This is a genomic window from Aquabacterium sp. T101 (assembly GCF_057219775.1).
On sequence record NZ_JBXVVZ010000001.1, the window covers coordinates 223514 to 279369 of the forward strand.

A 55856-nucleotide genomic window follows, 5' to 3' on the forward strand; every position below is an offset into this window, starting at 1 on the left:
ATCTGCTACGGCATGTTCACGATGACGGTGCAGCTCGGCGGCGAGGTGCAGGCCAGCACGCACCGCGAGTTCGGCTATGCCGAGGTGCGCGCGCACGGGCACACGAAGCTGCTGCAGGGCCTGGAGGACTTCGCCACGCCCGAGGGCCACGGCATGCTCAAGGTGTGGATGAGCCACGGCGACAAGGTCACGGCGCTGCCGCCGGGCTTCAAGCTGATGGCCAGCACGCCGAGTTGCCCGATCGCCGGCATGGCCGACGAGTCGCGCGGCTACTACGCGGTGCAGTTCCACCCGGAGGTGACGCACACGGTGCAGGGCCGCGCGCTGCTCGACCGCTTCGTGCTCGGCATCTGCGGCGCGCGCCCCGACTGGGTGATGCGCGACCACATCGAGGAAGCCGTGGCGCGCATCCGCGAGCAGGTAGGCAGCGACGAGGTGATCCTCGGCCTGTCCGGCGGCGTCGACTCCAGCGTGGCGGCGGCGCTGATCCACCGCGCCATCGGCGACCAGCTCACCTGCGTCTTCGTCGACCACGGCCTGCTGCGCCTGGACGAGGGCCGCATGGTGATGGACATGTTCGCCGGCCGGCTGCACGCCAAGGTGATCCACGTCGACGCCAGCGACCAGTTCCTCGGCCACCTCGCGGGCGTGACCGACCCGGAAGCCAAGCGCAAGATCATCGGGCGCGAGTTCGTCGAGGTGTTCCAGCGCGAGGCGCGCAAGCTGTCGCGCGCGAAGTGGCTGGCCCAGGGCACGATCTATCCGGACGTCATCGAGTCCGGCGGCGCCAAGACCAAGAAGGCCATCACGATCAAGAGCCACCACAACGTCGGTGGCCTGCCCGAGACGCTGGGCCTGAAGCTGCTGGAGCCGCTGCGCGACCTGTTCAAGGACGAGGTGCGCGAGCTGGGCGTGGCGCTCGGGCTGCCGCACGACATGGTCTACCGCCACCCGTTCCCGGGCCCGGGCCTGGGCGTGCGCATCCTCGGCGAGGTGCGGCGCGACTACGCCGACCTGCTGCGGCGCGCCGACGCGATCTTCATCGAGGAACTGCGCGCCGCCGTGGACCCGGCCTCGGGCCGCAGCTGGTACGACCAGGTGAGCCAGGCCTTCGCCGTGTTCCTGCCGGTCAAGAGCGTGGGCGTCATGGGCGACGGCCGCACCTACGACTACGTGGTGGCGCTGCGCGCGGTGCAGACCAGCGACTTCATGACCGCCGACTGGGCCGAGCTGCCGTACTCGCTGCTGAAGAAGGTGTCGGGCCGGATCATCAACGAGGTGCGCGGCATCAACCGCGTCACCTACGACGTGTCGAGCAAGCCGCCCGCGACCATCGAGTGGGAGTGACCGGCGCCGGAAGGGCCGACGCGACCCCGTGGTACCACGCCGCGGGCCGCAGCCCGCAGGTCACGGGCCGTCCAGCCAGGCCTGGCCCTGCAGGTCCGAGAGCAGCCACTGCGCGCCGATCCCCAGGGAGCGCTTGCGGTCGTGGATCGCGAACACGCCGATCGACCCGGTGTGCACCACCGGGTCTTCGATGGCCAGCCGCACGAGGCGGCCCGCGTCGAGGTAGGGCTGCACCAGGTGGCGCGGCATCGTCCCCCAGCCGAAGCCCGCCAGCATGAACTCGAGACGGCGCGCAATGTCGACGAAGCGCCAGACACGCTGACTGACGACGCTGAAGCTCGGGCCCGGCTTCTGCTGCGGATCGGTAAGGATGAGTTGTACGTGCTCGCCGAGCACGTCGCGGGTGATGGCGCGGGTTTCCGTGGCCAGTGGGTGTGACGGCGCCACGACCGGCACCATGGTCACCTGCGTCAGCGCCGTGGCCTGCAGATCCTGCACCGTCGAAGGCATCAGCGCACACAGGCCCAGCATGGCGCTGCCGTCGCGCACGCGGCGCTCGGCAGCGCCCATGCCTTCGGTGAACAGCGTGACGGCGAGGTGCGGGTAGCGCGCCTGGAGTCCGGCCAGGCTGCGGATGACCGGCGAAGTCGGCACGAAGCTGTCGATGGCGATGGGCAGCTCGGGTTCGAGCCCGGCTGCGATGGCCTTCGAGGTGCGTTCGAACACATCGGCCTGCCGCAGCACCTGGCGCGCCTGCGCTGCGAGGGCGCGGCCGGCTTCCGTGAAGCGCGGCGTCCTGGAACTGCGGTCGAACAGCTGCAGCCCCTGGGTCTCCTCGAGCGTCTGGACGGTGTGGCTGATGGCCGACTGCACGCGGTGCAGCTGGCGTCCGGCGGCCGAGAAGCTGCCGGCGTCCTCGATGGCCACCAGCACGCGAAGCTGATCCAGGGTCAGGCTGCCGATCATGATCTATCTACTCCATAGATTCAAAGTATCAAAAGATTATCGCTTCCATAAATTGGTTGAAGCCCATAACTTTGCGCCTGTGCAGCCGGCCGTCGGCTGCAGACCACGCAAAGGACACCCCGATGACCACCGACACCCTTGTTCCTGTCCAGCCCCGCCACGGGCTCGGCGCCTTCCTGTGGCTCGCCCAGGGCGTGCTGGCTTTCTTCCTGCTCTGGGGTGCCTACATGAAGCTCGGCATGCCGCCGAGCGAGGCCGCCAAGATGGCGCCCTGGGTCGCCGCGATGCCGGGCCTGGCGACGCTCACGGGCATCGTCGATCTGCTCGGCGGGCTGGGCATCCTGCTGCCGGCCCTGCTGCGCATCCAGCCGCTCCTGAGCGTGCTGGCCGCCGTGGGAATCATCGCCCTGCAGGTGCTGGCGATGGGTTTCCATCTGATGCGGGGCGAAGCCATGGTGCTGCCGATGAACCTCGTGCTGCTGGCGCTGGGCGCCTTCGTGCTGTGGGGCCGCACCCGGGCCGTTCCCTTTGCGGCGTCGCGCTGAGGTCTGAGATGAGCATGAATCTCTTCTCGTCTGCCCGTTGGCTGCTCGGCGCGCTGGCCGCGGCCGGACTGCACGGCGCCGTGCTTGCGCAAGGCAATGACCCGGGCGCACCAGCCGACGGCTCCCGATGGGGCCTGGGCGTGGCCGTGATGTCGGAGAACAAGCCCTACCGCGAGTTCGACGACAAGACCGAGGTCGTCCCGTTCTTCACCTTCGAGAACCGCCGGGTGCGTGTCTTCGGCCCGGGCATCGAGTTCAAGCTCGGCCATGCCGGACCGGTGGCCTTCGGCCTGACGGCGACCTACGGCATGGACGGCTACAAGGCCTCCGATTCGCCCTTCCTCGAGGGCATGGCCCGGCGCCGGGGCAGTGCATGGGTGGGTGCCCGGGCCAGCCTTCGCGGTGAGCCCGGCCAGTTCAGCGCCGAATGGTCCACCGACGCCTCGGGCCACAGCGAGGGCCAGAGGCTCAAGCTGGGTCTGGAGCGCCGGTTCGCGTTCGGCGACGTGGGCATCACGCCACGGCTCACTGCGACCTGGCTGGACCGCAAGTTCGTGCAGTACTACTACGGGGTCGAGGCCGCGGAAGTGCGTCCTGGCCGGGCCCGGTACAGCCCGGGCTCGACCGTCAACACCGAAGCCGGGCTGAGGCTGGACTACAGCCTGGCGCCGCGGCAGATGGTCTTCGCCGACTTCGGCATCACGGCCCTGGGCAGCGAGATCAAGGACAGCCCGCTGGTGGGCCGCAGCAGCGTGTCGGAAGTGCGCCTGGGCTACCTGTACCGGTTCTGAACGCGCGGCCTGCGTGCCTGCGCCGGCCGATCCACTGAAACCCGGAGTTCCCGATCCATGACCCGACGTCGAATCACCGCCATCGCGCTGCTGGTGTCCTTCGTGGCGATGGCCACCTCGGGCTTGTTGATGCTGATCGTCGACAAGCCCTCGTTCTCGCTCCGGATGCACCCGGTCCACAAGCTCTTCGGCATCGTGCTGATCGTGGCGGCGCTGAGCCACATCCAACTCAACGCGCGGGCCATCGGAGCCCATCTGCGGGAACGCAGCGGCACCCTTGCCGCAGCCGTGCTGGTGGCCGCCCTGGTGTCGACCTACGCCATCGTCGCCCTGAGCCCCTTGCCGCCCGGCGTGGCCGAGCCGCTGGACAAGGCCGCCGAGCGGGCCGAGAACCGGGGCGGGGCCAGCCGCTAGGCCCGGAGGTGGCGCGCCGGAATCGCCATCGTCGACGCGGGGGAGCGGCAGTCACACGCCACAGCCGCCCTGCGGTGCCTGCGGGCCGACGAGCGGTCGGGCCCGAGACCAATTGCACAAGTGACGTCAGCCGACCTGCGGCATAGTGCGGCGGGTCGAAGGCCGGGCGTCGCCGGCGGGATGCGAGATGCGTCTGATCCTGGGAACCCTGTCGTTGCTGGTGGTGCTGGCCGTGATCGGCTTCGCCGGCCGCGCGCAGTTCGAAGGGCTGGGGCTTCGCTCCGGTGTCCAGGTGCCCGCGGCCGCCACCGTGCCGGCACAATCCGCGGCCATCCAGAACAAGGCGCGTGACGCCGCCGCCGCGGCCCTCCAGCAGGGTGCCCAGCGCGCGTCCGAGGCCAACCAATGACCGACCGCACCGCTCCCACCGCCGCGCAGGACGAGTACGCCATGCGACTGGCGCTCGATCAGGCGCTCAACGCACGCCTGGTGGGCGAGGTGCCCGTGGGGGCGGTGATCACGCACATGGTGGACGGCGTGCCCCAGGTGCTGGCCACCGGCTACAACCGGCCGATCACCACCAACGATCCCACCGCCCATGCCGAGGTGGTGGCCCTGCGCCATGCGGCCGACCTGCTGGGCAACTACCGGCTGCCCGGCTGCACGCTCTACGTCACGCTGGAGCCGTGCGCGATGTGCGCCATGGCCCTGATGCACGCGCGCTTCGCGCGCGTGGTGTTCGCCGCGCCCGACCCCAAGACCGGCGCCGCAGGCTCGGTGGTGGACCTGTTCGCCGAGCCGCGGCTGAACCACCACACGAAGGTCGAGGGCGGCCTGCTGGCCGACGCGGCCGGCAGCCTGCTGCGCGACTTCTTTGCCGAGCGGCGCGCGGCGCTTCGCGCCGAGCGCGAGGCCGCGGCGGACGCGGCGCGCCTGCCGGTGCCCGAGGTGATCGAGTCCCACTTCGGGCCGCTGGAGTGAGCGCGCAGGCCCGGTCCCTGGTGTGCTTCTCGCCCGCCGGGGTGGTGGCGCGGCCTGCGGCGGTGCGCCTGGCCGTGCGGCGCCTGCGCGCGCTGGGGTTCGATGCCCGGCTAGACGAGGCTGCGCTGGCGCGCCGGCAGCGCTTCGCCGGCGACGACGACACACGTCTGGAAGCGCTCCACCGGGTGGCCCGGCAGGCGCCGTCGGTGGCATTGGCCACGCGCGGCGGCTATGGCCTGACGCGGCTGCTCGACCGCATCGACTGGGCGCTGCTGGCGCGCAGCATCGAGCGCGGCACGCGATGGGTGGGGCACAGCGACTTCACGGTGCTGCAGGCCGGGCTGCTGGCGCACGGCGCCCGGCGTCGGCCGGTCACCTGGGCCGGGCCGCTGGCCGCGGACCACTTCGGCCGCAGCGACGCCGAGGGCGGCGTCGACGAGGTCACGCGAGACGTGTTCCTCGAGGCCCTGGGCGGCGAACTGGAGGCGGTGGGCTTTCGCACCGAGCCGGGCTTCGACGGGCTGGACGTGAGCGGCACGCTCTGGGGCGGCAACCTGTGCATGCTGACCAGCCTGCTGGGCACGCGGCACTGGCCGCGCATCAGGGGCGGCGTGCTCTTCGTGGAGGACGTGAACGAGCACCCCTACCGCGTGGAGCGCATGCTGCTGCAGCTGCATCAGGCCGGCGTGCTCGACGCGCAGAGGGCCGTGGTGCTGGGGCAGTTCAGCACCTGGAAGCCGTCGCCGCTGGACCGCGGATTCAACCTGCGCACGGTCGTTGCCCATCTGCGCGCGACGACGCGCACGCCGATCCTCACCGGCCTGCCGCATGGTCACGTGCCGACCACCGTGATGCTGCCCGTGGGCGCCCGCGTCACGCTGGCCGTGCAGGGGCGCGAGGCTTTCGTCGGCTGGTAGCCTGGGGCAGGGCAAGCCCGGCCCTGTCGATCAAGAGCCCAGGGCTAGAATTCCGCGCGCCCCCCACGAGTGTGGCCGTCACGAGCGGTCGCGTCGCGGGGCGGTTTGTTTTCTGGCGCCGCGGCGACCCCGCCGGTGGTGAGTTCTGGAGCGGTCGATGGGTTGGGTCGGGGCAGTCTGGCGGTGTGTGGCGGTGGGCGCTGTGGCGCTGGCCGCCGGCTGCGACAACAGCCCCTGGCACCGCGGCGCGGCCAGCGAGAACACGATCTACTCCGCGATGATCGAGAACACGCCACGGCATCTCGATCCCACGGCGTCCTACTGGTCGAACGACACGCTGGTGACCTACCAGGTGTACGAGCCGCCTTACGGCTACCACTACTTCAAGCGCCCGTTCGAGCTGGTGCCCAAGAGCGCGGCGAAGGTCGTCGTGCCGACCTACTACGACAAGGCGGGTCAGAAGCTGCCCGACGACGCAGCCGCGGAGCTGATCGCCGAGAGCGTCTACGACGTGCCCATCAAGCCAGGCATCCTGTTCCAGCCGCACCCGGCCTTCGCGAAGGACGAGCGTGGCCAGTACCGCTATCACGCCATGAAGCCGGGCGACGTGGGGCCGCGCCGCACGCCGATGGACTTCGAGCACACCGGCACGCGCGAGCTGGTGGCCGAGGACTTCGTCTATGCCCTCAAACGCCACGCCACCACACGCATCACCACGCCGATCTATGGCCTGTTCTCGGAGTACGTGGTCGGCCTGGCGGAGTACGGCGCCCTGATCAAGAAGGAGGACGCGGCGCTGCGCAAGGGGCTCGACCCGTCCAGCCTGGACAAGCCCTTCCTCGACTTCCGGCGCTGGCCGCTGGCGGGGGCGAGCGCCCCGGAGAAGCACCTGCTGCGCATCCGCATCAAGGGCAAGTATCCGCAGTGGAAGTACTGGATGCAGATGACCTTCATGGCCCCGGTGCCGTGGGAGGCGGACGCGTTCTATGCCCAGCCGGGCTTGGCCGAGCGGGGCATGACGCTGGACCAGTGGCCCGTGGGCACGGGCCCGTTCATGGTGACCGAGTTCGAGAAGGACCGCCGCATCACCATGGTGCGCAATCCGAACTACCGCGGCGAACCCTTCCCCTGCGACGGCATGCCCGAGGACCGCGAGGCCGGCCTGCTGGCCGACTGCGGGCGCAGGACGCCCTTCGTCGACCGCATCGTGGCGGTGGTCGAGCGCGAGGGCACCCCCCAGCGCAACAAGTTCCGCGACGGTTACTACGACCTCGAAGTCTTCGAGCGCACCGACACCGGTATATCGTATCTGGTGGAGATGCTCGATTCGCCGACGGTGCGCGCCGAGTACGAGGCCAAGGGCTTCACCTTCCCGAAGTACGCCGACGTCAACAGCTACATCATCGGCTTCAACATGCTCGACCCGGTGCTGGGTGGCGGTCCGACCCCGGAGAGCCGGGCCCGTGCGCGCAAGCTGCGTCAGTCGATCACGATCGCGATCGACTGGGACGAGTACTCCAGCATCTTCCCGAAGAAGGGCGGGCTCACCGCAATGAGCCCGCTGCCCGGCGGCATCCCCGGCTCGCGCGAGGGCACGCCCGAGGGCGTCAACCCGGTCACGCACCGCATCGTCGACGGCAAGGTGGTGCGTCGGCCGATCGCCGACGCCAAGCGGCTGCTGGCCGAGGCCGGATATCCCAACGGGCGCGACGCCGCCACCGGCAAGCCGCTGGTGATCAACTACGACTACTACGCGCCGGCCACGCCGGAGCGCAAGCCCGAGATCGACTGGATGGTGCGGCAGTTCGCCAAGATCGACATCCAGCTCGAGGTCCGCGCCACCGACAACAACCAGTTCCAGGACAAGGTGCGCAAGGGCAAGCACCAGGTGTTCTGGAGCGGCTGGAACGCCGACTACCCCGATGCGGAGAACTTCCTGTTCCTGTTTTACGGCCCCAACGCCAAGAGCGTGTCCGACGGCGAGAACACGGCCAATTACCAGAACCCGGAGTTCGACCGGCTCTTCTCGCAGCTCAAGACGCTCGAGGACGGCCCGCAGAAGCAGCAGGTGATCGACAGCATGGTGGCGATGCTGCAGGAGGACGCCCCATGGAGCATGGGTTTCTATCCCTGGGCCTCGACGGCCGTGCAGGGCTGGGTGCGCAACTCCAAGCCGGCCATTCTGGTGCGTGACCACGGGCGCTACCTGCGGCTCGACGTGCCGGCGCGCGTGGCCGCGATCGAGCAATGGAACCGGCCGGTGTGGTGGCCCCTCGTGCTGATGGCGGCCCTGGTGGTGGCCGTCGTGGCCTACGCCCGGACGAACCTGCGCCGGCGGGCCCGCACCAATGCCCGCGGCGAAGTGCTCGCCGCCTGAACCCTCACGCCGCCGGCCCCGCCACCATGCTGAACTTCATCGTCCGCCGCTGCCTGTATGGCGTGCTGGTGCTCGTCGGCGTCAACCTGGCCACGTTCTTCCTGTTCTTTACGGTCAACACGCCGGACGACATGGCGCGCCTGAACATCGGCGGCAAGCGGGTCACCACGGAGCTGATCCAGCGCTGGAAGGCCGAGCGAGGCTATGACAAGCCGCTGTACTGGAACGAGGCGGCGCAGGGTACCGAGAAGGTCACCGAGACCATCTTCTGGGAACGCTCGATCACGCTGTTCCAGTTCAAGTTCGGTCGCGCCGACAGCGAGAGCGCCGGCGACATCGGCACCGAGGTCGCGCGACGCATGTGGGTCAGTCTGCAGCTCGCGCTGCCGATCTTCGTGCTGCAGATCATCGCCAGCGTGAGCTTTGCGTTGCTGCTGGTGATGTTCCGCCACACGCGGCTGGACCTCGCCGGCGTGGTGCTGTGCGTGGTGATGCTGTCGATCTCGGCACTGTTCTACATCATCGTGGGCCAGTACCTGTTTGCCCGCGTGTTCAGGCTGGTGCCGGCATCGGGGTTCACCGAAGGTCTCGACCTCGTTCGCTTTCTCGTGCTGCCCGTGGCGCTGTCGGCCATTGCGCGTCTGGGCACCGAGGCGCGCCTGTACCGTGCCATGTTCCTCGAGGAGATCGGCAAGGACTACGTCCGCACCGCACGGGCCAAGGGTCTGGCGGAGTCCGCGGTGCTGTCACGCCACGTGCTGCGCAACGCGCTGATCCCCATCGTCACCAGCGCCGGCGGGTACCTGCCGTACGTGTTCCTCGGCAGCCTGGTGTTCGAGAGCTTCTTCGGCATTCCCGGCCTCGGCGCCTATGCGATCGAGGCGATTGGCAAGCAGGACTTCGCCATCGTGCGGACGATGGTCTTCGTGGGCTCGGTGCTCTACATCGCGAGCTACATCCTGATCGACATCATGTACACGTGGGTGGACCCCCGCGTACGTCTGGCCTGACCATGCCCAAGTTCGTCCTGCTCTGGACCGACGCCGCGCTGTGGCTGCTGACCGCGGGCCTGCTGGCCTACGTCTGGCACGTGCGGCGCCGGCAGAACCTGCGCGCGAGCTGGCGCAAGGTGTTCTGCGACGCGCCCGCGCTCGCCTCGTCGGTGGTGCTGGCGGCGTGCCTGCTCGTCACGCTGGCCGACAGCATCCACTATCGGCCGCTGCTGCCCGCCGCCCCCGGCACGCCTGCCGGCAGTGCCGCCTACGACACCCGCACGCGCTCGGTGCTGGATGCCCTGCTGAGCCGTCTCGTGGAGTCGCGCGAGACCACCTACTCGGTGCCGCTGGCGGTGGTGAGCTTCACCAAGGAGACCGTCGAGGTCGACGGACGGCAGGAGCGCGTCGCGCCGCGGCTGTTGCATGGGGGTGCCCATCTCACCGATCCGGACTCGCAGTGGGCGGGCGACGTCGCCTGGCGCGCGGCGCTGGGCGCGGCGTTGGGCCTGCTGGGCGGGCTCCTGCTGTCGGCCTTGCTGGTGGGCGCCCTGGCGCGCGCACCGGGCCAGCCCTGGCGCGAGGCCCTGGCCCATGCCTGGGAAGGCCGGGGCGGGATCCCCTGGCGCGTGGCGATGGCCACGATCGTCGTGCTTGGCGTGCTCACCGGCACCATCGCCGCGCTGGCGCTGCGCTACCACGTGTTCGGCACCGACGTCACCGGCAACGACGTGCTCTACCAGACGCTCAAGAGCGTGCGCACCGCATTCGTCATCGGTGCCCTGGCCACCCTGGCCACGCTGCCGTTGGCGGTGGTGCTGGGCATCGCCGCGGGCTACCTCAAGGGTTGGGCCGACGAGGCGATCCAGTACCTCTACACGGTGCTGTCCTCGATACCCAACATCCTGCTGATCGCAGCGCTGGTTCTGATGGTGCAGGTGTTCCTCGACAAGCACCCCGAGATGTTCGAGACCGGCCTGGAACGGTCCGACCTGAAGCTGTTCATGCTCTGTGCCGTGCTCGGGCTCACCGGCTGGGCCGGCCTGTGCCGGCTGCTGCGCGCCGAGACGCTGAAGCTGCGCGAACTGGACTACGTTCAGGCCGCGCAGGCCTTCGGCGTGGGCCCGTGGCGGATCATGGCGCGCCACATCTTCCCCAACGTCGCGCACCTGATGCTGATTGTCACCGTGCTCGAGTTCTCGTCGCTCATCCTGTACGAGGCGGTGCTGTCCTACGTGGGCGTCGGCGTGGACCCGAGCATGAACAGCTTCGGCGGCATGATCAACCTGGCCCGCAACGAGATGAACCGCAATCCGGTGGTCTGGTGGCCGTTCGCGTCGGCGTTCGTTTTCATGCTCGCGCTGGTGCTGGCGGCGAACCTGTTCGCCGATGGCGTGCGCGACGCCTTCGATCCCCGGGCCCGCGTGTTCCGCCCGCGCGTGCTGCGCAAGCCCGGCGCCAAGGCGGCCTGACCATGCTCGACATCCAGGACCTCGAGATCGGTCTCGACAGCGATGCAGGCCTTGTGCGCGCGGTGGACGGGCTTCGCCTGTCGATCGAGCGCGGCGAGACCTTCGCGCTGGTGGGCGAAAGCGGCTGCGGCAAGAGCATGACGGCGATGGCGCTGATGCGCCTGCTGCCCGACAGCGGTCATGTGCTGGGTGGGCGGGTGGACCTGGACGGCACCGACACGCTGGGCCTGTCCGAACAGGCCATGCGCGGCGTGCGGGGCGGCCGCATCGGCATGATCTTCCAGGAGCCGGGCACGAGCCTGAACCCGGTGATGAAGGTCGGCGACCAGATCGTCGAGGCGATCGAGATCCACACCACACTGCGTGGTGAGGCCGCGCGCGCCAAGGCCGTCGACTGGCTTCGCCGCGTGGGGATCCCCGAGCCCGAGCGTCGCGTCGACGAGTACCCGTTCCGCATGAGCGGCGGCCAGAAGCAGCGCGTGATGATCGCGATGACGCTGGCCACCGAGCCCGACTACCTGGTGGCCGACGAGCCGACCACGGCGCTCGACGTCACGATCCAGAAGCAGATCCTCGACCTCCTTCGCGAGTTGCAACGCGAGCAGGGCATGGGGATGCTGCTGATCACCCACGACCTGGCCGTGGTGGCCGGCATGGCCCAGCGCGTGGCGCTGATGTACGCAGGGCAGGTGGTGGAGGTGGCCACGGCCGCCGAGTTCTTTGCCGCGCCCCGCCACCCGTACGCGCAGGCCCTGCTGCGCGCGCTGCCGGACGCGGGCCGTCGCGGCCAGGCGCTGGCCGCCATCGCCGGCACGGTGCCTTCGCTGGCCACGAGCTTCGTTGGCTGCCGCTTCGCCGACCGCTGCGCCAGCGCGATGCCGCATTGCGCGGGCACGGTGCCGGAACTGATCGACGTCGGGCCGTCGCATGGCGTGCGGTGTCTGCTGCACGTCCCCGGGGCGCCATCGCCGACCGTGCCGGCGGTCGCCGCGCCCGAGGCGGCGCCGCAGCCGTCCGCGGCCGGGATGACCGAAGCAGCTTCGGCGCCCCCCGTGCTCGACGTGCACGACCTGCGGGTGCGCTTCGTGCTGCGCAAGGGCCTGCTGCAGCGGGCGGCGGGCTACTTCGACGCGGTGGACGGCCTGTCGTTCCGCATTGCGCCGGGCCGCACGCTGGCGCTGGTGGGCGAGTCCGGCTGCGGCAAGACCACCACCGGCAAGGCGATCGTTCAGCTGCTGCGCGGGCAGGCCGAGATCCAGGGGCAGGCCCTGCTCGACGGGCGCAACCTGTTCGACCTGCAGGGCGATGCGCTCCGGGCCGCCCGCCGCGACGTGCAGATCATCTTCCAGGACCCGTATGCGTCGCTCGACCCGCGGATGCGCGTGTTCGACATCCTCGAGGAAGGCCTGCTGGCGTTGCGGCCGGAACTGGATGCCGGTGCGCGGCGCCAGCGCCTGGAGGTGCTGGCCGAGCAGGTCGGGTTGCGGCGGGAATCGCTGGAGCGCTATCCGCACGAGTTCAGCGGCGGCCAACGGCAGCGCATCGCCATCGCCAGGGCGCTGGCCGTGCAGCCCCGCCTCGTGGTCTGCGACGAGCCCACCTCGGCGCTCGACGTCAGCGTGCAGGCGCAGATCCTGAACCTGCTGCGCGACCTGCAGCGCGAGCTCGGCCTGGCCTACCTGTTCATCACGCACAACCTGGGCGTCGTGGAGTTCATCGCCGACGACGTGGCGGTGATGCGCCAGGGCAGGGTGGTGGAACAGGGGCCCGCCGCCGACGTGCTGCAGCGCCCGCAGCACGACTACACCCGGGCCCTGCTGGCCGCGGTGCCTCGTCTCGGCGGAACGACCTAGTCCCTTCGGCGGTCGCCAGTTGTTGTGTTGACCCAACGAAGGGCCTGTACCCATCAGGGCCATCGATACAACTCGCGGTCCGCACCCCGGAACCCTGTTTCCCCTGGGTGACGGGCTCGCAGGGCCCGAAAAGCGCGGCCTTTTCCTGGGGTGGCCGAGGCCACACGAATCGGGGGCGAGACAAGTCACCTCGGAGTTCCCCGAGGTTGGCGCGGTTACGGCCAGAAGACAATTTCTTTACATCCCGAAATGTTGGGGGTCCCCGGGGGCGCGCAGGCGCCCCCGGGCTTTCCCTGCATCCGGGCGCGAATCGACATCCATCCATCTCAAGTTTGGGAGCTTTCATGTTTCGACGGACCAAGTTGTGTTCGAGCCTCATCGTCGCCTTCGGCGGCACGGTGCTCGCCGGCGCCGCGCTGGCGCAGCAGTCGCAGCGCATCGAGATCACCGGCTCGGCGATCAAGCGCGTCAATGCCGAAACGGCGGCCCCGGTCACGGTGATCAACCGTGAGCAGATCACCCGCACCGGTGCGACGAGCGTCAACGAACTGCTCAAGTCGATCTCCGTGGTCGACATCAATGACCAGGGCGAATTGGCGTCCAACTCCCCGGGCGGCTCGGGCACGGCCCGCATCCGCCTGCGCGGCCTGGGCGAGTCCCAGACCCTGGTGCTGATCAACGGCCGCCGCGTGCCGAAGAACCCGCTGGCCGACGCCTCGGGCGCCGGCTCGGCCTTCAACGTCAACTCGATCCCGGTGGCCGCCATCGAGCGCATCGAGATCCTGAAGGACGGCGGCTCGGCCATCTACGGCGCCGACGCCGTCGCCGGCGTGTTCAACATCATCCTGCGCAAGGACTTCAACGGTGCCACCGTGCGCGGCACCTTTGGCGAATCCAGCCGCGGCGACGGCGCCGAGCAGGCCTTCAACGCGGTCGGCGGCTACGGCGACCCCGCGAAGGACCGCTTCAACATCATGGGCGCGATCGACGTGTTCAAGCGCGATGCGATCCTGCGCAAGGACCGCGGCCTGACCCGCAGCGTGGACTTCCGCAGCCGCGGCCCCGTTCCCGGCTACAACCTCGACGGTCGCAGCGCCTTCGCGCCGCAGGGCAACTACCTCAGCGCCACCGGCGCCCTGGTCGGCCAGACCGTGCGGCCCTGCCCGCCGGAGAACGTCAGTGGCGCGCTGTGCGTCTACGACTTCAATGCCTCGCTGCTGACCTCCTACAACGGCGCTGACCGCACCAGCGGCCTGGTCGCCGGCCAGTTCCAGATCACGCCGGACCACAACCTGTACGCGCGCTGGATCGGCTCCGAGACCAAGGACCATTTCGAGGCCCACCCGGTGCCGGCGCAGTTCGTGTCGCCCGCCGGTTCGCCGTTCCCGCGCTACGCTGGTCGCTTTATGCAGGGCGGCCCTCGCATCACCGATCGCAAGGCCACGCTGAACCACTTCGACCTCGGCGCCGAGGGCCTGGTGTTCGGCATCGACTACAAGGTCGGCATCACGTCGGGCAAGTCCAAGACCTCCAACAGCGACAAGAACTACTACGACGCCCGCCTGTGGAACCCCGCCACGGCTTCCGGCGCCATCGACGCGACCTCCAACAACAACGACCCGGCCTTCGTCGAAAGCCTGAAGGTCACGCCGGTGCGGACCGGCACCGAGAAGATCGACACCATCGACCTGCTGCTGTCGGGCGACGCGTTCAAGCTGCCGGCCGGCCCGGTGCGCTACGCGGTCGGCGTGTCCAAGATCAAGGAGTCGATCGACGACAACCCGGATCCGCTGCAGATCGCCGGCCTGGTGGTGGGCAGCATCCAGCAGAGCGCCGTGTCGGCCGACCGTGACAGCGACGCGCTGTTCGCCGAGCTGCAGATTCCGCTGACCAAGGACATCGAAGCGCAGCTGGCGGTGCGCCGCGACGACTACGGCTCCGAGAAGGCGACCAGCCCGAAGGTGGCCCTCAAGTGGCAGGCGACCCCGGGCCTCGCGCTGCGCGCGTCGTACTCCGAGTCGTTCAAGATGCCGACGCTGAAGCAGCAGTTCGCCACGTCGGGCCAGGGTGCCATCACGCTGACTCCGGGCCAGTGCGTCCAGGTTGGCGGCGGCACGACGGCGCAGTGCGCGAACGGCCTGGCGGCCTTCCGCCTGACCGGCTCCAACCCCGACCTCGGCCCCGAGACCGCCCAGACCTACAACCTGGGCGTCGTGGGCGAAGTCGGCCCGGTGTCGGTGAGCGTGGACTGGTTCCGCATCGCCAAGAAGGACAACATCTCCACGCCGACGCTGCAGAGCGCCATCGACCAGGGGTTCTTCTTCTTCGACACGGCCAACGGCCGCTACGTCATCCAGCAGAACCTGCAGAACTTCGCCCAGTCGCTCAACGCCGGCGTGGACATCGACGCCCGCATGCGCCTGCCGGGCACGATGTTCGGCAACCTGACCTTCGGTGCCAACGCCACCTACTACACGGACCAGAAGACCCGCACGACCGCGGCGTCGCCCTGGGCCGAGTTCGGCAACACCTACGCCACCCCGCTGTGGCGCGCGGCCTTCACAGCGTCCGCCGAGACGGGCCCGTGGCTGTTCCAGGGTGTGCTGCGCGGTGTCGGCGGCTTCTGGGACACCGACATCTCGCGCAACAACATCACGGCGACCACGCCGGGCGGCAACCGCAAGGTCAGCGCCTATGACGAAGTCGACCTGACGGTGCGTTGGTCCGGCATCAAGAACCTGCGCCTGACCGGCTCGGTGAAGAACGTGTTCGATCGCATGCCGCCGTTCAGCGCGCGCAACGCGTCGAGCAACAACTACACCCAGATGGGCTTCGCCGAGCTGTACACCGTGCGCGGCCGCTACTTCCAGGTCAGCGCCGAGTACGACTTCCGCTGAGTCCTAGAGGCATCTGCCCAATCGGCCCGGCCCCTGAAAGGGGGCCGGGCCTTTTCTTGTGCCCGACTTTGGGCACACTTCGCTTCTCTTCAGTTTTCTTCCGGAGTCTGCATTCATGAAGTTCCAGCATTCGCGTCGGCAACTGGTCCGCGGCCTGGCGGCCGCTCCCATGCTCGGCGGAACCCTGGCCTCCGCATGGGCCCAGGAGGGCCGCATGCCGATCGAGGAGTTCTTCCGGCCGGCCAACATCGCGCAGGCGCGCCTGTCGCCGGACGGCAAGAGCGTGCTCGCCGTGCGGCCGCACAAGCGGCGCCAGAACCTGTGGGTGTTCGACATCGCGTCCAGGCGCTGGAAGATCGTCACCGACTTCAGCGACTCGGACGTGGTCGAGCCGCGCTGGATCTCCGACAACCGCATCGTGTTCAGCGTGATCGACTCGACGCGCGGCAGCGGCGACCAGATCGGCAGCGGCGGCCTGTTCGCGATCGACAAGGACGCGGCCGACTTCAAGGAGCTCACCGAACGCGGTTTCCTCACCGGTGGCGACCGCCTGCTGCCCGCGGGCACCAGCTTCCACAGCAAGGGTGTCGGCTCCGGTCCCGACGAGATCCTGGTCTCGGTCTGGTCGTCGGGCGGCACTGCATCGGCCACGTTCGGCAGCAACATCCACCGGCTCAACACGCGCACTGGGCGAGCCACGATCATGACCCTGGGCGGCCCCGGGCGCGTCGTGGGCTGGGGCTTCGACGACAAGGGCGTGCCGCGCCTGGCCGTGTCGGTCGACGAGAAGTCGACGTCGCGGATCCATCACCGGGCTTCGGCGGACGCGCCCTGGACCGTGCTGGCCGAGGCCGCCTTCGACGACCCCGCGGCGATCAGCCCGCTGGCGTTCGACGGCGAATCGCACCTCTACGTGCTGACGCGGGTCAACAGCGACTTCGCGGGCGTCTACCGCTTTGACATCGCCGCGCGCAAGGTGCTGCCCGAGCCGGTGGCCGCCATCAAGGGCTATGACCTGATGCCCGAGATGCAGAGCGGTGCGCCCACGGGGCTCGGCGACCCGCTGATCTTCGGCACCGGCGACAAGCGCGGCCAGCTGCTCGGTGTGCGCTATCACGCCGAGCGGCGCGGGGTGTACTGGATCGACGAGGAGCGGCGCAAGCTCCAGGAGCAGCTCGAGCAAGGCTTCCCCGGGCGTCAGGTCAGCTTTCAGGGCGACCCGTCCAAGAAGGACCAACCGCTGCTGGTGGTGACCTCCGCCGACGCCGAGCCCGCGCGATACCTGCTCGTGACGCCCGGCCGGTCGATGGCCGATTCTCTCGGCTCCGCGATGCCGTGGGTGCGCCCCGAGCGCATGGCCACGATGGAGACCATCACCTACAAGGCGCGCGACGGCCTCACCATCCCGGCCACGCTGACGATCCCGCGCGGCGCCGAGAAGAAGAACCTGCCGCTGGTGGTGCTGCACTACGGCGGCCCGTGGGTCCGGGCCATCGCCTGGGGCTTCGACCGCAACGTGCAGTTCCTGGCGTCCCGCGGCTATGCGGTGCTGATGCCGGCGCCGAGGGCCAGCATCGGTTTCGGCTGGAACCACTTCAAGTCGGGCTGGAAGCAGTGGGGCCTGGCGATGCAGGATGACGTGGCCGATGGCGTGCGCCATCTCATCTCGCAGGGCATCGTCGATGCCAAGCGGGTGTGCATCTCGGGCGCCAGCTATGGCGGCTACATGACGATGATGGGCCTGGCCAAGGAGCCCGAGCTGTATCGCTGCGGCATCAACTGGGTCGGTGTGACCGATCCCGAGCTGATGTATGTCGAGTGGACGGACTTCGCCCGCGGCACCGCGCGCGAAGTGGTGCTGCCGGTGTTCCTGGGGCACCCCAAGACCGACGCCGACCTGTTCGCGCGCACGTCGCCGGTGCGGCGCGCCGCCGAGATCAAGCAGCCGGTGCTGATGGCCTACGGCGGTCTGGATCGCCGAGTGCCGATCGTCAATGGCGAGAAGATGCGCGACGCCCTGAGACCGCACAACCCGAACGTGGAGTACGTCGTCTACGGCGACGAAGGCCACGGGTTCCAGCGCCTTGAGAACCAGCTGGACTTCTGGGGTCGCGTCGAGCGGTTCCTGGCCAAGAACTTGGCCTGAGGTCTGTTGCGGGTTACCAACGTTCGCGCGTCGGCCATCTAGGGTGAACCCCCTAGTGGTGGGCGCGCGACGCTGGTGCGCCGGTGCTCCCGCGCGGTGCGCCGCGACGGAAATCCCTAGGTTTGATGCGGGTTTGCGGGCTTTCCGCCGCACCGTGATCAGGCATCGAACCAGGCCCGGTGGGGCCTGAGCTACCAGGGCTCGGTGCTTCCCCCGGTCGGGTCGGATTTCACGCCCGTGACAATGCGCTTACATGCCTCGGACACCGAGAGCGCGCCAGCCCAAAAGGCAGAGGCGGGCCACGGCGTCCGGGCACGGTTTATCGATCAACCATCCCTCTCCAGGAGTGTTCATGTTCAAGCGAACGAGTATCAGCACCGGCGTGCTGCTGGCTCTCGGCGGCGCGCTGCTCGCGCCCGTCGCGGCCCAGGCCCAGCAGACCCAGCGCATCGAGATCACCGGCTCGGCCATCAAGCGCACCTCGGCCGAAGGCCCGGCGCCCGTCGAGGTCATCACCAAGAAGGACATCGAGCGCACCGGTGCGACCTCGGTCAACGAACTGCTTCGTTCGATTCCGTCGATCGACATCTTCGACCAGGGTGAACTGGCGTCCAACTCGCCGGCCGGCTCCGGCACGGCCAGCGTCCGCCTGCGCGGTCTGTCCGACAGCGAAGTGCTGGTGCTGCTGAACGGCCGCCGCCTGCCGGTCAACGCGCTGTACGACTCGTCGGGTGCGGGTGCCGCGTTCGACATCAATTCGCTGCCCATCGGCGCCATCGAGCGCGTCGAGATCCTGAAGGACGGCGCCTCCGCCATCTACGGCGCCGACGCCGTGGCCGGTGTGATCAACTTCATCACGAAGACCGACTACCAGGGCATCGAAGGCACCGGCACCTTCGGCGTCAGCAGCCGCGGCGACGGCCAGGAAACCCGCGTCGGCCTGTCGGCCGGTTTCGGCGACCTGACCAAGGACCGCTACAACCTCCTGATCGGCATCGACTACTTCAAGCGTGATCCGATCCTGCGCAAGGACCGCGACCTGACCAAGTCGGTCGACTTCCGCAGCAAGGGCGGCGGTGACGCGCGCAGTTCGTTCGCACCCACCGGCAACGTCATCAATCCGAACACCGGCGCGTTCGTGGGTCTGCCCTACGCACCCTGCCCCCCGGAGAGCCTGAACGTCGCGCTGAACCGTTGCCGCTATGACTTCAACGCCAGCCTGCTGACTTCGTACAACGGTGCCGACCGCCTGAGCGCGCTGGCGGTGGGCACGCTGCAGCTGACGCCCGAAATGAAGGCCTTCGCCGAATTGACGTTCTCGACGTCGAAGGACTCCTTCAAGGCGCATCCGGTGCCCGACTTCTTCGTCGTGCCCGTCACCAACCCTGCGCAGAACCCCTACCGCATCCCGGTGTTCGACGCCAACGGCAACCCGGTCCCCGGCCAGTTCACCAATACCGTGTACATCGCCGGCCGCTTCATGCAGGGTGGCCCGCGCATGACCGACCGCAAGTCGGACTTCCTGAACCTGGCCACCGGTCTCGAGGGCACGCTCGGTGCCTACGACTGGAAGGTGAACGTCAGCCGCGGCGAAAGCAAGGTCACCAACAACGACAGCAACTACTACGACGCGCGCCTGTGGGGCCCGGCGACGGTGAGCGGGGCGCTGAACCCGACTGTCGGCACCAATGACCCGGCCTTCGTGGAAAGCCTCAAGGTGACCCCGGAGCGCGTGGGCAAGTCCACGCTGACGACGCTGAACGTGCAGCTCGGCGGGGAGTTGATGAAGCTGCCTGCCGGCCCGCTGCAGTTCGCGGTCGGTGGCGCCTACAACAAGGAGTCGCTCACCGACACCCCGGATGCGCTGACGCAGGCCGGCCTCGTGATCGGCAGCATCGCGCAGGCGGCGGTCGATGCCGACCGCACCTACAAGGCCGCGTTCGCCGAACTGAGCATCCCGGTCACCAAGACCATCGAGGGTCAGCTCGCGGTGCGTCACGACAAGTACCCGAACGCCAGTGCCACGAGCCCGAAGATCGCCGCCAAGTGGTCGGTGACGCCTGAGCTGGCAGTGCGCAGCTCCTTCACCCGCAGCTTCCGTGCGCCGGTGCTGAAGCAGCTGTTCGGCGCGCAGGAAGAAGGCGCGATCAACATCACGAACCCGGCGTCGTGCACGATCCTGGGCGTGCCGCTGGACGCGCAGGGCGCCTGCAACCTGTCGGCGTTCCAGGTCAACGGTTCGAACCCCGACCTCCAGCCGGAGAAGGGCAAGACCTTCAACCTGGGTGTGGTGTTCGAGGCTTCGCGCAACATCAGCGCGAGCATCGACTGGTGGAAGATCAACAAGACCAACGACATCAGCACGCCGACCATCAGCTCGGCCATCGCGCAGGGCTTCTGGACCCGCACGGGCGCCCGGTTCAACGTGTTCACGAACCTGCGCAACATCGCCGAGCGCGAGACCTCCGGCGTCGACGTGGATGCTCGCCTGCGCTTCCCGGGCACCGCGATCGGCAACGTGTCGGTTCGCAACCTGCTGACCTACTACTCCACCAACAAGACCCGGCAGTCTTCCGGCGGCGACTGGGCGGAGTTCAATGGCACCTACGCGACGCCGCGGTGGCGCAACGGCCTGAACGTGACGACGGAGAACGGCCCGTGGACCGTGGGCACGTCGCTGCGCACGGTGGCGGGCTTCTGGGACACCGACGAGCCGCTGCCCGTGGCTGCCGGCACCCGCCGGGTCGGCACGCACGAAGAGCTGGATCTGCTGGTGCAGTACTCCGGGTTCAAGAACTTCGAGCTCAGCTTCGGCATCAAGAACCTGCTGGACAACGATCCTCCGTTCAGCCTGACGAACGCGTCCGACAACCAGTACACGCAGATGGGCTTCGCCGAGCTGTACACGGCGCGTGGCCGCTACTTCTACCTGACCGCGAAGTACGCGTTCCGCTGATCGCTCCGGCGACCAGTGCGCAAGGGCGCCCCTCGGGGCGCCCTTTTTCTTGGGCGGGGCGGCAGCGGTGTGAGAATTCGGGCCGACATGAGCGACGCAGCCCAACGCGCCGATGCGCTTCGACAGGCGGCCGCCCGTGCGCTGCGCGCGGGCCGCCTGGCCGATGCGCTGGCGGCGCACGAGCAGGCACTTGCGGCCGACCCGCACTGGGCCGACGGCTGGTACAACCTGGGCTACCTGCACCAGCAGGCGCGGCAGTTCGAGACGGCGCTGCGCTCCTACGAACGCGCGTTGGCAGAAGGCGTGGCGGGACCCGAGGAGGTGCACCTGAACCGTGCGGCGGTGCTGGCCGAGCATCTGCGCCGTAGCGACGACGCGCTGGCCGCGCTGCAGGACGCGCTGCGCTGCAACCCCCGCTACGTGCCCGCACTGGTCAACCTGGGCAATCTTCACGAGCAGAGCGGCCGCCGCAGCGAAGCGCGGCAGGCCTACGAAGCCGCCCTGCAGGTGGACCCTGGCCAATCGCTCGCCCTGGCGCGCCTGCCCAACCTGACACGCGTTGCGACGACACAGGACCCGCTGATCGGCCGCCTGCGCGAGGCGATCGCGCGGCCGGGCGCAGGCGCTGCGGAGCGGGCCGACCTTGGCTTCGGGCTGGGCAAGGCCCTCGACGATGCGGGGGCCTACGACGAGGCTTTCGCCGCCTACACCGCCGCCAACCAGGCCAGCCGCACCAGTGCCGGGCCGGTGCCGGTGCGCTACGACCGCGGCGCACACGAGCGCTTCGTCGACCGGCTGATCGGCCTGTTCGACCGTCGTGTCGTTGCCAGCCCGGTCGATGCCACCGCGCCCGTTTTCGTCTGCGGTATGTTCCGGTCGGGTTCGACGCTGATCGAGCAGGTGCTGGCGAGCCATCCGCGCGTGACGGCCGGCGGCGAGATCGACCTGCTGCCCGACATCGCCGCGCGCACGCTCGGGCGCCATCTCGGCCCGCCGGCGGTGCCGCTGGACGACGCCGAGCTGCAGTCGCTGCGCCGTGCCTACCGCGAGGGCGTCGCGCTGCGCTTTCCGGGTGCCGACGTGCTGACGGACAAGCGGCCGGACAACTTCCTGCACATCGGCCTGATCAAGGCGATGTTCCCGCAGGCCCGCATCCTGCACACCTGCCGCAGCGTGCTGGACAACTGCCTGTCGGTGTACTTCCTGCACCTGAGCCACGCGATGCCGTATGCGCTCGACCTGCAGGACATCGCGCACTGGTACCGCCAGTACCGGCGGCTGATGGCGCACTGGAAGTCGCTGTATGGCGCCGACATCCACGACGTCGACTACGACGCGCTGGTGACGCAGCCGCGCCCGGTGATCGAGGGCGCGCTCGCCCATTGCGGCCTCGACTGGAACGACGCGTGCCTGAGCTTCCACGCCACGCCGTCGGTGGTGATGACGCCCAGCGCGTGGCAGGTTCGGCAGCCGCTGTACACCCGCTCGTCCGGCCGCTGGCGCCACTACGAGCGCCACCTCGGCCCGCTGCGCGACGCGCTCGGCGACCTGGGCGACTGAGCCCGGGCCCTAGGAGCGGGCCAGCAGGCCGCCGGCGTGCAGTCGGGCCAGCACGGCGTCGGCGGCCTCGTCCGGGGTCACTCTGGCGGTGTCCAGGCGCACCTCGGCCGCTTCCGGCGGCTCGTAGGGCGAATCGATGCCGGTGAAATTGGCCAGCTCGCCGGCGCGCGCCTTGCGGTACAGCCCCTTCGGGTCCCTGGCTTCCGCCACCGCCAGAGGCACGTCGACGAACACCTCGACGAAGCGACCGGCGTCGAACAGTTCGCGGGCCATGCGCCGCTCCTCGCGGAAGGGCGAGATGAGCGCCGTGATGACGACCAGACCCGCGTCCACCATCAGGCGGGCCACCTCGGCCACGCGGCGCACGTTCTCCACCCGGTCGGCGGCCGTGAAGCCGAGGTCCTTGTTGAGCCCGTGGCGCACGTTGTCGCCGTCCAGCAGATAGGTGCGCACCCCCTGGGCGTGCAAGCGTTGCTCCAGCAGGTCGGCCACGGTGGACTTGCCCGCCCCGGACAGGCCTGTCAGCCACACGACGGCGCCGCGATGACCGTTGAGCGCTTCGCGCGATGCGCGGTCGACCCGTGTCGCCTGCCAGCGCAGGTTGGCGCTGCGGCGCAGGGCGAAGCGGATCATTCCCGCGCCGACGGTGCCCTGGGTCTGGCGGTCGATCAGGATGAAGCCGCCGGTGTCGCGGTTGGCCGCGTAGGGGTCGAAGGCCACGGGCCGGTCGAGCTCGAGTCCGGCCACGCCGATCTCGTTGGTGCCCAGCGTGCTGGCCGCCGCCTTGGCCAGCGTGTCGATGTCCAGCCGGTGCTTGAGCGGCGTCACGGAGGCCACCGCCGTGCGCGTGCCGATCTTCATCAGGTAGCTGCGTCCCGGCAGCAGCGGGGCATCGCCCAGCCAGACGATCGTGGCCTCGAACCGGTCGGCCACCGGGGCGGGCGCGTCGACCCCGCACAGCAGGTCGCCGCGCGACACGTCCAGCGGTCGGGACAGGGTCAGCGTCACCGACTCCAGCGCACCCGCTTCCTCCAGATCGGCGTCGCCGCAGCGCAGGGTCTGCACCGTCGCTGTCTGTCCGGAGGGCTGCACCTGCACGCTGTCGCCCACGCGCACCTGCCCCGACACCAGCATGCCGGCCAGCCCGCGGCCGCCCGGCGAGGCACGGTTGACCCACTGCACGGGCAGGCGCAGCGGCTCGCCGCGCAGGCGCTGCTCGTCGACGGCCACCGTCTCCAGCCAGGCCATCAGCGTCGGCCCTTCGTACCACGGCATCTCGGCGCAGCGATGGACGAGGTTGGCGCCCTGCAGGGCCGACACCGGCATCGCCTGCACCTGCGGCAGGCCCAGTCGGCCGGCGAAGTCCCGGGCCGCGCGCTCGACGCGGTCGAACACCTCGCGCGACCAGCCGACCTGGTCCATCTTGTTGACCACCACGAGTACGGCGCGCAGCCCGACCAGGGACGCCAGCACGAGGTGACGCCGCGTCTGGGCCACGAGGCCCTGCCGTGCGTCGACCAGCACCAGCGCCACGTCGGCCGTGGACGCACCGGTGAGCATGTTGCGCGTGTACTGCTCGTGGCCCGGCGTGTCCGCCACGATGAAGCGGCGGCGCGGCGTGTGGAAGTAGCGGTAGGCCACGTCGATGGTGATGCCCTGTTCGCGCTCTGCCGCCAGGCCGTCGAGCAGCAGCGACCAGTCCAGCGCCCCCTCGGGCCAGCCGGCGCGGCGCGAGTCGGCGCGCAGCGCGGCAAGCTGGTCGTCGGGCACGTTGCCGGTGTCGGCCAGCAGGCGGCCGATCAGCGTGCTCTTGCCGTCGTCGACCGAGCCGCAGGTCACCAGGCGCAGCAGGCTGGCATCGGTGCCTTCCATGTCAGAAGTAGCCTTCCTGCTTCTTGCGTTCCATCGACGCGGCCGCGTCGTGGTCGATAATGCGACCCTGGCGTTCCGAACTGCGGCTCGCGCGCATCTCGGCGATCACCTCGCCCAGCGTGCGGGCCCGCGACGCCACGGCGCCGGTCAGCGGATAGCAGCCGAGAGTGCGGAAACGCACCCATTCCATGCTCGGCGTCTCGCCGGCGGCCAGACGCATGCGTTCGTCGTCCACCATGATCAGAGCGCCCTGGCGCCTGACCACCGGCCGCTCTGCCGCGAAGTACAGCGGCACCACCGGGATCGACTCCTGGGCCACGTACTCCCACACGTCGAGTTCGGTCCAGTTGGACAGCGGGAACACGCGCAGGCTCTCGCCGGGCCGCTTGCGAACGTTGTAGGCCCGCCAGAGCTCCGGCCGCTGCTGCTTCGGGTCCCAGTGGTGCCCCGGACTGCGCAGCGACACGATCCGCTCCTTGGCACGCGACTTCTCCTCGTCGCGGCGCGCCCCGCCGAAGGCCGCGTCGAAGCCGTGCAGGTCCAGCGCCTGCTTCAGGCCCTCGGTCTTCCACAGGTCGGTGTGCAGGCCCGAACCGTGGTCGAACGGGTTGACGCCGTCGGCCAGGGCCTGCGGGTTGCGGTGGACGATCAATTCCACCCCGGGCTGCCGCGCCACCTCGTCGCGCATCGCGTACATCTCGCGGAACTTCCAGGTGGTGTCCACGTGCAGCAGCGGAAAGGGCAGGGGCGCCGGGTGGAAGGCCTTTCTTGCCAGGTGCAGCAGCGTCGCCGAATCCTTGCCCATCGAGTACAGCAGCACCGGCCGCTCGCTCTCGGCCACCACCTCGCGCAGGATGTGGATGCTTTCGGCTTCGAGGCGCTGGAGGTGGGTCAGCAGGGGCATGTCGGGCAACGGCCACCCCGTCACGGGGCACTGCATCCTAATGCCCGTCGGCTCTCGACAAGCGCGGCATGTTCGATACTTCGCGTCGTCGCATCCCAACCTCAGTCCGCCATGAAGACGACCTCCCTGTCCCGTCGTCGCCGTGCACTGATCGGCACGGGCCTGAGCCTGCCGCTCTGGCCCGGGATCAGCATGGCGCAGGCGGCGCCCCAGCAGCCAGCCCTCAAGGACTTCTTCCGCGCGCCCGCACTGAGCAGCGCCACGCTGTCTCCCGACGGCAAGTTCATCGCCGGCCTGCGCGATTTGCGAGGGCGCACGAACATCACCGTGGTGGACCTGTCCACGCGCCGCGCGCTCTATGTCACCGCCTTCACCGACGGTGACGTCGACTGGGTGCGCTGGGTCAACAACGAGCGCCTGCTCTTCGCGTTGTATGACCGTCAGCGTGGCAGCGGCGACCAGTTCGGCAGTGGACTGTTCGTGATCAACCGCGACGCGTCCGACTACCGCGCGCTGGCCGACCGAGGTGCCCTCACGGAAGGCTTGCGCCGGATGCCCCTGGGCGCCTACTTTCACTCGATGGTGCGCGAGAAGGGGCAGCCGACCGAGGACATCATCGTCGAGGTCGGCTCGATGCAGGCGCTGGGTCGCTTCTCGAGCAACCTGTATCGGCTGAACACCACCAATGGCCGCAATGTGCTGATGACGCTCGACGGCCCCGGCGACGTCAGTGACTGGATCCTCGACCGCAACTACATTCCCCGGGCGGCGGTGACCACGCGCGATGGCGTCACCCGGGTCCAACTGCGGGATTCGGACCAGTCCCCCTGGCTCGCCATTTTCGAGTTCGGGCCGCAAGACGTGCTCGGCTCCGTCATCCCGCTGACCTTCGATGCAGCTGGCAACTTGTACGTCCGTGCCTATCGGGGTTCGGATTTCGCGGCCATCTTCCGCTACGACGCGAAGGCCCGAAGGCTCGACGACGAGCCGGTGGCGGCGCTCAAGGGCTTCGACCTCACAGGCGGTCTGCGGTTTTCCAGCGGCGGCGAGCGGCTGATGGGGGTCGACTACGAGGCGGACCGCGCGGGCACCTACTGGATCGACGACGAGGTCGCCCAGTGGCAGGCGTCGGTGGACCGAGTGCTGCCAGACCGCGTCAACCGCCTGCAGATCCCGCTCGATCCCTCCAAGGCCCCGGTCCTGGTGCTTTCGTATTCGGACCGTGACCCGGGCAGTTACTTCCTCTTCGACACGGTCGGCAGCAAGATCGAACGAGTGGCGCAGTCGCGACCGTGGATCCAGGTGGACCGGATGAGGCCGACCCGCTTCTACACCTACACCGCTCGCGACGGGCTGACCATCCCGGCGCAGATCACGGTGCCGGAAGTGGAGGGAAGGCCACCGCTGGTGGTGCTGCACTACGGCGGCCCCTGGGTGCGTCCGATCAACTGGGGTTTCGACCCGGTCGTGCAGTTCCTCGTGTCGCGCGGCTATGCGGTGTTCATGCCGGCACCCCGCGCGTCCACCGGCTTCGGCGCGCGCCTGTTCATGGCCGGGTGGAAACAGTGGGGCCTGGGCATGCAGGACGACGTGACCGACGGCGTGCAGGACCTGATCAAGCGCGGCGTCGTCGACCCCAGTCGTGTGTGCATCGCCGGCGCCAGTTATGGTGGCTACCTGACGATGATGGGCCTGGTGAAGGAGCCGGCGCTGTTCAAGTGCGGCATCAACTGGGTTGGCGTCACCGACCCGTCGTTCATGTTCACGGTGACCTGGACCGACTTCAACCGCGTCGATGCCGCGCGCTATTCGCTGCCCATCCTCATCGGCGACATCGACAAGGACAAGGCGCAGTTCCGGCAGACCTCGCCGGTCGAGCGTGCGCGGGAGATCAAGCAGCCGGTGCTGATGGCCTATGGCGCGCTCGACGACCGCGTGCCGCTGATCAACGGGGAGAAGATGCTGGCCGCGCTGAAGCCGCACAACCCGAACGTGGAGTACGTCGTCTATCCGGACGAGGCCCACGGCTGGCTGCGCGAGGACAACAACATCGACTTCTGGACCCGCGTCGAGAAGTTCCTCGCCAAGAACCTGTAGTCGCCCGGGCGGCCGCGGGCTCCCTCGTCCGCGCCGCCGCGCCTACTTCGGCGCGAGGCGGATCGCGCCGTCCAGGCGGATCACCTCGCCGTTGAGCATTTCGTTCTCGATGATGTGGCGAGCGAGGTTGGCGTAGTCCTGCGGCGTGCCCAGGCGGCTGGGGAAGGGCACGCTGGCGGCCAGCGCGTCCTGCACTTCCTTGGGCATGCCGAACATCATCGGTGTGCCGAAGATGCCCGGCGCGATGGTCATGCAGCGGATGCCGTTGCGCGCCAGGTCGCGCGCGATCGGCAGCGTCATGCCGACGATGCCGCCCTTGCTGGCCGAGTAGGCCGCCTGGCCGATCTGGCCGTCGTAGGCGGCCACGCTGGCGGTGTTGATCAGCACGCCGCGCTCGCCGGTGGGCTCGGGCTCGTTGCGGCACATCGCCTCGGCGGCGAGGCGGATCATGTTGAAGCTGCCGATCAGGTTGATGTTGATCACGCGCTGGAACTGCGCCAGCGGGTGCGCGCCGTCCTTGCCGACGGTCTTGACGCCGATGGCGATGCCGGCGCAGTTGACCAGGCCGGTCAGCTTGCCCATCGACAGGGCCTGCGCCACCGCGGCCTGGCCGTCGGCCTCCTGGGTGACGTCGCACTTGACGAAGGCGCCGCCGATCTCGCGCGCCAGCGCCTCGCCCTTGTCCACCTGCACGTCGGCCACGACCACCTTGCCGCCGGCCGCGGCCAGCATGCGTGCCGTGCCCTCGCCGAGGCCCGAGGCCCCGCCGGTGACGATGAAGACCTTGCCCTGGATCTGCATTTGCGGAGCTTCCTCAGTTCAGCGCGGCCAGCGCGCGCGTGGTGATCTGGTCCACCGTGCCGGTGCCGTCGATGCGGCGGTAGCGCGGCGCGTTGGTGTCGCCGGTGGCGGCCCAGCGCGAGTAGTACTCGACCAGCGGCCGCGTCTGGCTCTGGTAGACCTCCAGGCGCTTGCGCACCGTGGCCTCCTTGTCGTCGTCGCGCTGGATCAGCGGCTCGCCGGTCACGTCGTCCACGCCGGCCACCTTGGGCGGGTTGAACTTGACGTGGTAGCTGCGGCCGGACGCAATGTGGAACAGGCGGCCGCTCATGCGCTCGATGATCGCCTCGTCGGGCACGTCGATCTCCAGCACCACGTCGAGCTTGACGCCGGCGTTCTTCATCGCATCGGCCTGCGCGATGGTGCGCGGGAAGCCGTCGAACAGGAAGCCGTTGGCGCAGTCGGGCTGGGCGATGCGCTCCTTGACCAGGCCGATGATGATGTCGTCGGACACCAGGGCGCCGGAGTCCATCACCTTCTTGGCCGCCAGGCCCAGCGGCGTGCCGGCCTTCACCGCGGCGCGCAGCATGTCGCCGGTGGACACCTGCGGGATGCCGTAGTGCTTGCACAGGAAGCTGGCCTGAGTGCCCTTGCCGGCGCCGGGCGCCCCCAACAGGATGAGTCTCATCGCGTCCCTCGTTATGGTCTGGTGAAAAGGATTATGGGCGCTGGGCCTCGACGAGGCGGCGCACGCGCTCCAGGTCTTCGGGCGTGTCCACGCCCGGCCCGGGCTCGCGCGTGCTGACGTGCACCGCGATGCGCTCGCCGTGCCACAGCACGCGCAGCTGCTCCAGCGCTTCCAGGCGCTCCAGCGGGGCCATCGGCAGCGACGGAAACCCGCGCAGGAAGCCGGCGCGGTAGGCATACAGGCCCACGTGCCGCAGCGGCGCCGGCTCGGGCAGGGCGGCCAGTTGCTCCAGGCCCTTCGAATTGCCGTCGCGCCACCAGGGCAGCGGCGCGCGGCTGAAGTACAGCGCCCGGCCCTGCGCGTCGAGCACCACCTTCACCACGTTCGGGTTCGCGTACTCGGCCACCGAGGCCAGCGCATGCGCGGCGGTGGACATGACGCAGTCGGGGCGGCGGGTCAGCAGCTCGGCGCAGGCGTCGATCAGCTCGGCGTCGATCAGCGGCTCGTCGCCCTGCACGTTGACGACGATGTCGTCGCCGTCGAGGCCGAGGTGCACGCAGGCCTCGGCCAGTCGGTCGCTGCCGCTGGCATGGTCGGCGCGCGTCATCAGCGCGCGCACGCCGTGCTGCGCACACGCGGCCACGATCGACTCGTGGTCGGTGGCCACCACCACCTCGTGCGCCGACGACTGCGCCGCGCGCCGGGCCACGCGCACCACCATCGGCTGGCCGCCGATGTCGGCCAGCGGCTTGTCGGGCAGGCGCGTCGAGGCCAGCCGTGCAGGCACGACGACGGTGAACCTCATGCCGGCTCCTGCTCCGGGTCCCAGGCCTGCGCCTCGCCCTCGAGCATCACGGGAATGCCGTCGCGGATGGGAAACGCCAGCCGGTCCGCCGCGCAGGCCAGGGCGCGCGGCCGCTGCTCGGCGTCGCGCAGCATCACGAGGCGGCCCTTGCACACCGGGCACACGAGCAGGTCGATCAGGCGGTTGTCGAGAATGCTCATCGTGAGGGCGGGGGTGGCAGCAGACGGTCGATCGCCTCGGCAAACCCGGGCTCGGGCGTGAAGTCTAGCGGCGCCACCCACACACGAGCCTTACTCGTTTGCGAGCCCCCGAGCTTGACCGCGTCCTTCTCGGTCAGCACGACCTGCAGGCCATCGTCGTCGGGCCAGGGCAGGGTGTCGAAGCGATGGTGGTCGGGCAGCGCCATCACGGCCGCTTCCACACCCGCGGCACGCAGCATGGCGAAGAAGCGGTCCGGCGTGGCGATGCCGGCCACGGCCAGCACCCGGTGCCCGCTCAGGGCGCGGGCGATGTCCGGGTCGGGTGCGTCGCCGCGGCGCCAGGCCTCGAGCGGCAGCACGCCGGCCAGCCGCCGCGTGCCGACGTGGCCCGGCAGCGGCGTGCTGGCGCGGCCGGCGCTGTAGAGCACGACGCTGGCGCGCGGCAGGGTCGAGGGCAGCGGCTGGCGCAGCGGGCCGGCTGGCAGGCACAGGCCGTTGCCGACGCCGCGGTCGTCGAACACCAGCACCTGCACGTCGCGCGCCAGCCGGTGGTGCTGCAGCCCGTCGTCGCTGACGACGATGTCCACCTGCGGATGCTGCCGGCACAGCGCCTGCACCGCGGCGACGCGGTCGCGGCCGACGGCCACCGGCACGCCGCCGCGCCGCCGGATCAGCATCGGCTCGTCACCCACATCGTCGGCGCGGCTGTCGGCGTCGAGCACCTGGGGCGCCGTGGCGCGGCCGCCATAGCCGCGCGACACCACGCCTGGGTGCCAGCCGCGGCGGCGAAGATGCTCCACCAGGGCCAGCACGACCGGCGTCTTGCCCGCACCGCCGACCACGAGGTTGCCCACCACCACCACCGGGCACGGGGCGGCCCGGGGGCGCGTCAGTGCGCGGTCGGCTCGGGCCAGCGCCTGCCAGATCCACGACAGCGGCCACAGCAGCAGGGCGAGGGACCCGGGGCGCGGTCGCCACCACGCGGACTCGAGGACCGCGGCGGGGCCGCGGCGGGCAGCGGGCGGGGGGGCCGCCACGTCAGCGGGCGGCGTGGCCGCCACGTCAGCGCGCGGCGCTGTCGCCGCCCGTCTGCGCCGCGAAAGTCAGTCGCGGCAGGCCGGCGCGTCGCGCCGCGTCGAGCACGTTGACCACCGACTGGTGCGCCGACGTGGCGTCGGCCGAGACGATGACCACCGGGTCCTTCTGGCCCTGCGCGGCGGCGCCCAGCGCGGCAGCCAGGGCGTCGACGCTGCGGCCACTGACGGCGCTGCGGTTGACCGCGTAGCGACCGTCGCCCGACACCGCCACGATGATCTCCGCCGGCCGCTCGCGCATCTTGTCGGCTTCCGCGGTGGGCAGGCTCACCTGCAGCTCGGTGAACTTCGAGTACGTGGTGGACAGCATCAGGAAGATGAGCACCACCAGCAGCACGTCGATGAACGCGATCAGATTGATCTCCGGATCCTCGGTGCGGGGTTTGCGGAAATTCATGCGTTGCCGGCGTGCGGGTTGGCCGCCGCGCTGCGGCGCACCGCGAAGCGCATCAGGTGCGGCACGAGGCGCTCGGCGGCCTGTTCCATGTCGACGGTGTACTCGTCGACCCGGCCGCGGAAGTAGCGGTAGAACATCAGCGCCGGGATCGCGATGATCAGGCCGAACGCCGTGTTGTACAGGGCGATCGAGATGCCATGCGCGAGCTGAGCCGGGTTGGTGCCGCCGGTGGGTGCCTGCGAGCCGAAGATCTCGATCATGCCCACCACCGTGCCCAGCAGACCCAGCAGCGGCGCCGCGGTGGCGATGGTGCCGAGCGTGTTCAGGTAGCGCTCCAGCCGGTGCACCATCACGCGGCCGGCGTTCTCGAAGGCCTGGCGCAGCGCGTCCTCGGTGATGCGCGGCTCCGCCACCACGGCGCGCAGGCCGGCGGCCAGCACCGAGCCCATCGCCGAGCTGTTGCCGAGCTTGGTCACCACGTCGGTGGACGGCAGGCTGGTGCGCGTCAGCCCCACCACTTCGTCGAGCAGCTTGTCGGGGGCCACGCGCGAGCGGCGCAGGCTGATGGACCGCTCGATCACCAGGGCCAGGCCGACGATCGAACACAGGATGAGCGGCCAGATCGGCCAGCCGGCCGCTTGAATGATGGAAAGCAAGGCGTGTCTCGGGGTCGGTCGGGATCGGAGGGATTACAGTGTCCGCGGGCTCAACGGGCCAACGCGGGGCGCGCGGATTATCGGCCCTGGACGCAGCGGCAGACGGTTTCCAAGGGTGCCCTCGTCGCGTGGGCGCATCGCAAGGGCCGAGCTTGCCAACTCATCCACGCCAACTGTGGACAACTGTGTGGGTATCCTCGTCCGCCCCGCCGCAGAACCGCGTCGTTGCTGGCCCGGATACAGTTTGCTCAAGGATTCAGCAGGAAAAAGTCCATGCAAATCAATGGGTTGCACGAAAATTACAGGCTCGTGACCGGCACATGGGCCTTCCGGGCCAGTATTGGCGCGGCTGTGGAGTTCTGGACCCGCGCCAGCATTGGGCCGGCCGGTGGCTGAGGCGCCCGCGCTGCGGGGCACGCCGCGCGCCTGGACCGTCGGCGCACTGCTGCTGGCGGTGAGCGACGCGCTGGCGGCCCGCTTCTCGTCGTGCGTGGTGCAGGGCGAGCTGTCGGGGGTGACGCGGGCGGCCAGCGGCCATTGCTACTTCACGCTGAAGGACGCCGACGGCGCCCAGGCGGCGGTGCGCTGCGCCATGTTCCGCCGGGCCGCGTCGCTGCTGGACTTCGCGCCGCGCGACGGTCAGCAGGTCGAGCTGCGCGGCCGCCTGGCGGTGTACGAGCCGCGCGGCGAGATGCAGCTCGTCGTCGAATCGATGCGGCCGCTGGGCGCGGGCTCGCTGTACGAGCAGTTCCTGCGCCTGAAGGCCAAACTGGAAGCCGAAGGGCTGTTCGACGCCGGCCGCAAGCGGCCGCTGCCGCCGCTGGCGGCTCGGGTGGGCATCGTCACGTCGCTGGGCGGCGCGGCGCTGCACGACATGGCGACCACGCTGGCCCGGCGCGCGCCGCAGGCAAGGGTGATCGTCTACCCGTCGCTGGTGCAGGGGCCCGAAGCCCCCGCCGCGCTGCTGTCGGCGCTGGCCGCGGCCGCGCAGCGTCGCGAGGTGGACCTGCTCATCGTCGCGCGTGGCGGTGGCTCGATCGAGGACCTGTGGGCCTTCAACGACGAGCGCGTCGTCCGCGCTGTGGCGGCGATGCCGATGCCGGTGATCTCCGGCGTCGGCCACGAGACCGACGTCACGCTGACGGACTTCGCCGCCGACGTGCGGGCGCCCACGCCCACCGCCGCCGCCGAGCTGGCGCTGCCCTCGCGCGACGACCTGCTGGCGGGCCTGGACGACACGGCGCGCCGCCTGCGCACGCTGCTGCGCCATCGGCTCGAGTCGCACGGGCAGCGGCTGGATCGAATGGCGCTGCAGCTGGCCCGTCCGGCGCAGGCCCTGGCGCGGTCCCGGCAGGGCCTTCAGGGGCTGGAGCATCGCCTGGGGCGCGCGCTCGGCCGGGCGATCGACCCGCAGCCGGCGGCCCTGCGGCGCCTGCTCGACCGCCTGCAGGCCGCGGTGGCGCGGTCGATGACCGGCCGCACGGCGCGGCTGGACACGCTGCAGGGCCGGCTCGGCGCGCTTGACCCGACCCAAGTGCTGCGCCGCGGCTATGCCTTCGTGCTCGACGCGCAGGCGCGCCCCGTGCTGTCGGCGCGGCGCGTCGAGCCGGGCCAGAGGCTGGCGCTGCAATGGCACGACGGTGCGGTGCGGGCCCGGGTCGAGCCCGACGGTGCCGACGCGCCGGCACCGGATTGACCCGCCCGTCGGCCGGGGCGCCGCACCTGCCTAGAATCGGCTCCGTCCTCACCCACACGCCACAGGAAGAATCATGGAACACACCCTGCCGCCCCTGCCGTACGCGATCGACGCGCTCGCGCCCCACTACAGCAAGGAGACGCTCGAGTTCCACCACGGCAAGCATCACAACGCCTACGTGGTGAACCTGAACAACCTGCAGAAGGGCACCGAGTTCGATTCGATGACGCTCGAGCAGATCGTCAAGAAGGCCAGCGGCGGCGTCTACAACAACGCGGCCCAGATCTGGAACCACACCTTCTTCTGGAACTGCATGACGCCCAACGGCGGCGGCGAGCCCACCGGCGCCCTGGCCGCGGCGATCAACGCCAAGTGGGGCAGCTATGCCGCCTTCCGCGAGGCCTTCGTCAAGAGCGCGGTCGGCAACTTCGGCTCCGGCTGGACCTGGCTGGTCAAGAAGCCCGACGGCAGCGTGGACATCGTCAACACCGGCGCCGCCGGCACGCCGCTGACCACCGCCGACAAGGCGCTGCTGACCGTGGACGTGTGGGAACACGCCTACTACATCGACTACCGCAACCTGCGCCAGAAGTTCGTCGAGACCTTCCTCGACAAGCTGGTGAACTGGAACTTCGCGGCGGCGAACTTCGCCTGACGCGCGTGCCGGCTACGGGGTGCCGAGCGGCTTGCCGCCGGGCCCCGTCAGCCGGGCCCCCGCCTTGATGCCGCGTTTGGCGAACCATCCCTGGTTCATCTCCAGCGCGTAGCGCACCGGCCTGGCCGAGCAATGGCTGTCCAGCGATTGCGGCTGCATGTCGGCCACGTTGACCACCGTGCCGTCGTCGGCCAGGAAGGCGATCGACAGCGGCAGCAGGGTGTTCTTCATCCAGAAGCACTGCACCGAGGGCTGATCGAACACGAACAGCATGCCCTCGTGCTGCGGCATGTCGCGCCGGTGCATCAGGCCCACCGAGCGCTGCTCGGGCGTGGCGGCCACCTGGGCCCGGATGCTGTAGGTGCCGGCGCGCATCTCCACCACCGGCAGGTTCATCTGGGGCCGATCCTGGGCCGGCGCGGCCGCGCAGAACAGCATCGTGGCCAGGAGGGCCGGGACGGAGATGCGGGGATTGGGCATGATGGTGGTGTCGGGGCGTCGGCCGATTATCGGTGCGCCCCATTGAACGCGTCGCCACGCATCCGCGTGCACCGGCCCGACCCGCCTGTTTCATCCGAGGAGCCGCGATGAGCCTGCCTGCCACCTGCGACCTGTGCGACGCCCTGAAGGACGAGCCGTCGCTGCGCGTCCTGAGCCCGCTGCTGCGGTCGTTCGGCGGCCGGGCCGCCTTCGCCGGCACGGTGGTCACGTTGCAATGCTTCGAGGACAACACCCATGTGCGCGCCGCGCTCGAGCAGCCGGGCCAGGGCCGGGTGCTGGTGGTGGACGGCGGCGGTTCGCTGCGCACCGCGATGGTCGGCGGCAAGCTCGGCGACCTGGCGGCGCGCAACGGCTGGGCCGGCGTGGTGGTCGACGGTTGCGTGCGCGACGTGGCGGAACTGGCGGCGGCGGATGTCGGCATCCGCGCGCTGGCGCCGTGCCCGATGCCGCCGGCCAAGCGCGGCGAAGGCCGGCGCGACGTGCCGGTGCGCGTCCAGGGCGTGCCGGTGCGGCCCGGCGACTGGCTGCTGGCCGACGCGGACGGCGTGATCGTGCTCGACCGCGCGCCGTCATGAGCGCCAAGGCCCGGGCCGCGCCGGTGTCGCCGGCGGAAGACCCCACCGACGCCATCGCGCGCCGCTGCCGCCGCCTCGTGACCCAGCGCGCGCTGCTGGCGGCTGGCGTAGCGATGGTGCCGGTGCCGGGGCTGGACTGGCTCACCGACGTGGGCGTGCTGGTCAAGCTGCTGCCCGAGATCAACCGGGCCTTCGGCCTGAGCCCCCAGCAGATCGAGCGCCTCGCGCCCAACCGGCAGCTGGTCGTCTACAAGGCCATCAGCGCCGGCGGCGGGATGCTGGTGGGCAAGCTGGTGACGCGCGAGCTGGTGATCCAGCTGCTGAAGATCGTCGGCGTGCGCCTGACCACGCAGCAGGCCGCCAAGTACGTGCCCATCGCCGGGCAGGCGGTGTCGGCCATGCTCACCTACGGGGCGCTGCGTTTCGTCTGCGAGCAGCACATCCGCCAGTGCCAGGCCGTGGCGCGCACGCTGGCCTTGCCCGCGCCGAAGCCGCCGAACGCCGAAGTGGTGCAACCGTAGAATGCCCTCACGTCGGGGCGTAGCGCAGCCTGGTAGCGCGTCTGCTTTGGGAGCAGTAGGTCGCACGTTCGAATCGTGTCGCCCCGACCAACCGCCATCGTGACCCCGCGCCGCGGCGCGACTGCCCGTAGCTCAACTGGATAGAGCAGCTGCCTTCTAAGCAGCAGGTCGGGGGTTCGAGTCCCTCCGGGCAGGCCAACTGATCGACAGCTCCAGGCGGATGGCTCGCACGTCGGGAGGTTCTCCCGATCCGCGTCGATAGAATCGACGCGCAATGATCCGCAGCCGCCTCCTCGTCCGCATCGCCGCGTGGGCTGCCTGGGCCGCGATGCTCATGGCCACGCTGGCGCCGGCGGTGTCGCATGCGCTGGCTGCCCGCGATGGCGCGTTGTGGGCGGAGGTGTGTTCCGCGCAGGGGGCTTCGCGTGTCCCCGTTGGCGCAAAGCCTGGGCAGCCGGACCCATCGTCGCCCCATTGGCCTTGCGGCTACTGTACGGCGCCGGGGACCGATCTCGCGGTCCTCCAGCCCGAGTCGGCATGGCAGGCTCTCCAGTTCGGTTCCGCCGGCGTCACGGCCCCCGGGGCGCGCCCACCAGTCGCGGCCGACCTCTGGCCGACCGGCCAGCCTCGCGCGCCACCGGCCTGCGCCTGATCGTCGTGCAGCCGCCCCGGTCGGGGCGAGCGGCCGGCCTCGGTTCTCTTCGCGTCGCGCCTGCGCGGCATGCCCGCGGGCCGGGCACGACCGGCGCCCGGCGCCTGTTCCGTTTGAACTGGAGTCTCACATGAACTCGCTTCTTCGCATCCCCCTGGCCGTGGCCGTCGCGTTGGCCGCACAAGCCGCAACCGCCCAGACCACCGTGGCGGAACCCTGGATCCGCGGCACCGTGGCGCAGCAGAAGGCCACCGGCATGTTCGCCCGCATCACGTCAACGCAGGGAGGCCGTCTCGTGTCGGCCAGTTCGCCGGTGGCCGGCCTCGTCGAGATCCACGAGATGGCGATGGACGGCAACGTGATGAGGATGCGCGCCGTCTCCGGCCTGGACCTGCCCGCCGGCAAGGCCGTCGAACTCAAGCCGGGCGGCTATCACGTCATGCTGATGGATCTGAAGCAGCAGATGAAGGACGGCGACACCGTGCCGGTCACCCTCGTGATCGAAGGCAAGGACGGCAAGAAGGAGACGCTCGAGGTCAAGGCCGCGGTGCGTCCGCTGGGGCTGCCGCAGGGCGGCCACAAGCACTGACGCCAGCTTCCGCGCCGCCGGCGGCGAGGCGGTTGCCTCAGGGCATGGGTCTGCGGGTAACCTAGAGGTGTTGCCCCGGGGCGGCTCTTGAAGATCGCGCTGTCGGGGTTCGTATCGCGACGGCCCGCCCATGGCTGAGTTCTCGACAAAGGATTCGAACCCTTGACCGACGCCGACTTGCCGCCCGCAGCCCAGCCGCCCGTCGCGGCGCTGCCTGCGCTGGCCTTGCACGACGTCGCCTGCCGCCGCGGCGGCCGGCGGCTGTTCGCGGGCGTGAGCTTCGAGGTGCGGCCGGGTACGGCCACGTGGCTGCGCGGCCGCAACGGCCGCGGCAAGACCAGCCTGCTGCGCCTGGCCGCCGGGCTGTCCACGCCCGAGGCCGGGTCGGTCACCTGGGGCGGCGTGCCGGTGCGGCGCGCGCCCGACCTGCCGGCCCGGCGCGTCTACATCGGCCATGCCAGCGCGCTCAAGGACGATCTCACGCTGACCGAGTCGCTGCGCTTCCTGGCGGCGCTGCACGGTCGCGCCGACGACCCGGCGGCGATCCGCGCCGCGCTCGAAGGGCTGGGCCTGGGCGCGCGCCTGCAGGCCCCGGTGCGCACCCTGTCGCAGGGCCAGCGCCGGCGCGGCGCACTGGCGCGGCTGGCGCTGGAGCGCGATGCGGCGCTGTGGATCCTGGACGAGCCCTACGACGCGCTGGACACCGACGGCCTGGCCGCCGTCAACCGCCTGCTGCGCGCGCATCTCGCGCGCGGTGGCAGCGTGCTGCTCACCAGCCACCAGTCCGTGGGCGCCGACGCGCCGCCGATGGCCGAGTTCGACCTCGACGCCTGCGCCTGAGTGCCGATGGCCGCTGCCTTCACCGCCCTCTACGCCCGCGACCTGCGGCTGGCCCTGCGCCGCCGGGTCGAGGCACTGCTGCCGCTGATGTTCTTCGTGGTCGCGATCAGCCTGTTCCCGCTCGGGGTGGGGCCGGAGCCCGACCGCCTGCGCGAGATCGCCGCGGGCATCGTCTGGGTCAGCGCGCTGCTGGCGGCGATGCTGTCGGTGTCGAGCCTGTACGCGGGCGACATGGCCGACGGCTCGCTGGAGCAGATGATCCTGTCCGGCCAGCCCGGCGCGGTGATCGCCGGCGCCAAGGCCGCCGCCCACTGGACCGTGACCGGCGCGCCGCTGGTGCTGGCCGCGCCGCTGATCGGCCTGCTGCTGGACATGAGCCTGCCGGCGCTGGGCACGCTGGTGGTGTCGCTGCTGCTGGGCACCCCGATCCTCAGCCTGCTGGGCGGCCTGGGGGCCGCGCTCACGCTGGGCGTGCGCAGCGCCGGCGTGCTGCTGATCCTGCTGGTGGTGCCGCTCACCACGCCGGCCCTCATCTTCGGTGCCGGTGCCGTGGGGGCCGCCGACAGCGGGCTGTCGGTGTCGGGCCACCTCTCGCTGCTGGGGGCGCTGGCCATCTTCACGGCGCTGCTGGCGCCGCCGGCCACCGGCATGGCGCTGCGCATCGCGATGGAGTAGGGCATGACCACCGCACCCACCCGCCTGACCACCTTCGCCGCGCCGTCGCGCTTCCACCGTCTCGCCGACCGGGTCAACCCCTGGCTGTGGGCCCTGGCGATCGCGCTGTATGCCGCCGGCCTGTACATCGGGTTCTTCGTCGCGCCGACCGACGCCACGCAGGGCGAGGCCTACCGCATCATCTTCATCCACGTGCCGGCGGCGTGGATGTCGATGATCCTGTACCTGGCGATGGCGTTCTGGGCCGGGGTGGGCTGGGCCCTCAACGCGCGCATGGCGTTCAACGTGGCGCGGGCCCTGGCCCCCACCGGCGCACTTTTCACGTTCCTGGCCCTGTGGACCGGCGCCTTCTGGGGCAAGCCGACCTGGGGTACGTGGTGGGTGTGGGACGCGCGCCTGACGTCGGAACTCATCCTGCTGTTCCTGTATCTCGGCTTCATTGCTCTCGTGAACTCGATCGACGACTGGTCACGCGCCGACCGGGCCGGCGCGCTGCTGGCGCTGGTGGGGGTGGTGAACGTGCCGATCATCTATTTCTCCGTGAAGTGGTGGAACACGCTGCACCAGGGCGCCACCATCAGCCTGACCGCCGCGCCCAAGATGGCCCACACCATGCTCACCGCCATGCTGCTGATGACCTTCGCGTTCTGGGCCTATGCGTTCGCGGTGGTGTTTACCCGGGCCCAGGCCATCGCCCTCGAAAGAGACCGCGACGCCGACTGGGCGGCCGATCTGGCGCAAGCTGCACCGAAGGAAGGATCCCGATGAACTGGACCGACTTGAACCACTTCCTCTCGATGGGCGGCTACGGCCTGTACGTCTGGGGCTCCTACGCCATGACCCTGGCCGTCATGGCCGCCGAGCCGGTGCTGGCCCGGCGCCGCCGCGCGGCGGCCCTGCGCGCCGTCGGCACCCCGGAGGGCCAGTCGTGAAGCCCCGCCAGCGCCGCATCGCGATCGTCGTGGGCATCGTCGTCGCGGTCAGTGCCGGCGTCGGGCTGGTGCTCAACGCGTTCCAGAGCAACCTGGTGTTCTTCTTCTCGCCGACGCAGGTGGCCGCGGGCGAGAGCCCGGCCGACCGCACGTTCCGCATCGGCGGCCTGGTCGTCGAAGGCAGCGTCAAGCGCACCGGCACCCAGATCGAGTTCGGTGTCACCGATACCGCGAAGGCCGTCACCGTGCGCTACACCGGCATCCTTCCGGACCTGTTCAAGGAAGGCAAGGGCGTCGTGGCGCAGGGCAAGCTCGGTGCCGACGGCGTGTTCATGGCCCGCGAGGTGCTGGCCAAGCACGACGAGAACTACATGCCCCCCGAGGCCGCCGAGGCGCTGGCCCGGGCCCAGAAGACGAACCAGAAGATCGCCGACACGGTGGTGCCGGGAGCCCGCCCATGACGCCGGAACTCGGTCATTTCGCGCTGCTGCTCTCGCTGGGCGTGGCGCTGGTGCAGGGCGTGCTGCCGATCGCCGGCGCCGCCCGCGGCCGCGCCGACTGGATGGCGCTGGCCCGGCCGGCGGCGCAGGCGCAATGCCTGCTGGTCGTCATCGCCTACGCCTGCCTCACCGCGGCCTTCATCGGCAACGACTTCTCGGTTCATTACGTGGCGTCGAACTCCAACTCGGCGCTGCCGCTGGCCTATCGCATCGCCGCCGTCTGGGGCGGCCACGAAGGCTCGCTGCTGCTGTGGCTGCTGATGCTCAGCCTGTGGACCCTGGCCGTGGCCGCCTTCAGCCGCCACCTGCCGCAGGACATGGTGGCGCGCATCATCGGCGTGCTGGGCCTGGTCAACGTCGGCTTCCTGCTCTTCACGCTGATCACGTCCAACCCGTTCGACCGCCTGCTGCCTGCGGCGCCCGACGGCCGCGACCTGAACCCGCTGCTGCAGGACCCGGGCATGGTGATCCACCCGCCGATGCTCTACATGGGCTACGTGGGCTTCTCGGTGGCCTTCGCGTTCGCGGTGGCGGCGCTGCTGGGCGGCCGGCTGGACGCTGCATGGGCTCGCTGGACGCGCCCCTGGACCACCGCCGCCTGGATCTTCCTCACCATCGGCATCGCGCTGGGCAGCTGGTGGGCCTACTACGAGCTGGGCTGGGGCGGCTGGTGGTTCTGGGACCCGGTGGAGAACGCGTCCTTCATGCCGTGGCTGGTCGGCACGGCGCTGATCCACTCGCTGGCCGTGACCGAGAAACGCGGCGCGTTCAAGTCCTGGACCGTGCTGCTGGCGATCATGGCGTTCTCGCTGTCGCTGCTGGGCACCTTCCTCGTGCGCTCGGGCGTGCTGTCGTCGGTGCATGCGTTCGCCACCGACCCGACGCGCGGCCTGTTCATCCTGGCCTTCCTGGGTGTGGTGGTCGGCGGGTCGCTCATGCTGTACGCCTGGCGCGCGCCGACGGTGGGCCTGGGCGCACGCTTCGAGCTGGTGTCGCGCGAGTCGATGCTGCTGGGCAACAACGTGCTGCTGGTGGTGGCGATGGCCACCGTGCTGCTGGGCACGCTGTACCCGCTGGCGCTGGACGCGCTGAACCTGGGCAAGATCTCCGTCGGCCCGCCGTACTTCGACAGCGTGTTCGTGCCGGTGATGGCGCCGCTGGTGTTCCTGATGGGCGTGGGCCCGCTGGCGCGCTGGCGCCAGGCCGAGGTGCCCGATCTCGCCCGGCGCCTGCGCTGGGCGGCCGGCCTCACGGTGGTCGCGGCGCTGGCCACCGGCTGGGCGGCCGGGCGCATCTCGGCGCTGGCCACGCTGGGCTTCCTGATGGCCTGGTGGGTGGTGTTCACGGTGGCCGTGGACGTGATCGAGCGAGTGCGCCCGGGCGCCGGCCTCGCCGGACTGGCCGGCCGCGTGCGCCTCGTGCCGCGGGCCCTGGCGGGCATGTGGATCGCGCACCTGGGCGTGGCCGCGTTCGCCTTCGGCGTCAGCATGGTCAACACCTACGGCATCGAGCGCGACCTGAAGATGGAACCGGGCGACACCACCACGCTGGCCGGCTACACCTTCACCTACCGCGGCGTGCGCGAGATCGAGGGCCCCAATTACAGCGGCGTGCGCGGCCTGATGGAAGTCACCCGCGACGGCCGCCCGGTGGCGCTGATGAAGCCGGAAAAGCGCATCTACCGCGTGCAGCAGAACCCGATGACCGAGGCCGCCATCGACACCGGCTTCACGCGCGACCTCTACGTGTCGCTCGGCGAGCCGGCCGGCCCCGCCGGACAGGCGTGGGTGGTTCGCGTCTACTTCAAGCCCTTCGTCGACTGGATCTGGGGCGGCTGCCTGCTGATGGCGCTCGGCGGTGCCCTGGCCGCGTCCGACCGACGCTATCGCGCCACGCGCCGCGAGCGCGAGGCGCAGGAGGCGCTGGCCGCGTCCGGAGCCGCACCATGAAGGCGCTGCGCTTCCTGATCCCGCTGGCACTGTTCCTGGTGCTGCTGGGGTTCCTGGCGCGCGGCCTGCAGCTGGACCCGCGCGAGGTGCCGTCGCCGCTGATCGGCAAGCCCGCGCCGGCCTTCGCGCTGACGCGGCTGGACGACGAGGCCCGTGTCGTGCGGCGCGAGGACATGCTCGGAAAGGTGTGGATCCTCAACGTCTGGGCCTCGTGGTGCGCGGCCTGCCGCGACGAGCATCCGCACCTGCTGGACTTCGCCCGCACGAAGCAGGCGCCGCTGGTGGGGCTGAACTACAAGGACACGCGGCGCGACGGACTGGGCTGGCTGGCGCGCTACGGCAATCCCTACGAGATGTCGCTGTTCGACGCCGACGGGCGCGTGGGCATCGACTTCGGCGTCTACGGCGTGCCCGAGACCTTCGTCATCGACAAGCAGGGCGTGGTGCGCTTCAAGCAGATCGGGCCGGTGACGCCCGAGGTGCTTCGCGATCGCATCGTGCCGCTGCTCAAGGAACTCAATGCTTAGGTTGCTCGCTTCCTGGCTGCTGCTGGCGGCCTGTGTCGGCGCCGTCGCGCGCGAGGCCGCCCCGGCTACCGCCGACCCGGCGCTCGAGGCGCGCGTGATGCGCATCTCGGCCGAGCTGCGCTGCCTGGTGTGCCAGAACCAGACCATCGCGGACTCTCACTCCGGCCTGGCCGAGGACCTGCGGCAACAGGTGCGCGAGCAGCTCCGTCGCGGCGCCACCGACGAGGAAGTGGTGCAGTTCATGACCGACCGCTATGGCGACTTCGTGCGCTACCGGCCGCCGTTCAATGCGGCCACGGCGCTGCTGTGGGTCGGCCCGGGCCTGCTGCTGGTGGGGGGCGTGGTCACGCTGGGGGTGGTGCTGCGGCGTCGCAACCGCCTGGCGCCCGACCGCTTCGAGCCCGATCTCGACGATGACGACAACGACGGCGCCCCCGCCACCCGGAGAGGGGTGCGATGAGCCTGTTCCTGATCGGTGCCGCGCTGCTGGCGCTGCTGGCGGCCGTGATGCTGACGTGGCCCCTGTGGTGGCGCGGCCGTCCCGGCAAGTCCCCGGCCGCCTCGCCCGAGGCGGCGCGCGTGCAGGCGCAGTTGCAGCAGCTGAAGTCGCTGCACGAGGGCGGGGCGCTCGGCGAGGCGGCCTATGCGCAGGCCCGCGAGCCGCTGGAGCGCCGGCTCGTCGAGCTGGTCACGCTGGACGGGCAGGGTTCCGATGTGGCCGTGGTGAAACCCTCGCCACGGCTCGCCGCGCTGCTGTCGCTGCTGGTGGTGGGCGTGGCGGCGGGGGGCTATGCCTGGCTCGGTTCGCCGGCCGCACTGGACGTCGCGGCGCGCACCAACCCCGACGTGCCGGCGGGCAACGGTCACTCGGTGACCCGCGAGCAGATCGAGGAGATGGTCGCGCGCCTGGCCGATCGCATGAAGGAGCGCCCGGACGACGTCGATGGCTGGGTCATGCTCGGCCGGTCGCATGCGGTGCTCGGGCAGCACGACAAGGCCGTGCCGGCCTTCAAGCGCGCTGCGGAGCTGCGCGCCGACGACGCTGCGGTGCTGGCCGACTATGCCGACGCGCTGGCGGTGGTGAACGGCCGCTCGCTCGAGGGCGAGCCCGCGCGCCTGATCGAACGTGCGCTGAAGCTGGACCCGCGCAACCTCAAGGCGCTGTCGATGGCCGGCTCGCTCGCCTTCGACCGCCAGGACTACGCCGGTGCGGTGCGCCAATGGGAGCAGATGCTGGCCCTGGCCCCCGACAGCGAACTCACGCGCCAGATCCAGGGCGGCATCGACGAGGCACGACAGCGCATGGGGGGCACAGCGACCGCGACGGCGCGGCCGGCACCGCCCGCCACGGTGACCGCCTCCGCTGCGCCCGCACCGGCGGCGGCCCCGACGGCGCCCGCGGCCGGGGGCGGCAAGTCGGTCAGCGGCCGGGTCGTGCTGTCGCCCAAGCTGGCGGCCCAGGCCTCGCCGGACGACACGGTGTTCGTGTTCGCCCGGCCGGCCGAAGGGCCGCGCATGCCGCTGGCGATCCTGCGCAAGAAGGTGCGGGACCTGCCGCTGGCCTTCACGCTCGACGACAGCATGGCGATGAGCCCGGCGGCCACGCTGTCGTCGGCCGCCCGCGTGGTGGTCGGCGCGCGCATCAGCAAGTCCGGCGATGCGACGGCGCAGCCGGGCGACCTGCAGGGCTTCTCGGCCGCGGTGGCCCCCGGCGCCACCGGCGTGGCCATCGAGATCGGCGAGGTGGTCGGTCGCTGACACTTCATTGCATGATGCTGCGGTGAGATATCTCTGCCCCCGATCGACCCGACCGCGGCCAACGCCAGGCCCGCGGCCACCGGGCCCGTGTTGACCCCGTCATGATCCTGCCGCCGGAGCCCCGGCGCCCAACCCTTCGCCATCGAGACGACACGCCATGCCGACCCTGCTGCTTCGCGCCTTCGCGCTGCTCCTGCTGGCCCTGAACGCCGCGGCACCCGCGGTGGCCGCGCCCAAGCCCGTGACCCAGGTCGAGGGCATCACCGAGTACCGGCTGCCCAACGGCCTGCAGGTGCTGCTGGCGCCCGACGATTCCAAGCCGACGACGACGGTGAACCTGACCTACCGCGTCGGCAGCCGGCACGAGAACTACGGCGAGACCGGCATGGCGCACCTGCTGGAGCACCTGCTGTTCAAGGGCACGCCGCGCCATCCCACGGTGTGGGCCGAGTTCAACAAGCGCGGCCTGCGCGCCAACGGCACCACCTGGCTCGACCGCACCAACTACTTCGCCAGCTTCGCCGCCAATGACGCGAGCCTGGCCTGGTACCTGGACTGGCTCGGCGACTCGATGACCAAGAGCTTCATCGCGCGCAAGGACCTCGACAGCGAGATGACGGTGGTGCGCAACGAGATGGAGATGGGCGAGAACAACCCCGGCCGCATCCTGTTCGAGAAGACCCTGGCCACGATGTACCAGTGGCACAACTACGGCAACTCGACGATCGGTGCGCGCACCGACGTCGAGCAGGTGGACATCGGCCGCTTGCAGGCGTTCTACCGCCGCTACTACCAGCCGGACAACGCGACGCTGACCGTGTCGGGCAAGTTCGAGCCGGCGCGCGTGCTGGCGCTGGTGGAACGTCACTTCGGCAAGATCCCCCGGCCCGACCGCAAGCTGCCCGTGCTCTACACGCTGGACGCGGTGCAGGACGGCGAGCGCGCGATCACGCTGCGCCGCGTCGGCGGCACGCCGCAGCTGATGGCGGCCTACCACAGCGTGCCCGGCGCGCACCCGGACCACGCCGCGGCCGAACTGCTGACGCTGGTGATGGGCGACACGCCGGCCGGCCGCCTGCATCGCCGCATGACCGAGCAGAAGCTGGCCGCCGGCACCTGGGCCTGGACCACCGGCTTGCACGACCCCGGCTTCCTGTCCTTCGGCGCCGCGCTGGCGCCGGGGCAGGACATCGCCGCGGCGCAGGCGGCCCTGCTGGCCACGCTCGAAGGCGTGGCGGCGGACCCGATCACCGCCGACGAGCTGGAGCGGGCCCGCGTGAAGTGGCTCAACGACTGGGAGCGGCAGTTCACCGACCCCGAGCAGGTGGGCGTGGCGCTGTCCGAGAGCGTGGCCCAGGGCGACTGGCGCCTGTTCTTCCTGCTGCGCGACCGCGTCCGCGCCGCGCGGCTGGAGGACGTGCAGCGCTTCGCGGCGCAGGTGCTGCTGCCGGCCAACCGCACGCTGGGCGCCTACGTGCCGACGGACAAGCCCGTGCGCGCCGGTGCGCCGGCCCCGGTGGACGTGGCGGCCCAGATGAAGAGCTTCGTGCCCCAGGCCGCCGCCGCCAGTGCCGAGCGCTTCGACGCGAGCCCGGCCAACATCGACGCCCGCACCCAGCGCGGCCGGCTCGCGGGCGCCGCCGCCGGCGTGCAGTTCGCGCTGCTGCCCAAGACCACGCGCGGCCAGTCGGTGTCGGCACGGCTCACGCTGCGCGGCGGCGACCTCGCCACGCTGCAGGGCCAGGCCGAGGCGATGGACCTGATGGCCGCCATGCTGGACAAGGGCACGCCCGAGCTGACGCGCCAGCAGGTGCAGGACCGGCTCAATGCGCTGCGCACCGAGATCCGCATCGGCTACGACGGCGGCGCGCCCGGCGTGCTCACGGTGAACCTGCAGTCGCGCCGCGAGCACCTGCCGGCGGCGGTCGAACTGGTGGGCCAGCTGCTGCGGCGTCCGGCCTTCGACGCCGCCGTGCTCGACGAGCTGCGCCGCGTCGCGGTGGCCGGCATCGAGGCGCAGCGCATGGAACCCGAGGCGGTGCTGCAGGACGCGCTGGCGCGTCACGGCAACCCGTATCCGCGCGGCGATATCCGCCACGCGCGCAACTTCGACGAGCGACTGAAGGACGTGGCCGCCGTGACGCCCGACGTGCTGCGCGGGCTGCATGCGCGCATCGTCGGCGCCAGCCGGGGCGAGCTGGCCGTCGTGGGCGACTTCGACGTCGACGCGGTGAAGGCCGCCGCGACGCGGGCGCTCGGGGGCTGGGCCACGGCCGCGCCGTATGTGCGGGTGCCGCAGCCGCTGGTGGCGGTGCCGCCGGCGCGGCTGGTGTTCCTGACGCCGGACAAGCAAAACGCCGTCATGCAGGCGCTGCTGCCGGTGGCGCTCAAGGAGGGCGACGGCGACTACGCCGCCCTCATGATGGCCAACTACCTGCTCGGCAGCGGCGGCAACTCGCGCCTGTGGAAGCGCATCCGCGAGAAGGACGGCCTGTCCTACGACGTCTACTCCTACGTGGACTGGAACCCCTACGAGGCGAACTCCACCTGGAACGCCGGCGCGATCTTCGCGCCCGGCAACCGAGCCAGGGTGGAAGCCGCCTTCAAGGAGGAGCTGGCGCGTGCGCTGAAGGACGGCTTCACCGCCAAGGAACTGGAAGAGGGCAAGGCCGGGCTGCTGAACTTCCGCCGCCTGTCGCGGGCCCAGGACGGCAACCTCGCCGGCGCGCTGGCGCGCAACCTCGACCTCGAGCGCACGCTGGCGTTCGCGGGGCAGGTGGACGCGCGCCTTTCGGCGCTGACGCTGGAGCAGGTGAACGCCGCACTGCGCCGTCACCTCGACCCGGCGCGTCTGGTGATCGGCGTGGCGGGCGACTTCAAGGACCAGTAGCCCCGCGCTCCTGACCGGCCCGCGGGGCGCATCACGCGCCCCGCGCGGCGGTCATCGCCGCTGGTACTGCGTGCTGCCGAACAGCTGCTCGCGCGCCTTGTCGTCGGTGAGCGGCTTGCGCGCCGAGGCCAGCACTTCCACGCCGCGCTGCACCGCAGGCCGGCCGCCGATCTCGTCGAACCAGCCCTTGAGGTGCGGATAGTCGGCCCAGTCGATGCCCTGGTTCTTCCAGGAGCGCAGCCAGGGGAACACGGCGATGTCGGCGATGGAGTAGTCGGCACCGCCCAGGTAGCGCGACTTCGCCAGCCGCCGGTCCATCACGCCATACAGGCGCTTCGCTTCGTTGGTGTAGCGGTCCACCGCATAGGCGATCTTCTCGGGCGCGTAGATGCGGAAGTGGTGCGTCTGGCCCAGCATCGGGCCCACGCCGCCCATCTGGAACATCAGCCACTGCAGCACCTCGTAGCGGCCGCGCACGTCGGCCGGCAGGAAGCGCCCGGTCTTGCCGGCGAGGTACAGCAGGATCGCGCCGGACTCGAACAGCGACATCGGCTGGCCGTCCGGGCCGTCGGGGTCGACGATGGCCGGGATCTTGTTGTTCGGGCTGATGGCCAGGAAGTCGGGCTGGAACTGGTCGCCCTTGCCGATGTCCACCGCATGCACCCGGTAGGGCAGGCCGCACTCCTCCAGCATGATGTGCACCTTGTGCCCGTTGGGCGTGGCCCACGAATACACTTCGATCATGGTTCGGGTCTCCTTGCGCAACGGCCTCGCTTCACTCTAGCAGCGATGCGAAACCTCTTCAGGCGCTGGTTCGGCCCGGCCCCGCAGGACACGCTGGCGTTCACGCCGGTGCGCCAGTGGGCCGAGGGGGCTGGATGGCGCTTCGCCCCCGCGCGCGGCAGCGAAGGCTTCGTGGTCGAGGCCGGCGGCGACGGCCCTGCGTGGCGCGCCGAGTGGGGCCTCGCGCAACGCGACTACATCGGCGAGCACGAGTTGCGCGTGCGCGCCGACATCGGCGACGCCGGCGACCTGCAGATGCTGGTCATCGCGCGCGCCCTGATGAACCGGCTCGAGAACGACGTTTTCGAGCAGGTGACCGAAGGCAACCAGACCCGCATGGACGACCGCACGCCCGAGGAGATGCGCTGGCTGGTGCTGTTCCCCACGGTGCCGCGCTCGACGCTCGGGCCGCTGCGCGAGCGATTCGCCGCGCTCGCCAACCGCCCGGCCGCCGCGCCGCTGTGGCTCGACGGGCCGCTGTCGCAGGCCTTGCAGGCCGCGGCGCCCTGGCTGGCGGCCGACCTGCCGTTCGTGATGGTGGTGCAACGCGGCCGCTTCGTGCTGCGCATGGCGATGCCGCAGCCCGACGTCGCCACGATGCAGCGCGCGATCGACCTCGCGGTGGTGGCTGCGGCCGCCGCCCGGCGCGTGGGCGAGGAGGTGGTGCGCGGCCAGCTGGGCAGCGAACGGCCCAGCGGCTGGGGCGCGCCGAGCGCGCTGCCGCCCGGCGACGCGCGCTAGGCACCGCCCGCGGCCCGCGTGCTAGCGCGGCGCGCGGCCCAGTTCCAGCTTGGCGAGCGCGTTGCGGTGCACCTCGTCGGGGCCGTCGGCGAACCGCAGCGTGCGGGCCAGCGTGTAGAAGTACGCCAGCGGCGTGTCCTGGCTCATGCCGGCACCGCCGTAGGCCTGCATCGCCCAGTCGATCACGCGGCAGGCCATGTTGGGCGCCACCACCTTGATCATCGCGATCTCGGCCTGGGCGCTCTTGTTGCCGGCCTTGTCCATCATCCAGGCCGCCTTCAGCGTGAGCAGGCGCGCCTGCTCGATCTGGCAGCGCGCCTCGGCGATGCGCTCGCGCGTCACGCCCTGGTCCGACACCGGCCGGCCGAAGGCCACGCGCTGCGTCGCGCGCCGGCACATCAGCTCGAGCGCCCGCTCGGCCAGGCCGATCAGCCGCATGCAATGGTGGATGCGGCCGGGGCCGAGGCGGCCCTGCGCGATCTCGAAGCCGCGGCCCTCGCCGAGCAGGATGTTGGACGCCGGCACGCGCACGTCGTCGAAGTCGATCTCCATGTGGCCGTGCGGCGCGTCGTCGTAGCCGAACACCTGCAGCGGACGCAGCACCTTGACCCCCGGCGTGTCCATCGGCACCAGGATCATCGACTGCTGGGAGTGCCGCGCCGCGGAGGGGTCGGTCTTGCCCATGAAGATCATGATCGCGCAGCGCGGGTCGCCGGCGCCCGAGGTCCACCACTTGCGGCCGTTGATCACGTAGTCGTCGCCGCGGCGCTCGATGCGCGCCTCGATGTTGGTGGCGTCCGACGACGCGACACCGGGCTCGGTCATCGCGAAGGCACTGCGGATCTGCCCCGCCAGCAGCGGCTGCAGCCAGCGCTGCTTCTGCTCCGCCGTGCCGTAGCGCACCAGCACTTCCATGTTGCCGGTGTCGGGCGCCGAGCAGTTGAACACTTCGCTGGCCCAGGGCACGCGGCCCATGATCTCGGCCAGCGGCGCGTACTCGGCGTTGGTCAGGCCGGCGCCCAGTTCGCTGTCGGGCAGGAACAGGTTCCACAGGCCCGCGGCGCGGGCCTTGGGCTTGAGGTCCTCGATCACCTTCAGCGGCGTCCAGCGGCGGCCGGCCGCCGTGTTGGCGATCAGCTCCTCGTGGCAGGCCGCTTCCGCGGGGTAGACATGCTCGGCCATGAAGTCCGAGACGCGCTGCCGCAGCGCATTGGTGCGGTCGGAGAAGGCGAAGTCCATCGATCGGTCCTTGTCGGGAGAAGGGGGTCAGGCGCGGCACGCCATCTGCCAGCCCAGCTCGGCCAGCGGCCGGGCGCCGGCGCCGGCCTGCCGCGCCTGGGCGCTGGCGGCGGTGCCGTCCTCCACGCGCCGGGCGATGCCCTGCAGGATGGCGGCGATGCGGAACAGGTTGTAGGCGAGGTAGAAGTTCCAGTCGGCCGCCAGCGCCTGCGGCGTGGCCAGGCCGGTGCGCTCGCAGTAGCGGCGCACGTAGTCGGCTTCCGAGGGGATGCCCAGCGACGGCAGGTCGAGCCCGCCGATGCCGCGGAACGCGCCCGGCGGGATGTGCCACGCCATGCAGTGATAGCTGAAGTCGGCCAGCGGATGCCCGAGCGTGGAGAGTTCCCAGTCCAGCACGGCCAGCACGCGTGGCTCGGTGGGGTGGAACACCAGGTTGTCGAGCCGGAAGTCGCCGTGCACGACGCTGACCCGCGACCCGTCGCGGGCGCTGGCGGGCAGGTGGGCCGGCAGCCACTCCATCAGGCGGTCCATCGCCTCGATCGGCTGCGTGATCGACGCCGCGTACTGCTTGCTCCAGCGCGCGATCTGGCGCTCGAAGTAGTTGCCGGGGCGCCCGTAGTCGGCCAGGTCGGCGGCCGCCACGTCGACGCAGTGCAGCGCCGAGATGACGCGGTTCATCTCGTCGTAGATAGCGCCGCGCTCCTCGCGCGTCGCGTCCGGCAGGGCCTGGTTCCACAGCACGCGGCCGTCGACGAAGTCCATCACGTAGAAGGCGCGGCCGATCAGGGACTCGTCCTCGCACAGGGCCAGCATCTGCGGCACCGGCACGCCGCTGCCGGCCAGGGCCTTCATCACGCGGTACTCGCGCTCCACCGCATGCGCCGACGGCAGCAGGCGGGCCACTGGCCCCGGCTTGGCGCGCATCACGTAGCGGGCCGCCGGGGTGCGCAGCAGAAAGGTCGGGTTGCTCTGGCCGCCCTTGAACTGCTCCACCGTCAGGGGCCCGGCAAAGCCGGCCACGGTGGTCCGCAGCCAGTCCTGCAGGGCGTTGACGTCGAACGCATGCTCGGGCGCGACGGGACGGGTGCCGGTGAAGTGCTCCATGGCGTTTCAGGCGGCGCTCAGGCCTCGGACAGTGCCAGCAGACGGTCGCGCGACAGCACGACCAGCTTCGACGGCTCGACGCGGATCGCGCCGTCGCGTTCCAGGGCCTTGAGCTCCTGGTTGACGCGCTGGCGCGACGCGCCCAGCAGTTGCGCGAGGTCCTCCTGCGCCAGGGCCAGGCCGATGCGCAGCTGCCCGCCGGCTTCCTCGATGCCGTAGCTGCGGGCCAGCAGCAGCAGCTGGCGCGCCAGGCGCGACGCGAGCGGGCGGGTGTTCAGGTCCTCCAGCGCGTCGAACATCAGGCGCAGGCGGCGGCAGTTCAGCCGCAGCAGCGCGTCGTACAGCTCGACATGGGCCGCCAGCAGGGCGCGGAAGTCCGCCTTGCCCACGGCCAGCAGCGTGGTCGGCCCATGGGCATGGCCGTCGTGGGTGCGCGGCAGGCCGTCGAACAGCGCGATGTCGCCGAACCAGGTGCCCGGCTCGACGTAGGTCAGCGAGATCTGCTTGCCGGACAGGGACACCGAGCTGACCCGGACCGCCCCGGCGGCCACGCCGCACCATTCCTCGGCGCTGGAGCCGCGCACGGCCATGAGTTCGCCGTCGCGCAGGCGCCGCACATGGCTGCGCGCCAGGATGTCCTGTCGCAGCGGTTCGGAGAGCCTGGAAAACCACGGTCCGGTGTCGATGTTGCGGCGTTCTTCGATCGTAAGGGTGGGCGTCGGCATGGCATGTCCCGGTCGCGACAGTGGCGGTGGCCGAGGCGATTGTGGTCCCGCCGCGAAGGTCGGCCGGCCGGGCGTGAACGGCGTCGCACGCCCGGGGCTGCCGCTCGCTTGTCGCGGGGGTCGGCGCAGCAGCCCCATGCTAGAGTGGCGCGGTTCACAAAAGGTCACATGCCGTGCGACCCCGCCACGGCCAAGACTCCCGCACGAGGCATGTTCAGCGGCAAGACCCGATCAACCCTGGCGATCCTGGCCTTGGCCGCCGCCGGCCCGGCTTCGGCCCTGGGCTTCGGCGACATTCGGGCGCAGGTGTTCCTGGGCCAGACGCTGAACCTGGCGGTGCCGGTGCAGCTCAGCGACGGCGAGACCCTCGCCGCGGAGTGCGCGGCGGCCGAGGTGCAGCTCGGCGACTCGAAGCTTCAGCCCGGCCTGGTGCGCGTGCGCGTCACGCAGGGCCGGTCCGCCGCCGAGGCGGTGATCCGCATCGTGACCACCGTCGTCGTCGACGAGCCGGTGGTCAACGTCACCGTGTCGGCGGGATGCCCGGCGCGCATCACGCGCAGTCTGGTGCTGCTGGCCGATCCGCCGCTGGTCAACGTGGCGCCGGTGGTGACGATCCCGCGCGAGCCCACCGCCGACGCGCCCTTGCCGCGCAGCACGCCGCAGGCCCCCGCCACCGCGACGCTCGCGCCGGCCCCTGCAGCGTCCGCACCGGCGGCGCCCCCCCGCGCCACGCGCCCGGCGCCGCCGCCGCGGGCCACGCGAACCGCCGCCGCACCGGCGCGTGCGCCGGCGCTTGCCGCGGCACCCGCTCCAGCCCCCGCAGCGGCCCCGGCCGCCGTCGAAGCCACCAGTGCCCGGCCGCCCGCGGCGCCCGCCTCGCGGCCTGCGGCCGCACCCGTGCGCGCCGGCCGCCCGCGCCTGGAACTCGACCCCGGCGTGGCGGCCGCCAATCTGGCCGCCGTGCAGGCCGCCGAGGCCCGAGCCTCCGCGGCCGAGGCGCAGGTGCTGGCCGCGCGCCAGGCGGCGTCGGAAGCCGAGGCCGCCGCGTCTGCGGCCCGCCAGCAGATGAAGGACCTGGAGGCCGAGGTGGCGCGCATGCGTGCCGACACCAAGGCCCAGACCGAGGCCCTGGTGGCGCTGCGCGCCCAGATCGCCCAGGAGCAGGCCCAGCGCCAGCAGCAACAGTCGCAGCAGGGCTGGCTCGTGCCGGCGCTGTTTGCCGCCACGGCCGCGTTTGCCGCGCTGTCGCTGTGGCTCGGCCTGCGCTCGCGGCGCGAGCCCGAGCCGCTGCCGCCGCCGCGCGGCGACGTGTGGTGGGACAAGGCCGACGAATCCGTGCCGCCGGCCGCCGACCCGGGCGAGGACTCCGCCTACTCGCCGCCGACCTATCAGCCGTCGTCGCGCGCGCCGCTGAAGATGCCTTCGGCCCCGGCCCCGCTGTCGGTGCGGGAAGGCCCGCCCACCGACATCGGCCTGGACTCGCTGATCGCCCCTCCCACTGTGGCTGCTCCGGTGGCCGTGACGATCCCGCCGGTGGCACCGCGGCTGGACGACAGCAGCCGTGCGGTCAGCGTCGACGAGCAGATCGACCTCGAGCAGCAGGCGGACTTCTTCATCGCGCTGGGCCACGACGATTCGGCGATCGACCTGCTGATGGCGCACCTGCGCTCCACCGGGGGCGGCACGCCGCTGCCGTTCCTCAAGCTGCTGGAGATCCATCGCCGCCGCGGCGACCGCGAGGCCTACGAGCGCACGCGCGTGCGCTTCAACCAGCGCTTCAACAGCGTGGCCCCGGAGTGGACCAGCGACCCCGGCGCGGGCCGGGCGCTGGAGGACTACCCGCTGGTGGTGGGCCGCATCCAGCATGTCTGGGCCAACCCGCTGGACGCGATGGCCGAACTGGAGGCGCTGCTGTTCCGGCGCGGCGCGGGCTCGGAGATGTTCGACCTGCCGGCCTACCAGGAAGTGCTGTTCCTGTACCAGCTGGCGCGCGACCTGCACCAGGCCGACCGACCCGAGGAAGCCGACAACGTGGACGTGTTGCTGCCCATCGGCGCGGCGGCCGAGCCGGCGCCCGAAGGCACGATCGTGCTGCGGCCCGAGTTCAACGGCGGTCAGGCCGTGTCGCTGGACCTCGACCTCACCACCAAGACCGGCGAGATCGACACGTCGTCGTCCGGCGCGGAACTCGACTTCGGCACCGGCGGCAGCCGGCCGTCGCAGCCCGGCGACCTGCCGTGGCCCGGTGACGACGGCGACGACAAGCCGCGCCGCGGCTAGGGCCGTCGCCTACAGGCGCGACAGGCGCTCCAGCGCCAGCTTCAGGGTCTCGTCGCGCTTGGCGAAGCACAGCCGGGCGATCTGCTGGTTGCGCCCGTCCTCGTAGAACGCCGACAGCGGGATCGCGGCCACGCCGACCTCGGTGGTGAGCCAGCGGCAGAAGTCCTCCTCGCCGAGGTCGCTGACCTGCGAGTAGTCCACGCACTGGAAGTAGCTGCCCTCGCTGGGCAGCAGGCGCAGTCGCGTGGCCGCGAGGCCGGCGCGGAACAGGTCACGCTTGGCCTGGTAGAAGGCCGGCAGGCCGAGGTAGGGCGCCGGGTCGGCGAGGTACGCCGCCAGCGCATGCTGCATCGGCGTGTTGACCGTGAACACGTTGAACTGGTGCACCTTGCGGAACTCGGCCGTCAGCGAGGCCGGGGCGGCCACCGTGCCGACCTTCCAGCCCGTGACATGGAAGGTCTTGCCGAAGCTCGACACGACGAAGGCGCGTGCCGCCAGCACCGGATGCGACGACGCGCTGAGGTGCGGCTGCGCGTCGAACACCATGTGCTCGTACACCTCGTCGCTGATCAGCAGCGTGTCGGTCGGTTCGAGCAGGCGCCCCAGGCGGTCCATGTCCTCGCGGCGCCAGACCGTGGCGCTGGGGTTGTGCGGGGTGTTGACGATGATCGCCCGCGTGCGCGGGTTCAGGGCCGCGGCGATGGCGTCGAAGTCGGGCCGGAACGTGCCGGGCGTCAACGCCACGCGCACCACGCGGCCGCCGGCCAGCTCGATGTTGGGCACGTAGCTGTCGTAGCAGGGCTCCAGCACGATGACCTCGTCGCCGGGGTGCACGATGGCCAGGATCGCGGTCAGGATGGCCTGCGTGGCGCCGGCGGTGACGGTGATCTCGCTGGCCGGGTCGTAGCGTCGGCCGTACAGCGCCTCGATCTTGGCCGCCACGGCGTCGCGCAGCACCGGCACGCCGGTCATCGGCGGGTACTGGTTGTGGCCGGCCCGCATCGCGGCGTCCACCGCGTCGAGCAGGCGCGGGTCGCAGCCGAAGTCCGGGAAGCCCTGGCCCAGGTTGACGGCGCCGTGCTGCTGCGCCAGCGCGGACATCACGGTGAAGATGGTGGTGCCCACGGCGGGCAGGCGGGACTGCAGGGCGGGGGTTCGGTGCATGCTCATCACAGGGCAGGGTCGGACTGGGAATCGGCGGTGCCGGTCATCGCCTTGATGATCAGGGCGCGGGTCAGCCGCTCGGACAGCAGCTCGGCGAAGGTGTAGACGAAGCTGCGCAGGTAGGCGCCGCGCTTGAACGCGACGCGGGCGACGTTGTCGCCGAACAGGTGGCCCAGCGGCCGCGACACGAGATCACCGCCGGGCGGGTCCTCGCGGGTGGCCATCTCGGCCACGATGCCCACGCCCAGGCCGGAGCGGACATAGGTCTTGATCACGTCCGAGTCGATCGCCTCGATCACGATGTCCGGCTGCAGGTGGGCGCGGGCGAACGCGTTGTCGATGCGCGTGCGGCCGGTGAACGACGGGTGGTAGCTCACCAGGGGCACGGCGGCCAGCTGCTCCAGCGTCGGCCGCTCCACCGCCGCCAGCGGATGGGTGGTCGGCACCACCATCACGTGCTGCCACGTGTAGCAGGGCAGGGTGATCAGCTCGTCGAAATCCGCCAGCGATTCGGTGGCCAGGCCGATGTCGGCACGCTCCTCGATCAGCATCTGTGCCACCTGCTGCGGGTTGCCCTGGTGCAGCGCGACGTTGACGCGCGGAAAGCGCCGGCGCAGCAGCGTGACCGGCTCGGGCAGCACGTAGCGCGCCTGCGTGTGCGTGGTGGCGATCGACAGGTGGCCGGCGTCCTGCTTGCTGAACTCCTCGCCGATGCGGCGCAGGTTGCCGACCTCGCGCAGGATGACCTCGATCGACCGCAGCACCTGCTCGCCGGGCTCGGTGACGCGGCGCAGCCGCTTGCCGTGGCGCGCGAAGATGTCGATGCCCAGTTCCTCCTCGAGTTCGAGGATCG

51 protein-coding genes and 2 tRNA genes (2 of these 53 running past the window's edge) are annotated in these 55856 nt (G+C 70.7%); 36 read left to right on the top strand and 17 right to left on the bottom strand.

Features of this window, described 5'->3' with window-relative positions; all coding sequences use genetic code 11:
• Positions 1-1347, top strand: partial view of a glutamine-hydrolyzing GMP synthase gene (gene guaA / locus AC2EAQ_RS01015; protein WP_484639820.1) — the 3' portion only. It extends 240 nt beyond the left edge of the window; only the last 1347 of its 1587 coding nucleotides appear in the window; its start codon lies off the left edge, out of view; the stop codon is at positions 1345-1347.
• Between the two features lie 60 nt (positions 1348-1407).
• Here guaA and AC2EAQ_RS01020 read toward each other — a convergent pair whose 3' ends face one another.
• The gene (locus AC2EAQ_RS01020; RefSeq protein ID WP_484639821.1) at positions 1408-2313 is read right to left on the bottom strand and encodes a LysR family transcriptional regulator; all 906 of its coding nucleotides are present in this window, start codon (positions 2311-2313) and stop codon (positions 1408-1410) included.
• 122 nt (positions 2314-2435) lie between these two features.
• On the opposite strand from AC2EAQ_RS01020, the gene AC2EAQ_RS01025 reads away from it, so the two are divergent.
• From AC2EAQ_RS01025 to AC2EAQ_RS01090, 14 genes are all read left to right on the top strand, one after another.
• Positions 2436-2858, top strand: a complete 423-nt coding sequence (locus AC2EAQ_RS01025; protein ID WP_484639822.1) for a DoxX family protein — start codon at positions 2436-2438, stop codon at positions 2856-2858.
• 8 nt (positions 2859-2866) lie between these two features.
• Positions 2867-3649: a MipA/OmpV family protein gene (locus tag AC2EAQ_RS01030; RefSeq protein WP_484639823.1), complete on the top strand. Its 783-nt coding sequence runs from the start codon at positions 2867-2869 to the stop codon at positions 3647-3649.
• A gap of 57 nt (positions 3650-3706) precedes the next feature.
• Positions 3707-4063 carry a DUF4405 domain-containing protein gene (locus AC2EAQ_RS01035; protein ID WP_484639824.1) on the top strand — a complete coding sequence of 119 codons (357 nt, stop codon included), beginning with the start codon at positions 3707-3709 and terminating at the stop codon, positions 4061-4063.
• Positions 4064-4250: 187 nt separating this feature from the next.
• On the top strand, positions 4251-4472 hold the full coding sequence (locus AC2EAQ_RS01040) for a hypothetical protein (RefSeq protein ID WP_484639825.1): 222 nt from the start codon (positions 4251-4253) through the stop codon (positions 4470-4472).
• Positions 4469-5044 (top strand): tRNA adenosine(34) deaminase TadA, encoded by a 576-nt coding sequence (tadA, locus tag AC2EAQ_RS01045; RefSeq protein WP_484639826.1) that lies wholly within the window; start codon positions 4469-4471, stop codon positions 5042-5044. Before AC2EAQ_RS01040 ends, tadA begins: the two co-directional genes overlap by 4 nt.
• On the top strand, positions 5041-5961 hold the full coding sequence (locus AC2EAQ_RS01050) for an LD-carboxypeptidase (protein WP_484639828.1): 921 nt from the start codon (positions 5041-5043) through the stop codon (positions 5959-5961). Before tadA ends, AC2EAQ_RS01050 begins: the two co-directional genes overlap by 4 nt.
• A 157-nt stretch (positions 5962-6118) precedes the next feature.
• On the top strand, positions 6119-8338 hold the full coding sequence (locus AC2EAQ_RS01055) for an ABC transporter substrate-binding protein (protein ID WP_484639829.1): 2220 nt from the start codon (positions 6119-6121) through the stop codon (positions 8336-8338).
• 26 nt (positions 8339-8364) lie between these two features.
• Positions 8365-9348, top strand: a complete 984-nt coding sequence (locus AC2EAQ_RS01060) for an ABC transporter permease (RefSeq protein ID WP_484639830.1) — start codon at positions 8365-8367, stop codon at positions 9346-9348.
• A 2-nt stretch (positions 9349-9350) separates the two neighbouring features.
• On the top strand, positions 9351-10802 hold the full coding sequence (locus AC2EAQ_RS01065; RefSeq protein ID WP_484639831.1) for an ABC transporter permease: 1452 nt from the start codon (positions 9351-9353) through the stop codon (positions 10800-10802).
• A 2-nt stretch (positions 10803-10804) separates the two neighbouring features.
• Positions 10805-12655, top strand: coding sequence for an ABC transporter ATP-binding protein (locus tag AC2EAQ_RS01070; protein WP_484639832.1), 1851 nt, complete (start codon positions 10805-10807; stop codon positions 12653-12655).
• Between the two features lie 344 nt (positions 12656-12999).
• Positions 13000-15552 carry a TonB-dependent receptor plug domain-containing protein gene (locus tag AC2EAQ_RS01075; RefSeq protein WP_484639833.1) on the top strand — a complete coding sequence of 851 codons (2553 nt, stop codon included), beginning with the start codon at positions 13000-13002 and terminating at the stop codon, positions 15550-15552.
• A 115-nt stretch (positions 15553-15667) separates the two neighbouring features.
• Positions 15668-17698, top strand: a complete 2031-nt coding sequence (locus AC2EAQ_RS01080) for a S9 family peptidase (protein WP_484639834.1) — start codon at positions 15668-15670, stop codon at positions 17696-17698.
• A gap of 352 nt (positions 17699-18050) precedes the next feature.
• A complete protein-coding gene (locus tag AC2EAQ_RS01085) occupies positions 18051-20654 on the top strand; it encodes a TonB-dependent receptor plug domain-containing protein (protein WP_484639835.1) in 2604 nt (867 codons plus the stop codon).
• An 87-nt stretch (positions 20655-20741) separates the two neighbouring features.
• A complete protein-coding gene (locus tag AC2EAQ_RS01090) occupies positions 20742-22214 on the top strand; it encodes a tetratricopeptide repeat-containing sulfotransferase family protein (RefSeq protein WP_484639836.1) in 1473 nt (490 codons plus the stop codon).
• A 9-nt stretch (positions 22215-22223) separates the two neighbouring features.
• On the opposite strand, the gene cysC is transcribed toward AC2EAQ_RS01090, so the two are convergent.
• Positions 22224-24086 carry an adenylyl-sulfate kinase gene (gene cysC, locus AC2EAQ_RS01095; RefSeq protein WP_484639837.1) on the bottom strand — a complete coding sequence of 621 codons (1863 nt, stop codon included), beginning with the start codon at positions 24084-24086 and terminating at the stop codon, positions 22224-22226.
• A 1-nt stretch (position 24087) separates the two neighbouring features.
• Entirely contained in the window at positions 24088-24984 is an 897-nt protein-coding gene (gene cysD, locus AC2EAQ_RS01100; protein ID WP_484641128.1) for a sulfate adenylyltransferase subunit CysD, read from the bottom strand.
• 117 nt (positions 24985-25101) lie between these two features.
• Here cysD and AC2EAQ_RS01105 point away from each other — a divergent pair, with 117 nt between their 5' ends.
• The gene (locus tag AC2EAQ_RS01105) at positions 25102-27087 is read left to right on the top strand and encodes an alpha/beta hydrolase family protein (protein WP_484639838.1); all 1986 of its coding nucleotides are present in this window, start codon (positions 25102-25104) and stop codon (positions 27085-27087) included.
• Between the two features lie 42 nt (positions 27088-27129).
• Here the strand turns inward: AC2EAQ_RS01105 and AC2EAQ_RS01110 are convergent, their stop codons facing one another.
• From AC2EAQ_RS01110 to AC2EAQ_RS01140, 7 genes are read right to left on the bottom strand one after another with little or no spacing between them, the layout of a single operon-like run.
• Entirely contained in the window at positions 27130-27888 is a 759-nt protein-coding gene (locus AC2EAQ_RS01110) for a 3-hydroxyacyl-CoA dehydrogenase (RefSeq protein WP_484639839.1), read from the bottom strand.
• 13 nt (positions 27889-27901) lie between these two features.
• Positions 27902-28555 carry an adenylate kinase gene (gene adk / locus AC2EAQ_RS01115; RefSeq protein ID WP_484639840.1) on the bottom strand — a complete coding sequence of 218 codons (654 nt, stop codon included), beginning with the start codon at positions 28553-28555 and terminating at the stop codon, positions 27902-27904.
• 31 nt (positions 28556-28586) lie between these two features.
• A complete protein-coding gene (kdsB, locus tag AC2EAQ_RS01120) occupies positions 28587-29360 on the bottom strand; it encodes a 3-deoxy-manno-octulosonate cytidylyltransferase (RefSeq protein WP_484639841.1) in 774 nt (257 codons plus the stop codon).
• Positions 29357-29560, bottom strand: coding sequence for a Trm112 family protein (locus tag AC2EAQ_RS01125; protein ID WP_484639842.1), 204 nt, complete (start codon positions 29558-29560; stop codon positions 29357-29359). The genes kdsB and AC2EAQ_RS01125 overlap by 4 nt, the downstream gene beginning before the upstream one ends.
• Positions 29557-30597, bottom strand: coding sequence for a tetraacyldisaccharide 4'-kinase (gene lpxK, locus AC2EAQ_RS01130; protein WP_484639843.1), 1041 nt, complete (start codon positions 30595-30597; stop codon positions 29557-29559). Before lpxK ends, AC2EAQ_RS01125 begins: the two co-directional genes overlap by 4 nt.
• A 25-nt stretch (positions 30598-30622) precedes the next feature.
• The gene (locus AC2EAQ_RS01135; RefSeq protein ID WP_484639844.1) at positions 30623-31051 is read right to left on the bottom strand and encodes an ExbD/TolR family protein; all 429 of its coding nucleotides are present in this window, start codon (positions 31049-31051) and stop codon (positions 30623-30625) included.
• Positions 31048-31707 carry a MotA/TolQ/ExbB proton channel family protein gene (locus tag AC2EAQ_RS01140; RefSeq protein ID WP_484639845.1) on the bottom strand — a complete coding sequence of 220 codons (660 nt, stop codon included), beginning with the start codon at positions 31705-31707 and terminating at the stop codon, positions 31048-31050. Before AC2EAQ_RS01140 ends, AC2EAQ_RS01135 begins: the two co-directional genes overlap by 4 nt.
• A gap of 388 nt (positions 31708-32095) precedes the next feature.
• On the opposite strand from AC2EAQ_RS01140, the gene xseA reads away from it, so the two are divergent.
• Together xseA and AC2EAQ_RS01150 are read left to right on the top strand one after the other, a co-directional pair.
• Positions 32096-33403, top strand: a complete 1308-nt coding sequence (xseA, locus tag AC2EAQ_RS01145) for an exodeoxyribonuclease VII large subunit (RefSeq protein WP_484639846.1) — start codon at positions 32096-32098, stop codon at positions 33401-33403.
• Positions 33404-33476: 73 nt separating this feature from the next.
• Positions 33477-34058: a superoxide dismutase gene (locus AC2EAQ_RS01150; RefSeq protein ID WP_484639847.1), complete on the top strand. Its 582-nt coding sequence runs from the start codon at positions 33477-33479 to the stop codon at positions 34056-34058.
• Between the two features lie 12 nt (positions 34059-34070).
• Here the strand turns inward: AC2EAQ_RS01150 and AC2EAQ_RS01155 are convergent, their stop codons facing one another.
• Complete coding sequence (locus AC2EAQ_RS01155; protein WP_484639848.1) at positions 34071-34538, bottom strand: DUF192 domain-containing protein; 468 nt, start codon at positions 34536-34538, stop codon at positions 34071-34073.
• 107 nt (positions 34539-34645) lie between these two features.
• Between AC2EAQ_RS01155 and rraA the strand changes: the two genes are divergently transcribed.
• From rraA to AC2EAQ_RS01235, 16 genes are all read left to right on the top strand, one after another.
• Entirely contained in the window at positions 34646-35134 is a 489-nt protein-coding gene (gene rraA, locus AC2EAQ_RS01160; RefSeq protein WP_484639849.1) for a ribonuclease E activity regulator RraA, read from the top strand.
• Positions 35131-35655 (top strand): hypothetical protein, encoded by a 525-nt coding sequence (locus AC2EAQ_RS01165; RefSeq protein ID WP_484639850.1) that lies wholly within the window; start codon positions 35131-35133, stop codon positions 35653-35655. The genes rraA and AC2EAQ_RS01165 overlap by 4 nt, the downstream gene beginning before the upstream one ends.
• Positions 35656-35668: 13 nt before the next feature.
• Positions 35669-35745: transfer RNA gene (locus tag AC2EAQ_RS01170), tRNA-Pro, on the top strand.
• A 31-nt stretch (positions 35746-35776) separates the two neighbouring features.
• Positions 35777-35853, top strand: a tRNA-Arg gene (locus AC2EAQ_RS01175).
• Between the two features lie 76 nt (positions 35854-35929).
• Positions 35930-36307 (top strand): DUF2946 family protein, encoded by a 378-nt coding sequence (locus AC2EAQ_RS01180; RefSeq protein WP_484639851.1) that lies wholly within the window; start codon positions 35930-35932, stop codon positions 36305-36307.
• Positions 36308-36437: 130 nt separating this feature from the next.
• The gene (locus AC2EAQ_RS01185) at positions 36438-36896 is read left to right on the top strand and encodes a copper chaperone PCu(A)C (protein ID WP_484639852.1); all 459 of its coding nucleotides are present in this window, start codon (positions 36438-36440) and stop codon (positions 36894-36896) included.
• Positions 36897-37058: 162 nt separating this feature from the next.
• Positions 37059-37736 carry a cytochrome c biogenesis heme-transporting ATPase CcmA gene (ccmA, locus tag AC2EAQ_RS01190; RefSeq protein WP_484639853.1) on the top strand — a complete coding sequence of 226 codons (678 nt, stop codon included), beginning with the start codon at positions 37059-37061 and terminating at the stop codon, positions 37734-37736.
• Positions 37737-37742: 6 nt separating this feature from the next.
• Positions 37743-38411, top strand: coding sequence for a heme exporter protein CcmB (gene ccmB / locus AC2EAQ_RS01195; protein ID WP_484639854.1), 669 nt, complete (start codon positions 37743-37745; stop codon positions 38409-38411).
• Positions 38412-38414: 3 nt separating this feature from the next.
• Positions 38415-39179 carry a heme ABC transporter permease CcmC gene (gene ccmC / locus AC2EAQ_RS01200; RefSeq protein WP_484639855.1) on the top strand — a complete coding sequence of 255 codons (765 nt, stop codon included), beginning with the start codon at positions 38415-38417 and terminating at the stop codon, positions 39177-39179.
• Positions 39176-39343, top strand: a complete 168-nt coding sequence (ccmD, locus tag AC2EAQ_RS01205; protein WP_484639856.1) for a heme exporter protein CcmD — start codon at positions 39176-39178, stop codon at positions 39341-39343. Before ccmC ends, ccmD begins: the two co-directional genes overlap by 4 nt.
• A complete protein-coding gene (ccmE, locus tag AC2EAQ_RS01210; RefSeq protein ID WP_484639857.1) occupies positions 39340-39804 on the top strand; it encodes a cytochrome c maturation protein CcmE in 465 nt (154 codons plus the stop codon). The genes ccmD and ccmE overlap by 4 nt, the downstream gene beginning before the upstream one ends.
• Positions 39801-41792 carry a heme lyase CcmF/NrfE family subunit gene (locus AC2EAQ_RS01215; protein ID WP_484639858.1) on the top strand — a complete coding sequence of 664 codons (1992 nt, stop codon included), beginning with the start codon at positions 39801-39803 and terminating at the stop codon, positions 41790-41792. Before ccmE ends, AC2EAQ_RS01215 begins: the two co-directional genes overlap by 4 nt.
• The gene (locus AC2EAQ_RS01220) at positions 41789-42319 is read left to right on the top strand and encodes a DsbE family thiol:disulfide interchange protein (protein ID WP_484639859.1); all 531 of its coding nucleotides are present in this window, start codon (positions 41789-41791) and stop codon (positions 42317-42319) included. Before AC2EAQ_RS01215 ends, AC2EAQ_RS01220 begins: the two co-directional genes overlap by 4 nt.
• The gene (locus AC2EAQ_RS01225; protein WP_484639860.1) at positions 42312-42779 is read left to right on the top strand and encodes a cytochrome c-type biogenesis protein; all 468 of its coding nucleotides are present in this window, start codon (positions 42312-42314) and stop codon (positions 42777-42779) included. Before AC2EAQ_RS01220 ends, AC2EAQ_RS01225 begins: the two co-directional genes overlap by 8 nt.
• On the top strand, positions 42776-44077 hold the full coding sequence (ccmI, locus tag AC2EAQ_RS01230; protein ID WP_484639861.1) for a c-type cytochrome biogenesis protein CcmI: 1302 nt from the start codon (positions 42776-42778) through the stop codon (positions 44075-44077). The genes AC2EAQ_RS01225 and ccmI overlap by 4 nt, the downstream gene beginning before the upstream one ends.
• Before the next feature lie 157 nt (positions 44078-44234).
• Positions 44235-46967 (top strand): M16 family metallopeptidase, encoded by a 2733-nt coding sequence (locus tag AC2EAQ_RS01235; protein ID WP_484639862.1) that lies wholly within the window; start codon positions 44235-44237, stop codon positions 46965-46967.
• Positions 46968-47018: 51 nt separating this feature from the next.
• Here the strand turns inward: AC2EAQ_RS01235 and AC2EAQ_RS01240 are convergent, their stop codons facing one another.
• Complete coding sequence (locus tag AC2EAQ_RS01240; RefSeq protein WP_484639863.1) at positions 47019-47711, bottom strand: glutathione S-transferase N-terminal domain-containing protein; 693 nt, start codon at positions 47709-47711, stop codon at positions 47019-47021.
• A gap of 45 nt (positions 47712-47756) precedes the next feature.
• Here AC2EAQ_RS01240 and AC2EAQ_RS01245 point away from each other — a divergent pair, with 45 nt between their 5' ends.
• The gene (locus AC2EAQ_RS01245) at positions 47757-48491 is read left to right on the top strand and encodes a hypothetical protein (RefSeq protein WP_484639864.1); all 735 of its coding nucleotides are present in this window, start codon (positions 47757-47759) and stop codon (positions 48489-48491) included.
• 21 nt (positions 48492-48512) lie between these two features.
• Here AC2EAQ_RS01245 and AC2EAQ_RS01250 read toward each other — a convergent pair whose 3' ends face one another.
• From AC2EAQ_RS01250 to AC2EAQ_RS01260, 3 genes are read right to left on the bottom strand one after another with little or no spacing between them, the layout of a single operon-like run.
• Complete coding sequence (locus tag AC2EAQ_RS01250) at positions 48513-49730, bottom strand: acyl-CoA dehydrogenase family protein (RefSeq protein WP_484639865.1); 1218 nt, start codon at positions 49728-49730, stop codon at positions 48513-48515.
• Between the two features lie 27 nt (positions 49731-49757).
• Positions 49758-50834, bottom strand: a complete 1077-nt coding sequence (locus AC2EAQ_RS01255) for a phosphotransferase (RefSeq protein ID WP_484639866.1) — start codon at positions 50832-50834, stop codon at positions 49758-49760.
• Positions 50835-50851: 17 nt separating this feature from the next.
• Positions 50852-51559, bottom strand: a complete 708-nt coding sequence (locus AC2EAQ_RS01260; protein ID WP_484639867.1) for a Crp/Fnr family transcriptional regulator — start codon at positions 51557-51559, stop codon at positions 50852-50854.
• A gap of 168 nt (positions 51560-51727) precedes the next feature.
• Here AC2EAQ_RS01260 and AC2EAQ_RS01265 point away from each other — a divergent pair, with 168 nt between their 5' ends.
• The gene (locus AC2EAQ_RS01265; RefSeq protein WP_484639868.1) at positions 51728-53839 is read left to right on the top strand and encodes a FimV/HubP-related protein; all 2112 of its coding nucleotides are present in this window, start codon (positions 51728-51730) and stop codon (positions 53837-53839) included.
• A gap of 9 nt (positions 53840-53848) precedes the next feature.
• On the opposite strand, the gene AC2EAQ_RS01270 is transcribed toward AC2EAQ_RS01265, so the two are convergent.
• Complete coding sequence (locus AC2EAQ_RS01270) at positions 53849-55009, bottom strand: pyridoxal phosphate-dependent aminotransferase (protein ID WP_484639870.1); 1161 nt, start codon at positions 55007-55009, stop codon at positions 53849-53851.
• Positions 55009-55856: the 3' portion of a CysB family HTH-type transcriptional regulator gene (locus tag AC2EAQ_RS01275; protein ID WP_484639871.1), read on the bottom strand. The gene runs 106 nt beyond the window's last position; the window shows 848 of its 954 coding nt (coding positions 107-954); its start codon lies off the right edge, out of view — the gene reads right to left on this strand; the stop codon is at positions 55009-55011. Before AC2EAQ_RS01275 ends, AC2EAQ_RS01270 begins: the two co-directional genes overlap by 1 nt.

Coding starts and splice junctions, on each gene's coding strand:
- AC2EAQ_RS01215 (WP_484639858.1), top strand. CDS start 39,801: ATGACGCCGGAACTCGGTCATTTCGCGCTGCTGCTCTCGCTGGGCGTG.
- AC2EAQ_RS01150 (WP_484639847.1), top strand. CDS start 33,477: ATGGAACACACCCTGCCGCCCCTGCCGTACGCGATCGACGCGCTCGCG.
- tadA (WP_484639826.1), top strand. CDS start 4,469: ATGACCGACCGCACCGCTCCCACCGCCGCGCAGGACGAGTACGCCATG.
- AC2EAQ_RS01250 (WP_484639865.1), bottom strand. CDS start 49,730: ATGGACTTCGCCTTCTCCGACCGCACCAATGCGCTGCGGCAGCGCGTC.
- ccmC (WP_484639855.1), top strand. CDS start 38,415: ATGACCACCGCACCCACCCGCCTGACCACCTTCGCCGCGCCGTCGCGC.
- AC2EAQ_RS01220 (WP_484639859.1), top strand. CDS start 41,789: ATGAAGGCGCTGCGCTTCCTGATCCCGCTGGCACTGTTCCTGGTGCTG.
- AC2EAQ_RS01105 (WP_484639838.1), top strand. CDS start 25,102: ATGAAGACGACCTCCCTGTCCCGTCGTCGCCGTGCACTGATCGGCACG.
- AC2EAQ_RS01025 (WP_484639822.1), top strand. CDS start 2,436: ATGACCACCGACACCCTTGTTCCTGTCCAGCCCCGCCACGGGCTCGGC.
- AC2EAQ_RS01035 (WP_484639824.1), top strand. CDS start 3,707: ATGACCCGACGTCGAATCACCGCCATCGCGCTGCTGGTGTCCTTCGTG.
- AC2EAQ_RS01040 (WP_484639825.1), top strand. CDS start 4,251: ATGCGTCTGATCCTGGGAACCCTGTCGTTGCTGGTGGTGCTGGCCGTG.
- AC2EAQ_RS01240 (WP_484639863.1), bottom strand. CDS start 47,711: ATGATCGAAGTGTATTCGTGGGCCACGCCCAACGGGCACAAGGTGCAC.
- AC2EAQ_RS01165 (WP_484639850.1), top strand. CDS start 35,131: ATGAGCGCCAAGGCCCGGGCCGCGCCGGTGTCGCCGGCGGAAGACCCC.
- AC2EAQ_RS01180 (WP_484639851.1), top strand. CDS start 35,930: ATGATCCGCAGCCGCCTCCTCGTCCGCATCGCCGCGTGGGCTGCCTGG.
- AC2EAQ_RS01245 (WP_484639864.1), top strand. CDS start 47,757: ATGCGAAACCTCTTCAGGCGCTGGTTCGGCCCGGCCCCGCAGGACACG.
- AC2EAQ_RS01155 (WP_484639848.1), bottom strand. CDS start 34,538: ATGCCCAATCCCCGCATCTCCGTCCCGGCCCTCCTGGCCACGATGCTG.
- rraA (WP_484639849.1), top strand. CDS start 34,646: ATGAGCCTGCCTGCCACCTGCGACCTGTGCGACGCCCTGAAGGACGAG.
- kdsB (WP_484639841.1), bottom strand. CDS start 29,360: ATGAGGTTCACCGTCGTCGTGCCTGCACGGCTGGCCTCGACGCGCCTG.
- AC2EAQ_RS01135 (WP_484639844.1), bottom strand. CDS start 31,051: ATGAATTTCCGCAAACCCCGCACCGAGGATCCGGAGATCAATCTGATC.
- AC2EAQ_RS01060 (WP_484639830.1), top strand. CDS start 8,365: ATGCTGAACTTCATCGTCCGCCGCTGCCTGTATGGCGTGCTGGTGCTC.
- AC2EAQ_RS01065 (WP_484639831.1), top strand. CDS start 9,351: ATGCCCAAGTTCGTCCTGCTCTGGACCGACGCCGCGCTGTGGCTGCTG.
- ccmD (WP_484639856.1), top strand. CDS start 39,176: ATGAACTGGACCGACTTGAACCACTTCCTCTCGATGGGCGGCTACGGC.
- AC2EAQ_RS01270 (WP_484639870.1), bottom strand. CDS start 55,009: ATGAGCATGCACCGAACCCCCGCCCTGCAGTCCCGCCTGCCCGCCGTG.
- ccmB (WP_484639854.1), top strand. CDS start 37,743: ATGGCCGCTGCCTTCACCGCCCTCTACGCCCGCGACCTGCGGCTGGCC.
- AC2EAQ_RS01110 (WP_484639839.1), bottom strand. CDS start 27,888: ATGCAGATCCAGGGCAAGGTCTTCATCGTCACCGGCGGGGCCTCGGGC.
- adk (WP_484639840.1), bottom strand. CDS start 28,555: ATGAGACTCATCCTGTTGGGGGCGCCCGGCGCCGGCAAGGGCACTCAG.
- cysC (WP_484639837.1), bottom strand. CDS start 24,086: ATGGAAGGCACCGATGCCAGCCTGCTGCGCCTGGTGACCTGCGGCTCG.
- AC2EAQ_RS01085 (WP_484639835.1), top strand. CDS start 18,051: ATGTTCAAGCGAACGAGTATCAGCACCGGCGTGCTGCTGGCTCTCGGC.
- AC2EAQ_RS01255 (WP_484639866.1), bottom strand. CDS start 50,834: ATGGAGCACTTCACCGGCACCCGTCCCGTCGCGCCCGAGCATGCGTTC.
- AC2EAQ_RS01020 (WP_484639821.1), bottom strand. CDS start 2,313: ATGATCGGCAGCCTGACCCTGGATCAGCTTCGCGTGCTGGTGGCCATC.
- AC2EAQ_RS01080 (WP_484639834.1), top strand. CDS start 15,668: ATGAAGTTCCAGCATTCGCGTCGGCAACTGGTCCGCGGCCTGGCGGCC.
- AC2EAQ_RS01070 (WP_484639832.1), top strand. CDS start 10,805: ATGCTCGACATCCAGGACCTCGAGATCGGTCTCGACAGCGATGCAGGC.
- AC2EAQ_RS01260 (WP_484639867.1), bottom strand. CDS start 51,559: ATGCCGACGCCCACCCTTACGATCGAAGAACGCCGCAACATCGACACC.
- AC2EAQ_RS01225 (WP_484639860.1), top strand. CDS start 42,312: ATGCTTAGGTTGCTCGCTTCCTGGCTGCTGCTGGCGGCCTGTGTCGGC.
- AC2EAQ_RS01055 (WP_484639829.1), top strand. CDS start 6,119: ATGGGTTGGGTCGGGGCAGTCTGGCGGTGTGTGGCGGTGGGCGCTGTG.
- AC2EAQ_RS01125 (WP_484639842.1), bottom strand. CDS start 29,560: ATGAGCATTCTCGACAACCGCCTGATCGACCTGCTCGTGTGCCCGGTG.
- ccmI (WP_484639861.1), top strand. CDS start 42,776: ATGAGCCTGTTCCTGATCGGTGCCGCGCTGCTGGCGCTGCTGGCGGCC.
- AC2EAQ_RS01090 (WP_484639836.1), top strand. CDS start 20,742: ATGAGCGACGCAGCCCAACGCGCCGATGCGCTTCGACAGGCGGCCGCC.
- AC2EAQ_RS01075 (WP_484639833.1), top strand. CDS start 13,000: ATGTTTCGACGGACCAAGTTGTGTTCGAGCCTCATCGTCGCCTTCGGC.
- AC2EAQ_RS01265 (WP_484639868.1), top strand. CDS start 51,728: ATGCCGTGCGACCCCGCCACGGCCAAGACTCCCGCACGAGGCATGTTC.
- AC2EAQ_RS01235 (WP_484639862.1), top strand. CDS start 44,235: ATGCCGACCCTGCTGCTTCGCGCCTTCGCGCTGCTCCTGCTGGCCCTG.
- AC2EAQ_RS01185 (WP_484639852.1), top strand. CDS start 36,438: ATGAACTCGCTTCTTCGCATCCCCCTGGCCGTGGCCGTCGCGTTGGCC.
- AC2EAQ_RS01030 (WP_484639823.1), top strand. CDS start 2,867: ATGAGCATGAATCTCTTCTCGTCTGCCCGTTGGCTGCTCGGCGCGCTG.